Raw genomic sequence first — 54210 nt, forward strand, 5'->3', positions numbered from 1 at the left:
AGCACCAGCAGCGCCGCCGCGAGCACCGGGAACGCGAAGAGGACCAGCACCGAGGTGAGCAGGATGTTCCACGTGAAGATCGGCATCCGGAACATGGTCATACCGGGTCCGCGCAGGCAGATGATCGTGGTGATGAAGTTGACCGCGCCGAGGATCGTCCCGAAGCCCGCCAAGGCCAGACCCATGATCCACATGTCGCCGCCCACGAACGGCGTGCGTTCGACACTGCTGAGCGGCGTGTAGGCCGTCCACCCGAAGTCGGCCGTGCCCTGCGGCGTGGCCAGGCCCGCGACCACGATCAGACCGCCGAACAGGAAGAGCCAGAACGACAGCATGTTCAGACGCGGAAAGGCGACGTCCGGTGCGCCGATCTGCAACGGCATGATCGCGTTGGCGAAACCGGCGAACGTCGGCGTCGCGAAGAGCAGCAGCATGATGGTGCCGTGCAGCGTGAACGTCTGGTTGTACTGCTCGTTGGAGATCAGCTGAAGCCCCGGGCGGGCCAGCTCCGCCCGGAGCAGGAGAGCCAGGACCCCGCCGAACATGAAGAACGCGAACGACGCGATCAGGTACAGGTGCCCGATCTTCTTGTGGTCGGTCGTCGTGATCCAGGAGACCAGCACACTCCCCCACCCGCGTCCCCGCACGGGGATGGGGGTCACAGGTTCAGTCGACGTCACCATGTACGGTCCCTTGTGCGAAGCCCGGTGGATAAAGGAGCAGGACTCTTCCAGACGGCCCTCGCCCCCTCCTGTCTACCTCCGGCCCTGCGGGAAACCCGGTCACCCCGCGGTCGCGTACGGGTGATCTCTCGTGCGGCACCCCGGCGGGCGCGCGATCTGCCGGGCTCCGCCCCGGCGCGCTCTCACGGGACCAGGGTGTCCGGGGTCCGCGGGACGCACCGTCACCTCGACGGCCGGTCGGCGGCGATGACGTAGTAGTCGAGAAGGCCCTGCCGGTAGGCGCGGAGGAAGTTACGGGGCCAGGTGCCCGGCTTCCACAGGCGCGCCAGCCAGCGGTCCCAGCCCTGCCAGACGTCCGGTCCGATGGAGGCGGCGCGCACATGGGTGAGCCCGGCCCGGGTGAGGGCGTCCGTGAGGTGGGCGACGGGGCGGGCGATGTCCAGCCCGCTGGCGTAGGAGTCGAGCAGTCCCGCGAGCCGGTCGGCCCGGTCGGGGGCGTTGTCGACGGTGAAGAAGCTGGTGATCACCGCGCGGCCTCCGGGCCGCAGCACCCGCGCCGTTTCCCGGGCGAACGCCGTGAGGTCCGGGAAGTGCTGGGCCGCCTCGACGCTGTACAGGCAGTCGAACTCCTCGTCGCCGAAGGGCAGGTCCTCGGCCGCGCCCTGGACGAAGGCGAGCCGCTCCGGCCGCACGCCCAGCAGGCGGGCGTTGGCCTGCCGGGCCCGCTGGAGCTGTTGCGGGTGGATGTCCATGCCGGTGATGTGCGCGGGCCCGTACTCCTCCAGGGCGAGCGCGCAGCCGATGCCCAGCCCGCAGCCGACTTCGAGTACTCGGCGGCCCTCGACGGCGACGGCGGTGTCGAGGACGTGCCGGTAGAGGTCCTGCTGGCTGCGGACGCGGTCGTCCTCCGAAAGGGGTCCGTCGAGGTCGATACCGCGCCAGTAGCCGAAGTTGATGAACCCGCCGGCGAAGACGGGCACCGCGCTGAGGTCGTCGGGACCGTACGTCTTCTCCACCGCGGGCCGCATGGTCTGGACGGGCCTACGAGCTTCGCTTGCCAACGCGCCACCTCCCTGGATACCGGGCGCCTTGCTGCCGGTGGCACAAGTCTGGACCCACCAGGGCGGGTTGTGGCCCGTCTCCCGGAACCGTTCATGAGATCGGCCGAGCGCGCGTCCGGGTCCGGGTATGCGGCGACGGCACCGTGCCGGTGGTGACCGAGGAGGTCCGGCAGACGCTCCGGGTGCCGGACGCGGCCCGACCGCGGTCTGTGCGGCACCACGCCCCAGGGGGCGCGCCACGGCGCCGTCCCCCGGCTGCGGCGAGGCGGCGCCGGTCGTGAGCCGCGCGGTGATGAGCAGGGCCCCGGCGGGGTGTCAGGCGCTCAGGTCTGCCATCCAGGCCTCGATCTCGTCCGCCTGCCGGGGCAGGGCGACCGAGAGGTTCTCGTTGCCGTCCTCGGTGACGAGGATGTCGTCCTCGATCCGGACGCCGATGCCGCGGTACTCCTCGGGCACGGTCAGATCGTCCGCCTGGAAGTACAGCCCCGGCTCGACGGTGAGCACGATGCCGGGTTCCAGCGTGCCGTCGGCGTACAGCTCAGTGCGGGCCGCGGCGCAGTCGTGGACGTCGAGGCCGAGCATGTGGCCGGTGCCGTGCATGGTCCAGCGGCGGTGCAGACCGAGTTCGAGGACCCTCTCCACCGTCAGGTCGCCCAGCAGACCCCAGGAGACCAGGTGCTCGGCGAGCACCCGCTGGGCGGCTTCGTGGAAGTCGCGGTATCCGGCGCCGGGCTTGACGGCGGCGATGCCGGCCGTCTGTGCCTCGTACACCGCGTCGTAGATCTTGCGCTGGAGCGGGGTGAAGCGGCCGTTGACGGGCAGGGTGCGGGTGACGTCGGCGGTGTAGAGGTTGCGGGTCTCCACGCCGGCGTCGAGCAGCAGCAGCTCGCCGGAGCGTACGGCGCCGTCGTTGCGCACCCAGTGGATGGTGGTGGCGTGCGGGCCGGCGGCGGCGATCGTGCTGTAGCCGACGGTGTTGCCCTCGACGCGGGCACGCAGGAAGAAGGTGCCCTCGATGTACCGCTCCGAGGTGGCCTGCGCCTTGTCGAGGGAACGGACGACGTCCTCGAAGCCGCGGGCGGTGGCCTCGCAGGCGAAGCGCAGGTCGGCGATCTCGAAGTCGTCCTTGATCCGGCGCATTTCGGAGAGGAAGACCCGGAACTCCTCGTCGCGCTCGGCGGTCACCTTGTCGTGCAGGGCGGCCTCGATGCCGGCGTCGTGGCCCCGCAGCACGCGGACCGGGCCGGTGGCCTCCTTGAGCTTGTCCGCCAGCTTGCGGATGTCCTCGCAGGGCAGGCCGAGGAGCCTTTGGTTCTCGGTCAGGCTGTTGCGCCGGCCGTCCCACAGTTCGCCCCGGCCGGACAGCCAGAACTCCCCGTTCTCGCGGTCGGAGCGGGGCAGCAGGTACGCGGTGGCCCGGTGGCCGCCGTCCTCCCCGGGCTCCATGACCAGCACGCCGTCCTCGGTCTGGTCGCCGGTCAGGTAGACGTAGTCGGAGGAGGGCCGGAAGGGGTAATCCGTGTCGTTGGCGCGGACCTTCAGATTGCCGGCGGGGATCACCAGGCGCTCGCCCGGGAAGCGGGCGGAGAGCTCGGTGCGGCGGCGGGCGGTGTGCGCCGCCTGCGGGATGGGCTCCAGGTCGTGCCGCTCGGTGTCGTCCCAGCCCTGCTTCATGTTCTCGGCGAGCTCGTCGCTCACGCCCCGCTCCAAGCCGTTCTTCCGCTGCTTTATGGTCTCGGCCTGCTCGCCCTCGGTGGTCTCCGGGGCCTGGAGCTCCTGGCTCTCGGACGTCAGCTCGGTCACGCCTGCCTCCTGAATCGATCGGTCACGCCTGCCTCCTGAATCGCATGCGGCCGGCAGCCATCGTAGGGGTGGACCAGTCCGGGGCGGGTCCCGGTTTCCGCGCGGCGCCGGCGCGATGCCGTACGTCAACTGCCGCGCCGTTACGGAAGATCCGGGCCGCCGCGGATCTCGTCCACGCTGCCGAGTGACCCTGGCAGACGGCGCACAGGCCCGCATCATACGTTTGTCTGAAATCCAGCGCGCCGTTTACGCCATCTGTCCATGGGGTCGGCCAGATCGGCTCAACTAGGTTCGCCTTCACAGTCAGCCCTCAACCAGCCTTGCAATGTGCGAGGTTGGACCCGTTGACCTCGCCTCGGCCAGTCAAGTGGCGGCGAAAACTGGCACGTTGGCGTCTTATACAGGGGGGAGCGTCGTGTCCGAAGCTGCGTCGGGGGCGAATTCCGGACTCGGTTCCTACCTGCGAGTGCTGCGAAGGCCGGGCGCCGCTTCGCTTGCGTTCTGGGGCATGATCGGCCGGTTCCCGATCGCGATGCGGTCCATCGCCTGCCTGATGATGATCTCCGCGGTCACCGGGTCACTGGCGGACGCGGGCACGGTGGCGGCCGCGATGCTGATCTCGCAGGGGGTGGCCAGCCCGGTGTTCGGGCGGTTGGCCGACCGGCTCAGCCAGCGGCGGGTACTGCTCTTCGCCTGCCTCGGTCATGTCGTGGGGATGACGCTGCTGCTGGTGGCGATCGTGCTCAGGGCCCCGCTGTGGTTGATGGTCATCGCGGCCGTGGCCACCGGGTGCACCTCGGTCTCGTTCACCTCGTTCATGCGTGCGCGGTGGGCGGCGATGATCGACCAGGGAGCGCTGCGGACGGCCTACGCCATGGAGTCCATGCTGGACGACACGATCTTTCTGCTCGGGCCGCTGCTGGTCACCGTGTTGGCATCGTCGGTGCACCCGGCCGCGGGCCTGATCGTCTGCGTCTCCTTGACCACCATCGGCTCCGTCGCCGTCGCGCTGCACCGCCGGTCCGAGCCGGCGCACGAGCCGGCCCCGGGCCAGGTCCCCAAGCGGGCGATCACAGTGCCCGGCGTGTGGGTGCTGATGATCGCCTACGCCGGGATGGGCTTCCAGTTCGGCGCGGTCGACGTCACGATGATCGCGTTCGCCCAGGAGCGGTCGACACCCGGGTTCGCCGGCGTACTGCTGTCGCTGATCGCGGTGGGCAGTCTGATCGCAGGCCTGATCTACGGTGCGGTGGACTGGCGGCTCCCGCAGGCACGGCTGCTCGCGATCACCACCTGCCTGCTGACGCTCGGCGCGCTTCCCCTGGCCTACGCCGACTCCCCCCTCGTGATGGCCCTGTGCGCCGTCCTCGCGGGAATCGCGATCTCCCCGGCGCTGATCGCGGGCAGCACGCTGCTGGAGTCACTGGCCCCGAAGGGCTCCCTCTCGGAGGCCTTCTCCTGGCTCACCAGTTGCGGCGCCCTCGGCATCGCCTCGGGCACGGCCGTGGGCGGGCTGTTGGCAGACCTGGACAGTTCCGCGCTGGCGGCGTGGGCGGGAGTCGGCGGCGGGGTCGTCGCCCTCGTACTGAGCCTCGCGGGACAGCCGGCGTTGCGGAGGAGCAAGACGGATCCGGAACCGGCTTCGGAAATGGCGGCATCGGAACAATGACAAAGAGGTCAGGATTGTGAGCACTCAGCAGCCCGTGTCCGAGCACGACCGTCTCGGGGGCCTGCCGGTTCCCCGCATCTCGTTCGACGAGTTCACGGCCTTCGGGCCGCAGGCCCTCATCCGGGCCGACGTCCCGGTGGTGATCACCCTGCCGCGGGGCACCGAGGGGCTCGGCAGGAAGGGCGTGGCCGAGCGCCTCGGGGACATGACGGTGACCCTGTTCACCGAGCCGAGCAACAAGCAGAACGCGCGGCGGTGGACCACCAAGGAGATACCGCTCCGCGAGTTCTTCGAGGAAGACCGGTACCAGAGCGACCCCGGTACCTGGAACCGGATCGTGTCGAACATCCGAAACAACCCCGCCGACGTCAACGCGATCCTCGGCTTCGACGCCGGGAAGCTGTTCGACTACCGGCGCTCGATGAACGCGGCCAACCTCTGGATCAGCCACCGCGGCGTGTTCACCCAGAGCCACTTCGACGAGCTGGAGAACTTCAACATCGCCCTGGAGGGCCGCAAGCGGTTCGTCCTGGCGCCCCCGGGGTTCTGGGAGTACTACCCGAGGTCGCTGAAGCAGGGCTTCGGTGACAAGTCGCAGGTCTTCGACTTCGACGACGTGGACTGGCGTCGCTACCCGAAGCTCGCTTCCAAGCTGGCCCAGCGCCGGGAACTGATCCTGGAGCCGGGACAGATGCTCTACCTGCCGCTCGGCTGGTGGCATCAGGCCGAGTCGCTGGACGAGATGAACATCAACATGAACTTCTGGCTGCGCGATCCGAAGATCCTGCGCAGGCCGTACGTGCTGGGCGTGGCGCTCTACACGGCCGCGTACCGAAAGCTCAAGGGTGTCTACAACTACGAGCCCGTAGAGGCGGCGTCATGACCGACCGCAAGACCATCACTCCGACCCACCGGTACCGCAACAACGACACGTTGATCGGCATCGGGAACGAGTTCTGGGACATGTCGGAGCGCAACGGGCTGGCCGGCATCGTGGCCGACTACAGCGGGGGCGTCCTGCGTACCGGCGCGGGACATGAATTCATCGACGCGGACCACGAGTTCATCAACTTCAGCTGCTGCTCGTACCTGGACCTCGACTCCCACCCCAAGGTCGTCGAGGGCGGCATCGACGCGCTGCGGCGCTACGGCGTACTGGACCACTGCATCGCCCGCAGCCGGGTGCAGATACCCGCCATGCTGGAGCTGGAGACGTCCCTGGGCGAACTGTTCGGCGCCCACGTCGTCTGTTCCATCGCCGCGAGCACCGCGACCTTCGGCCTCCTTCCGCTGATCGCCTCCGGCCATCTGGGCAATGGCACCCGTCCGCTGATGATCTTCGACAAGAACGCCCACGTGTCGATGGCCCATCTCAAGCCCGTCTGCGCCGACGAGACCGAGGTCGTCACCTCCCCGCACCACGACCTGGACTTCATCGAGGACGCCTGCAAGAAGTACGCCCGCGTCGCCTATGTCTGCGACGGCAGCGACAGCCTGGGCGGATACGCGCCGGTCAAGGAGCTGGCGGAGTTGCAGGACAAGTACGGCCTGCTCGTCTACTACGACGACTCCCACTCCCTGTCGGCATACGGGGAACGCGGTGTCGGCTACGTCCGCTCGCACAGCCCGGTGCTGGACGAGCGCACCATCGTGGTGATGACCCTGAACAAGGCGTTCGGCACCAGCGGAGCGGCGATCGTGCTCGACGGGTACGAGAAGGAGACGCTGCGCATCATCGAGCGCTTCGGCGGCGCCCTGAACTACTCGCAGCTCCTGAACACCCCGGCGGTCGGCGCCGGCCTCGCCTCGGCGGAGATCCACCGGACCGCCGAACTGACGACGCTGCAGAATCGGCTCTACGGCAACATCGCGCTCTTCGACTCGCTCATCCGGACCGACCAGACGGGGAACACCTTCCCGATCCGGCTCGTGCCGATGAGCGACTCGACGGTGATCGAGGCGGGCCGCCGGGTCTTCGAGGCCGGTTTCTACGTCTCCCCCGTGTTCTTCCCGATCGTCGCGCGCGGTACGGCGGGACTGCGCGTCATGATGCGCGCCGGCCAGACCCAGGACCAGATCCGCAGGCTGTGCGCGGTGCTCGCCGAAGTGGGCGCCCCGAAGGCAGCCCCGCTGCCGCCGGAGGCAGCCAGATGAGGGGCACCGCCCGGGCGATCCCGCGCAGCATCCTGTACACGCCCGCGCTGTCCCTGGAGCGGGTCGTCAAAGCCTGGTCCTACGACGCGGACGTGCACCTGATCGACCTGGAGGACGCCGTCCCGCCGGCCGGGAAGGCCGCGGCGCGGATGGTGTGCCGGGCGGCGCTGGAGAAGGCGCCGGAGCCCGCGAACCTCGCCGTACGCGTCAACGAGCTCGGCACCGTCGAGGCGGTGCACGACCTGGTGATGCTCACCGGGTCCCCCGTGCGACCGGGCTTCCTCGTGATGACGATGGTGAAGTCCGCGGTCGAGGTGACGCTGATGCGCGACATCCTCGCCTCGGCCGGGGCCCACCCGGAGATCTACGTGACCGTGGAGACCGTCGAGGCCATCACCGGCATCGACGCGATCGCCGCGGCCGCGGACGGGCTGCTCCTCGGCTCGGCGGACCTGGCCGCCACCCTGGGCATCGAGATCACCTGGTCGGGGCTGCTCTCCGCCCGGCAGGCGATGGCCCTGGCCGCCGCCCGGCACGGCGCCGCCTGCATCGACACCGCCAACTTCCGGCTCTCCGAGCCGCGGGTGCTGGCGCAGGAGATCGAGCGGGTGCGCGAACTGGGCTTCCACGGCAAGGCGGCCGTGCACCCCGGCGAGCTCGACGCGATCAACCGGGCCCTGCGGCCTCGGCCGGACGGCCTGCGGCTGGCGCGCCGGGTCACCGAAGCCGTACGGGAGGCGGACGGCGGGATCGCGGTCCTCGACGGGAACATGGTCGGCCCGCCCTTCGCCCGGCTGGCCCGCACCACGGTGGCCCTCGGGGACGCCTGGTCGGGACGGTTCGGCCCGGACCGCGCCGACCGTGAGGAGGCGGGCCGTGCCCCTCACTGAGCGCGGGGCCATCGCCCGGAACGGGTCCGGCGCCGGTTCGGACACCGCCCGGCCCATCTCCATCTCCGTCGCCGTCATCGGCACCGGGGCCATCGGCCAGGACCTGGTCAGCAAGATCCACCGCTCCCCCGTACTGGAATGCGCGCTGGTGGCCGGGCGCAACCCGGACTCCGCGGGCCTGCGGTACGCCGCGTCGCTCGGCTACCCGACCACCGCGGGCGGCATCGACGCGCTCCTCGCGGCCCCGAGCCCCTTCGCCGTGGTCTTCGACGCCACCAACGCGATGTCGCACGCCGAGCACTGGCGGTTGCTCCGCCCGCTGGACACGCTGCTGATCGACCTGACCCCCAGCCGGGTCGGGCAGATGGTCGTGCCGACCGTGACCGGGACGCACCCCCCGGCCGAGCGCAACGTCAGCCTGATCAGCTGCGGCGGGCAGGCGTCGAGCCCGATCGCGCACGCGCTCGCCCGCCGGTTCGAGGTGGAGTACATCGAGGTCGTCTCCACCGTGGCCGGCAGCATCGCCGGCCGGGCGACGCGGCTCAACCTCGACGAGTACGTCGCGACCACCCGGCACGCCATAGCCACCTTCTCCGGTGTGGCCGACACCAAGGCGATCCTCAACATCAGCCCGGCCGTGCCCCCGGCGATCTTCCGGACGGCCGTCCACGCGATCGTCCCGGGGGCGACCGCCGAGGCGGTACGCGCCGTCGTCGCCGACGCGGCCCGGCAGGTACGGGCGTTCGCGCCGGGTTACGAGGTCGTCGCGTGCACGGTGACCGGAGACCGGGTGGTCGTCTCCCTGGAGGTCATCGCTGACAGCGACGTGCTGCCCCGGTACGCCGGGAACCTGGACATCATCAACTCAGCGGCCATCTTGGTCGCCGAGCAGCACGCGGCCCGGCTCGCCCCGGCCGCCGGGACGGGAGTGCGCCCATGAGTGCCGTGGTGATCCACGATCCCACGCTGCGTGACGGTCAGCACGCGGTACGGCACCAGCTCGGTGTCGCCGCGCTGCGCGGGTACGCGGAGGCGGCCGACGCGGCCGGGATCCCGGTGGTGGAGGTGGGCCACGGCAACGGGCTGGGCGCCTCCTCCCTCCAGGTGGGCCGGGCCGCCGTCAGCGACGACCTGATGCTGTCGACCGTGCGGGAAGCCCTGCGGCACAGCCGGATGGGTGTGTTCATGCTGCCCGGCTGGGGCACCTGCGACGACTTGCGGAAGGCCATCGCGCACGGCGCCGACGTGATCCGCATCGGAGTGCACTGCACCGAGACCTCGCTGGCCGAGCGCCACCTCGACTTCCTTCGCGAGGCGGGCGCGGACGCGCACTGCGTGCTGATGATGAGTCACATGGCAACCCCCGCAGAGCTGGCGGAACACGCCGCGCTCGTCGTCGGGTACGGGGCGCGGGCGGTCGGCATCATGGACTCCGCCGGCCACTTCCTGCCCCGGGACGTCAGCGAGCGGATCGGCGCGATCGCCGGGGCGGTCGGGCCTCTCGGCGTTCCCGTGATCTTCCACGGCCACAACAACCTCGGCATGGCCGTGGCGAACTCCGTGGCCGCCGCCGCGGCCGGGGCCGGGATCATCGACGGCTGCGCGCGCGGCTTCGGCGCCGGGGCGGGCAACACCCAGCTGGAGGTGCTGGTGCCGGTGCTGGAGCGCAGCGGGTTCGAGACCGGCATCGATCTGTACGCCCTGCTCGACGCCGCCGAGTTCGCCGAGCGGGAGCTCATGCCCGCGCCGCCGGTCACCGGCTCGCTGAGCATCGTCAGTGGCCTGGCCGGGGTGTTCTCCGGGTTCAAGCACCAGGTGCTCGATCTGTCCGGGCGCGCCGGGGTCGACCCGCGCGACGTGTTCTTCGAGCTCGGCAGGCGACAGGCCATCGCCGGGCAGGAGGACCTGATCACCGACGTCGTGGCCGAGCTGAGCACCCGGAAGGCCGCCGTATGACCGGGCCGTTGAACATCCCCGCCCGGGACATGGCGGGCACGGACCGGCTGGTGCGGGTGATCGACGCGCTGGCCGAGGTCTTCGGCGACCTGTCGGCGGGCCGGACGCAGTCGCCGCCCCGGACGGTCGTCCAGCACGGCCGGCGGCGGGAGTTGCTGGCCGCAGCGGCGGTCTGGGAGCGGCGCGGCGTGGGCAGCGTCAAGATCACCACGCTCACCCCGGACAACCCGGCCCGCGGGCTGCCGCTGATCCACGGCGTGGTCGTGCTGACCGACCTGGAGACCGGACGGATCACGGCACTGCTCGACGGCGCCGAACTGACCGCCGTCCGCACCGGCGCCGTCGCGGGCCTGGCGACCCGCTGGTGCACGCCCGAGGACGCCGAGGACCTGGCCGTCATCGGCGCCGGGGTGCAGGCCCGTGCGCTGGTGCGGGCCGTGTCCGCCGTCCGCCCCATCCGCTCGGTCCGGGTGTTCTCCCGTACCCGGGCCCGTACCGAGGTCTTCGCGCAGTGGATCCGCGACACCGCGGGCGACCCGGGCCGACCGGGCCGGCCGGTCGACGTCACGGTGTGCCCCACGGCGAAGGCAGCCGTCACCGACGCCGCCGTCATCTGCACGACGACTTCGACCAGCGGCCGGATCCCGCTGGTGGCGGCCGACTGGGTGGCGCCGGGGGCCCACCTCAACGTGATCGGCGGGACCCACGAGGACGCCATCGAGGTCGACCCGGCGCTGCTGGCGTCCGCGTTCGTCGTCGTGGAGGAACGGGCCGCCGCGGTGGAGGAGGCGGGCGAGGTGCGGGCCGCGCTGGCCGGCGGGCTGATCGGCAAGGACGAGCTGCACGAACTGGGGGAACTCGTGAACGGGACGACGGCGCCGGACGGCCGGACCTCGGTGTTCCGCTGCGTGGGAATGGCCATCGAGGACACGGCCGCCGCGGCCGCGCTCTACGAGGCCGCGAGCGCCGCCGGGTGATTCACCGCGCCTCGCGGCAGCGGACCATGAAGGACCGCTCGAACACGATGACGGTCTCGCCGGTCGCCTTCGTGCCGGTCGTCTCCACCGTGATGATTCCTTGCCCCGGCCGGGACTTGGACAGCCGCTTGTCGAGGATCCGGCTCGTCGCGTACAGCGTGTCCCCGACGAACACCGGGTCCTTCAGGCGGACCTTGTCCCAGCCGAGGTTGGCCACCGCCCGCGCGGACAGGGCCTGCACGGTCATGCCGCCGACCAGGCACAGGGTGATCCCGCTGTTGACCAGTACCTGCCCGTACTCGGCGCCTTCGCCGTAGTGCCGGTCGAAGTGCAGCGGGTGCTGGTTCATGGTCAGCAGGGTCAGCCAGGTGTTGTCGGTCTCCGAGATGGTCCGGCCCGGCCAGTGCCGGATCACCATGCCGGGCTCGAAGTCCTCGTAGTCCCCGCCGTGCTCTTCGACGTACTCGTTGTCCTTGACGTGGCGCAGCGTCATGCGTCGTTCTCCCCTGTGCGGTGGCCCATGACCGATCTCAGACACAGTCTCCCGTGCGACGCGGAGAGGAAGGAAGGCGGATGAGCATGCTCCAGGACGTCGGTACGCAAGGGGCCTCGGGGCACCCGTGGTTCGGCAGTCTGAGGCTGGCGCCGGCCCCGGCGCCCGCGGGCACGATACGGGAGATGCTGCGCACCGGGATGCGCGACATCGGCTGGCCGCACCAGTCGACGCTGCCCGCGGCGCCGATCGCGTTGCCGCACGCGTCCTACGCCGAGCTGTTCCGGGTGTCCGCGGCCCTGGTGGACCTCGTGCGCCGCACCGCGCTGGAGAGCGCGCCGACCACGGCGGGGCGCCTGGCGGCGTACAAGATGCCGCTGAGCGAGCACCGGCTGTTCGTGGACGACCAGTTCGTCGAGGAGCGGTACGCCGACTGCGTGACCCGCCCGGACGTCGTGATCGGCCCGAGCGGGCCGCAGTTCCTGGAGTTCAACGTCAGCGGGGCGCTCGGCGGGTCGGTGGAGGTGCACTCCCGACTGGAGGTGTGGCGCGAGCTCTACGCCGACGGCCTGGGCCGGGTGCCGTTCTTCTCGCAGGACCCCTTCGCCGTCCGTACCGAGATGTTCCGGGACCTGTGCGCCGAGCTGGGGGCGCCGCCGCGGGTGGCCCTGCTGGGCAGCGCCCGCGACCAGGGCGGGTTCACCCGGTACTTCGACATGCAGGCTGACTACCTCAACAGCCACGGGCTGACCGCGCGCTTCTTCGAGCCGGAGGATCTGCACGAGGCCTGGGACTGCCCGCCGCACTTGCGCTACCCGCTGGGGCTGCGGGACTTCACCATCCCGGACTGGGCCGAGCTCGGCATCGACACCGCGCCGGTGCAGGCCGCGCTGGACCACGGCTGCCTGCTGGTGGGCACACAGACCTCCACGTTCCTGTCCAGCAAGCTGACCATGGGGATGCTGTCGGAGGGCCGGCCGTGGATGAGCGCGGCCGAACGGGCCCTGGTCGACCGGTATCTGCCCTGGACCCGGATCGTCTCCCACCGGTGGACGAACCGGGGTGGGCGGAAGGTCGACCTCGTCCGCCACGCGGTGGCCAACCGGGAGTCGCTGGTCCTCAAGGAGAGCATCGGGATGAGCGGCAAGCAGGTCGTCATCGGCCGCGAGACGGCCCAGGCGGACTGGGAGGCGGCCGTGGCCGCGGCCGCGGAGACGGGCACCAGTGTGGTGCAGGAGTTCGTGGAGCCGCGTACCTGCAGACTGGCGGTGATCACTGACGGGTCGGACGAGGCACACGACGCCGATGTGGCCCCGGTGTTCGGGCCGCTGCTGTTCGGCGGGCGCCCCGCGGGCCTCTTCTCCCGTTTCTTCGGCGACGGCACCACGGGCATCGTCAGCATTCTCGGCACCGGCAGCTCCGACGACTGCGTGGTCGCCGTCTAGCCTCGTGAAGGCCTGAGGACGTGGGCCGTTGCGGACGGTCGCGTACACGTGCACCGGGTCGGCCGGCCCCCTACTGGTCCGGGGCGCGCCTGCGCAGGGCGATCGTCGTGCTGAGGGCGAGCAGGCCCACGGCGCACAGAGCGGCTCTCCACGGCCTGGTCTCGCCCTCCGCGGCCGGGGACACCCGGCGCTCGGGGTCGTAGGCCACCCGCACGTCCTCGCCCACGGCGGCAAGGGCCCGGTCGTCCTTGAGATCGGTGGGGTAGCCGCCCGGGCAGCGCAGCACGAGACGGTACAAGGTCTTCTCGGGAGCGCCCTCCCCGAAGGAATACTGGGTCTTGGTGTGGACCTCGCGTACGACACAGGTGGCGACCTCGCCGCGCGCCGCCGCCTGGTCCACGGCCGCCACGGTCAGCAGCAGCCCCAAGCCGAGGAGCAGCCCCCCGAAGAAACCGCCACTGCCGCCGGCGAGAACGAAGTACGCCACGCAGGCCCCCGCGATCAGGACCGCCCCGCCCACCACGGCGACCACGCCCGACGGCGGCGAAGAGCTCGCGAAGCACCAGTGGGCCCAGCCGGACACGGCCGCCGCGGCCACGAGCGGCACGGCCCCGGCGAACCGTCGCCCCTGCGGGTCCCTCTCTGCCACCAACACCACCCCGGCAACAGAGACGCCCGCGGGCCCACCCCGGTTTCCGGCCTGCCCCCGGTTCCCTGAGGGGACCGGTCTCGGCCGTAGGGGGCCGCGTTTCCCTTCTGTCGGCTTGCGCCCGTTGGCCTCTTCGGGGCAGGGGTGCTCTCATCCCCTCAGCCGAACCACGCGTGGGTCGAGAGTTCGGGGCGTATTCCCCGCTCGATGCGGCCCAGGACGACGGCTGAGGAGATCAGGCCGACATGGCTCAGGCCCTGGGGGAAGTTGCCGAGGAAGATGTGGTCGCCGGGTTGGATCTGCTCGGGCAGGAGGCCCGTGGGGCCGGCGTAGGAGCACAGTCGCTCGAAGAGCAGGTTGGCCTCCTCGACGCGCCCTTGGCCGGCCAGGTTGTCCACGAGCCAGAAGCTGCACAGCAGGAAGGCGCCTTCGGGTCCCCCGATGCCGTCGGGAGAGACCTGGGGCAGATACCGGTAGAGCAGGCCGCCGCCGGCGTCCAACCGCTCGGCGATGGCCCGGCAGGTCGCGGCCATCCTGGGGTGGTCGGCCGCCAGGACACGTCGGAGCGGCAGGGCGAGGAGGGAGGCGTCGAGACCGCCGCCCGGGCCGAGATGTTCGGTCAGCGCCTCCTGTTCCGGGTCCCAGGCATCGGTCAGGATGCGGTCGGTGATGTGCTGCGCTTGGCGTTCCCATACGTCGGGCCGGCCCGGCAGCGACAGGCGGCGGGCCAGTCGCGCGGCGCGGTGGAGGGCCACCTGGCACATGGCCGCCGAGTAGGTGAAGGGCCTGGGCGCCGCCCGCACTTCCCAGATGCCGTGGTCCGGTCGGGCCCAGGCCGAGCCGGCCCGCTCGGTCAGAGCACACAGCCGCTCCCACAGGGCGGGCGAAAGGGTGCCGCCGGTGGCCGCCCATTGGAAGGCGCAGTCCAGGATCTCGCCGTAGGCGTCGTGCTGGACCTGTTCGGAGGCGGCATTGCCCCAGCGCACCGGCGCCGAGCGGCGGTAGCCCTCCAGCAGCGGGTCCGTGATCTCGGCCGGAGGCGGCAGGCCGTCGATGTCGTAGACGACCCTGGGGCCGCCCGAGGAGTGCACGGCATCCAGGACCCAGGTGACGAAGCCCCCGGCTTCCACCGGCAGGCCGATCCGGCGCAGGGCGAAGACGGCGTAGGCGGCGTCGCGTATCCAGGCGTAGCGGTAGTCCCAATTCCTGTTTCCGCCGATCCGCTCGGGCAGTGACGAGGTCGCCGCCGCGACGATCGCGCCGTTCGCGACGTTGTCGAGCATCTTCAGCGTGATGGCCGATCGCCGGACGAGGGCCTGCTGCGGGACGTCGTCGTGCAAATGCTCCGTCCATCGGCGCCATGCGCGCACCGTCTCCAGGAAAGGGTCACTCGCCGCCGTCAGGGGTCCGGGCACCGTGTCGTCGTCCCCCCGAAGTGAGCCGTTCCACTGGAGTGAGTCGTTCCACTGAAGCGAAACGTGGAAGCGCTCTCCCTCGGAGAGGCTCAGCGTTCCCGCCGGCCCGGGCAGCGGTCGCGAGGACCGCAGCGTCACCGTCACGCCCTGGAGCGGGCAGGTGAGCCGCACGCCCAGCGGATCGCCGCCCGCGCGGACGGTGGCCCCGCCGCGCGGCTGGAGGGTCGCCCTCAGTTCCACCTTGCCCCGCACGACCTCGACCTGGCGCAGGAACGTTCCCGTCCCCGCAGGGGCGTCCTCCTCCAGGACCGCCCCCGGCCGGAGGAGGAAGGCGTCGGTCACCTTCACCGCGCCCTCGGCCGACCGCATGTCGGTCACCAGCACACCCGTGTCCGGAACGTAGTGCTGGCGGGCCTCCCGGAGGCCGTCCGGGGCGAGGACCATCTCGCCGCCCCGGTTGCGGTCGAGCAGGGCGCAGACCAGCGGCGGCGAGTCGAATCGAGGCAGGCACAAGAAGCCCACCGAGCCGTCGAGCCCCACCACGGCGCAGGCGGAACCGTCGCCGACGAGGCTGTGGTCCTCGATCGGCAAGTACCCCTGCCGGTAGGACAGCGGCCGCCACTCGCTCATGCCCTCCGTCTACCCGGCGTGCCTCCCCCGACTCGGGCGGGCGCCCGCCGGGAACGGCAGGCCCGTGGCTGGAGGAGACCTGCGGCGAAAAGTGGGTAGCCGGACAGCATGAGCGAGCAGAACCCGAGCAAGAGCGAGCAGAACCCGAGCAAGGACGTGGAGGACTGGGTGACCGGCGACGAGCCGGCCACCGGCCCGCAGCTGAGTTACCTGCACACCCTGGCGAGGGAAGCGAGCGAAGAGGTTCCGCGGGATCTGACCAAAGCCGAGGCATCGAGGATGATCGACCGCCTGCGGAAGGCATCGCCTCGGACGGCCGGTTCCCCCGGTTCCGCAGACCCCGCCGGGAAGGGTGGCGACGCCACGGACGACACCGGGCGGTAGGGCGTGAACGCCTCGTCTCCTCTGTCCTCGTAGAGGCCCGCGCCCTCACCGCGCTGTGCGTACGGGGGCCGCCACCGCCCAGAGGAATCCCGGCTGACCGTGTGGTCCGTACGGGAGTGAAGCGAGTGGAGGCGCGCCGTGAGGGAGACGTTCACGCTGGGCCGGATTGCCGGAGTGCGGGTGGCGGTGAACTGGAGCGTCATCGTCATCTTTCTCCTGGTTGCTCTCGCCCTGGCCCAGGGCCGGCTGCCGTTCGCCTACCCGGGGCACCCGACGGCCGTGTACTGGGCGCTGGGCATGGCGGCCGCAGTGGTCTTCGTGGCTTCCCTGCTGGCCCACGAGCTGGCCCACGCCGTGGTGGCCCGCCACCACGGCGTCGAGGTCGAGGACCTGACCCTGTGGATGCTCGGTGGCGTGGCCCGGCTGAAGAGTGAGGCCCCCACCCCCCGGGCGGAGGTGCGCATCGCCGGAGTCGGCCCGCTGACCAGTGCCGTGCTCGGCATCCTGTTCGGGCTCCTGGCCGCCGGCCTCGGGCTGCTGACGGGTCCCGGCCTGGTGGTCGAGGTCCTCGTCTGGCTCGCCGGGATGAACATCCTGCTGGCACTGTTCAACAGCATTCCCGCCGCGCCGCTCGACGGCGGGAGGCTGCTGCGGGCATTCGTGTGGAAACGTACCGGGGACCCCGTGCGGGCGGCCGTGGTGGCCGCCGCCGCCGGCCGCGGTTTCGGATGGGTCCTGGTCTTCTACGGCTTCGTCTCGATGCTGGTCACGGGCACCCTGTCCGGGCTGTGGCTGGCACTGGTCGGCGGATTCATGATCGCCGCCGCCACCGCGGAGGGCCAGCAGGCACAGCTGCGCGGGGCGCTCGCCGGTGTGTCGGTCCGCCAGCTCATGAGCGAGGATCCGGTGACCGTACCCGCGGGCCTGACGATCGAGGAGTTCCTCGCGCGGGCCCCCTTCGGCCACTACCGCCACACGGCCTTCCCCGTCGTGGCGGCGGACGGGGCACCGGTGGGGCTGGTGACGGCCGCCAGGATCGACCGGGTGCCGCGGGACCAGCGGCACAGCGTCACCATCGGCGAGGTGATGTGCCCGCTCGACGGGGTGGCCATCGCCTCTCCCGGCGAGTCCGTCAGCGACGTGCTGCCGCGCCTGGCGTCCGCCGAGGAACGCCGGGTCCTCGTCCTCGACCCCGTCGGCGGAGGTCTCGTAGGCATCGTCTCGGACTCCGACGTCAACCGCGCCCTCGCATGGCTCGCCGCCACCCGGCCGCGCGAGTGAGTCCGACGGCTCCGCCCGGGACCCGGGGCCGGGGCGGCGCTGCGTCATACGAGGCTGTGCGGTACCCGGCGCTCCAGGGCGCGCAGTGCCTCCTGCGGGTGCGGATCCGACACCGCCAGGCGGCTGAAGGCCGCCGGGGCGCCCAGTTCGACGCACAGCACCGGTGCGTCGGCGCGGACGGCCACGAAGTCCTTCACCTCCCCCAGATGCCGGACACCGACGCATCGCCGCGCGGGGATCCAGACCCCTCTGCCGCATGAACCCCGCAGCGCACGCCACCAGTCGGGCTGGATGTACACCCGGCGCAGGGCATGGAGCGGGACCCGCACCTCGCGGCGGCGCGCGAGGAGTTTCTCCCACCAGGACAGGCGCACGACGATGGAGGTTTCCTGCACCACTACCCGTGCCATGGCCGGGCTCCTTCGACAGGGAGGCTTCACGAGGCGGGGGAAGCTTCAAGGGGAGGCTCCAAGAGGCGGTCACGGGGCCGCCGGTACGGACCGGGGTGAGGATGCCGCACGTCTGCGCCCGCGCCCGCGTCAGCCGCGCAGACGGCGCAGGAACCGGCGCAGTCGTCGGAGCAGTTGTCGAACCAGTCGTCGAAGAGACCTCCGGGGCAGCCGCCGTCGGCTCTCGTGCGTCTTCCAGGGCACCTCGGGCATGAGGAAGCGTCGGTAGCGGGCGTCGGGGGTCACCAGCGAGCAGAAGGGGGTGTCACCCATGTCCTCGACGAGGATGGTGAGGGGCTGCGGCGGGTCGGTGGGGAGCTCCGCGTGCAGGAGCGTGCCGTTCCTTTCGGGCTTACGTCGGTAGGCCACCACTTTGCCGTCGACCAGGACCTCGATCTCGTGCCCGGGCCATTCGAGGAGAACCGTGACGGAGTGGCCCTCCAGATCCACGTGGAAGCGATGTGTACGGGCCATGGCCGGCCTCCGGGACCGCGTAAACGTCGCTCTCCCAGACTATCGACGGTCCCGTGCACCCGGTAGCGACACCGGACGGGGGCGGCGCCCGGAGTGGCTCCCCGCGCGAAGGCAGCGCTTCCGCCCTCCCCCCGTACGCTCGCGCCGGCGCCTCACCGCGCCGGCGCGAGCGTACGGGGGCGAACGGCGTACGGGTGAGTGTGGCGTACGGACGAGCGGGCAGATATCGGCTGGGATGGGCCTTCACCACCGGCCCACATGTCATCGAGGACCGCCATTGCTCACCCACGCCGTAGACCAGGGCGTTCTGGTCATCTCCCTGCACAGTCCGATCGACATCGGCAACCGTGCCGCCACGGCGCTGGAGATCGGGCGCCTCCTGCACGCCCACCGCGCCGACTACGTGGTCCTCGAACTCGCCGGATGCCCCGCCTCGGCCGCCGCGATCAGTGTGGTCCACCGCGCGCATCGCCTCTGCGCCGCCGTCGGCGCCTCGCTGGCCGTGGTCACGCCGACGGATGAATCGCGGCGCCTGCTGGGGGCCGGCGGCGGCAGGTCGGCGCCCAGGCTCTACGCGTCCACCACCCAGGCGATCCTCGCCAAACCCCACCCGGGCCCCGGCCTGGTACCGGACGCGGCCCGCCCATGACGACCGGCGGAGACGTTCCGGTCCCACCCCCTTCTGCGGACCCGGGCGGGGGCCGGACCCCCTCGGCACCCGACTTCACCCGCATGATCAGAGGCCTGCTCCGGGCGAGTCACCTCACCACCTTCGAGCAGCTCCCCGCTCTCGTGGCGGAGCACGCCGCGCGGGTCGGCTTCGACCCCGTCCGCATCTACCTGTCCGACCTGCGCGAGGACATGCTGCGCGAGGTCACCGGCCGGGGAATCGACGCGGGGCACGGAGGCCGGGAACTGCGCATCGACGCCACTCTTGCCGGGCGCGTCTTCCAGAGCATGCACGTGCTGGCCGGCACCACCGGCGGCCGTCCGGTGCAGTGGCTGCCGCTGCTGGACGGCACCGAACGCCTGGGCGTCATCGCCGTGGGCACCCACGACGAGCCGGACGCGGAAGCACTAGAAGCCATGAGCGACCTCGCCTCGCTGGTCGGCATGCTCGTGGTCTCGACCCGGTCCCACAGCGATTCCTACGCCCGCCTCACCCGCCTGGAACCGATGTCCGTGTCAGCGGAGATGCAGTGGACGCTGATGCCGCCCCGCACCTTCGCCAGCCCTCGCGTCACCATCGCCGCCGCGATGGAGCCCGCCTACGCCACCGCCGGGGACGCCTTCGACTACGCCCTGGCCGCCGACACCGCGCACCTGGCCGTCTTCGACGCGATGGGCCACGACACGGCCGCCGGACTCACCGCGAACCTCGCCATGGCCACCTGCCGCAACCAGCGCCGCCAAGGCGCCAGCCTAAGCCAGGCCCGCGACGGCATCGAAGCCATGCTCATCGAGCAGTTCACCCTCGACCGCTACGCGACCGCGGTCCTCGCCGACCTCGATATGGCGACCGGCTTGCTGTCCTGGATCAACTGCGGCCACCCACCGCCCATCCTCATCCGGGCCGGACGCTGGATCACCGCCCTGGAGCGCCCGCCCAGCCACCCCCTGGGCACCGACCTCAGCCTGCCCGCGGAGGTGCACCGCGAACAGCTCGAACCCGGCGACCGTCTCATCCTCTACACCGACGGCATCACGGAAGCCCGCGACCGCACCGGCCGTGAGTTCGGCCTCGACCACTTCGTCCAGTTCATCATCCGCCACCAGGCCGACGCCCTCCCCGTCCCGGAAACCCTGCGCCGCCTCGTCCGCGCCGTCCTCCACCACCACGACGGACAACTCGGCGACGACGCCACCGTCCTGCTCTGCGAATGGCACGGCCATCAGCGCCAACCCCTCGCGGACACACTCCGTCCCCTCACCGGCCCCTGAGCCCACGGCCGCCGGCCGGGGGGCTGGCGTGCCGTGGGCTCAGGGGCCGGTCCGCCGACCGGTCACCCCGCGGCTCGGGCCGGACCGAGGAGGCCCGCCCTGTCGGCGGCGCGCAGCCACTCCCGGGCCTCCATGACGGCTGCCTTCTTCTGCGCCTCGTTCAGAGCCTCCCAGGACGGGGCGGAGCCGATGTGCCACACGGACTCGTGGACGACCTGCTGGTGCGCCTTGGCCAGGGTGAGCACGCGCGGATCATCGAGTTCGATGTCTTCCATGACCGCTCCTCTTCTACGAACCGGTTCGAACCGGCGGGTGACCGCCTACCCGCCCCTAGCTGCCAGCAGCGCGTAGACGACCCATGGCGTGCGCTGCGCCCGATTGACGTCATGGACCGGAACGACCACGGGACGGTCCCTCCCCTCACCAGCGTGGACGCCTTGCCACCGGTACGGTCTCCTGGCCATTCTCCGGGGCGAAGTGGCGCACCACCACGCCACCGGGGCGAGCGGGTGCCGTACGCCCGGGTGGGCGGCACCGCCGCGCGCGGCGGTGCCCTCTGCCGGTCCGCCGGCTCCCGCTCCGGCACTGGCCGGTCAGAAGCCGCCACCGCAGCCGTGGCCGCCGCTCCCCCCGTACCCCCCTCCGCCATGGTCGCCACCCCCGGCATCGCCGTGGCTGCCGTGGCTGCCGTGGTGCGAGGATCCGGAAGATGCCGCGGATCCGCCGGGGAGCGGGCGCGGCGGGCGGGGCGGTTCCTCCGGACTGGGCCAGTGCCTGGACGTGACCGCGGACCACCACTGCCCGAAGGAAGCGCGGGTGCCCGGCACGGAGCACTCGTCGACCACCGCCCGGCAGGAGGTCGCCTCCCACTCGACCACCGTCACCCCGTCTTCGGACAGACCGAGCAACGCCTCCTCCAACGCGCGCGCGTTCAACGGCTGCTCGGACTGCCGCTCGGTCAACGGCGGCGCCCGAAAGGCCGGAACGTCATGGCGGAACACCCGCGCCGTGGCCGCCGCCCCCTTCCCGGTCACGGACCAACCCCACACCGCCTTCTCGCCCACCTCCGCGTACCGCTCCCGCACCGCCCGCTTTCGTACTTCCTCCTCCAGCCGCTGTCGCTGCCACTCCTCGGTGCGGCGCTCGCGCTCCGCCCGCCCGGCCTCCAGACGGCGCTCGATCTCCTCGTACACGGGCCGGTACACCTCGGTGGCGGCGACGGTCCGCTTCCGGTACTCCGCCTCGGCCCTCTCCAGCCTGCGCCGCCCTCCCGGCAGACGGAGTAACCAGGTGCGCCTGCGCACCCGGTACAGCCGCACCGCGGCATCACTGATCACCTTGCGGTACGCCCGCCCCGCGGCCTGCCACCGCAGCCGCTCCCCCTTGGTGCCCTCCACGAGGTCCCGGCCGAGCTCCTCGCCGCGCCGGCTGCTGAATTCGTCCACGTAGAAGGACGGGTGCACGACATTCGGGTCCACGGCCGAGCCCGGGCGCCCGCCACTCCCCACTCTGATCAAGATCGGTCCACTCATGACCGGACCACCTCCCCACTGCCAACATCCCCGGCATCCTCCGGCAAGGAACATGTCTCGCGTTCACTTTGGGTAACGTGTTGAATATGATGTGTCACTGACTTCTGCGATCGAAAGCGGTTGAGCATGGCGGCAGTGCAGAGGCCCGGTATTCCGACGGCGGCGCCGGGCGACGACGCCCCTGCGTGGGCTGTGAGCTACGCATGACGTCGACACAAGCGGCCACGACTGCCGACGCCGCGGAACCTCTCGTTTCGCCGGTCAGTTCACACAACGAGTGGGACCCGCTGGAGGAGATCATCGTCGGGCGTCTCGACGGCGCGACGATCCCCTCCAGCCATCCGGTCGTGGCCTGCAACATCCCACCCTGGGCCGCGCGGTTGCAGGGGCTTGCCGCCGGCTACAAGTACCCGCGCGTGCTGCTCGAGCGGGCGCAACAAGAGCTCGATCAGTTCATCGCCCTCCTGCAGTCCCTCGGCGTCACGGTCAGGCGCCCGGACGCGGTCGACCACAGGCAACGGTTCAGCACCCCCGACTGGTCGTCGCGCGGTTTCTGCAACACCTGTCCGCGTGACAGCATGCTCGTGATCGGCGACGAGATCATCGAGACCCCGATGGCATGGCCGTGCCGGTATTTCGAGACCCACTCCTATCGCGCGATCCTCAAGGACTATTTCCGGCGCGGCGCGCGATGGACGGCGGCGCCAAGGCCGCAGCTCACCGACGCACTGTTCGAGGCGGATTTCCGTATCCCCGAGGTCGGCGATCCCATGCGCTACATCCTCACCGAGTTCGAGCCGGTGTTCGATGCGGCGGATTTCGTGCGCGCGGGACGCGACCTGTTCGTCACGCGGAGCAATGTCACCAACCGCATGGGGATCGAGTGGTTGCGCCGCCATCTCGGACCCGGCTATCGCATCCACGAGATCGAGAGCCGCTGTCGCACGCCCATGCACATCGACACGACGTTCCTCCTGCTCGCGCCGGGCAAAGTGCTGGTCAATCCTGAATACATCGACGTCGACCGCCTGCCCGACGTCCTGAGCTCGTGGGACATCCTGATCGCCCCCGAGCCCAACCCGATCGACGAGCGCCTGCTCAAGCTCACCTCGATGTGCGGCAAGTGGCTCAGTATGAACCTGCTCATGATCGACGAGAAACGGGTGATCGCGGAGCGGCATCACACCGACATGCTGCGCGCACTCGAAAAATGGGGGTTCGAGCCGATTCCCAGCGACCTGCTGCACTACGCGCCGTTCGGCGGCTCGTTCCACTGCGCCACGCTCGACATCCGGCGTCGCGGCACGCTTGAGTCGTATGTCATGTGAGTCGTATTCGACAACCGGTTCTCGCCCGGTATGCCCACCCGGGGCGCACGGGGCACCCTGGAGGCATGGCCCGAGCCAACGACCAGGTCGAGGCGCTGCTCCAGGAGTACGCCGACCTCATCGCGATCCGGGGCGGCGAGGCCTTCAAGGCGCGCGCCTACGAAAAGGCCGCCCGTTCCGTCGGGGGCTACCCGCAGGACGTCTCGACACTCGACGCCAAGGGGCTGTGCGAGATCCCGAACGTCGGCACGTCGGTCGCCGACAAGATCCTGGAGTTCCTGCGGACCGGCCGCATGTCCGTCGTCGACGAGGCCAGGGCATCCGTGCCGGTCGGAGTGCGGGAGCTGATCACGATTCCCGGGCTCGGGCCCCGCAAGGCCATGGTCCTCTACGGGGAGCTGGGCATCACCTCCGTCGACCAGCTGCTCGACGCCGTCCACCAGGAGCGGCTGCGTGACCTGAAGGGCTTCGGGGAACGGACCGAGGACAACATCCTGCACGGCATCTCCCTGCTGCAGAAGGCCGGTGAGGGCCGGATCCTCGTCAGCGCCGCCATGGACATGGCCGAGCAGCTCGTCGGTGAGCTGTCGAGCGTCCCCGGCTGCGTCCGGTGCACGTACGCGGGGTCCCTGCGCCGTATGAAGGAGACCATCGGCGATGTCGACATCCTGGTGGCGGCACGCCGCTCGGCCCCCTTCATGAACGCCCTCACCTCCCTCCCGCAGACCGCCGAGGTCATCGCACACGGCGAGAAGAAGACCTCCGTACGGACCACCACGGGTCTCCAGGTGGATCTACGGGTCCTTCCCCCGGCCTCCTGGGGCGCGGGGCTTCAGTACTTCACCGGCTCCAAGGCGCACAACATCCGCACCCGCGAACGTGCGGTGCGTCAAGGCCTCAAGCTGTCCGAGTACGGGCTCTTCGACGTCGAGAGCGGCGAGAGCATCACCTCCGAGACGGAGGAGGCGATCTACGCCCGACTCGGGCTTCCCTGGATACCGCCGACGCTCCGCGAGGACCGCGGCGAGATCGAGGCCGGGCTGCGCGGCGAACTCCCCGACCTCCTGACGGAGAAGGACATCCGCGGCGATCTGCACACCCACACCGACCTCACCGACGGGCTGGCCCCGCTGGAGGACATGGTCGCCGCGGCTGCCGCCCGCGGATATTCCTACTACGCCGTGACCGACCACGCCCCGAACCTGTACATGCAGCGCATGACGAGTGAGAAGGTCCTCGCCCAGCGGGAGCGGGTACGCGCCCTCGACGGCGCGCACTACAGGATGCGGCTGCTGCACGGCACGGAACTCAACATCGGCCCGGACGGCGCCCTGGACTGGCCCGACGAGTTCCTCGCGGACTTCGACATCTGCGTGGCCTCGGTCCACTCCCACTTCCACCAGAGCAGGCGGGAACTCACCCGCCGTCTCGTCCGCGCCTGCGAGAACCCGTACGTCTCCGTCATCGGCCATCCCACGACCCGCCTGATCGGCAAACGCCCGGGCATCGACGCCGACTTCGACGCGGTCTTCAAGGCCTGCGCGCGGGCGGGCACCGCTCTGGAGATCAACGCGCACCCCGAGCGGCTCGACCTGCGTGACGAGGACATCCTGCGCGCGAAACGGTACGGCGTGAAGTTCGCCGTGAACTCCGACGCGCACGCCACCACCCATCTGCCGTACCTGCGCTACGGGGTGGCGACGGCGCAGCGCGGCTGGCTGACGGCGGACGACGTCATCAACACGTGGCCGCTGGCGAGGCTGCGCCGGTTCCTGGGCGGAAAGCGCGCCTGACGAGGGGAAGATGCCGGATGCATGAGCAGACCCCGATCGAGGAACTGATCAGCGGCGCCGCCCAGGACGCCGGCGGGTGGGTGGGCGCCCTGCCGGTGGCCCAAGTGGCCACCAGCGCCGACGGTACGGTCGTGCGCTGGAACCACACCGCGCAAGAGCTGCTCGGCTACGCACCGTCGCAGGTGGTAGGGCGGCACATCGCCGATCTGCTGCATCCGGGGGCCGACCGCAGTCTGGGCCGGTCGTTGTGGGAGACGGCTGCCAGCGGGCGCGGGGTGATGGGCATGGTCACCGCCTGGCACCGTGACGGCCATCCGGTGGAGCTGGAGATCTGGGCCTGTCCCGTGCCCGACCGGCGGCACGCTGCCTCGGCGGTGCTGGTGTTCGCGGCCGACGCCCACGCGGCCCGCCGTATCCGGGGGTCCTCGGCGGTGTGGGACGGGCTGTTCGCCCGCTCGCCGGTCGGTATCGCCGTCCTCGACACGCAGCTGCGGTTCCTGCAGGTCAACCCCGCGCTGGAAGCGATGAACGGTCTCACGGAATCCGCCCACGTGGGCCGCCGCCTGGCCGAGGTGCTGCCCGAGGTGAACGCGGGCGAGATGGAGGAGGCGATGCGGCAGGTGCTGGACACCGGCGAGCCGGTCCTGGACCGGCGCCGTACCGGCCGGACACCGGCCGATCCGGACCACGACCGGGTGTGGTCGTGCTCTTACGTACGGGTGGAGGATCCCGGCGGCCGGCCGATCGGGGTGATCGCCTCACTGCTCGACATCACCGAACAGCAGCTGGCCCACACCGAGGCCGAGGCGGGGCGGCGCAGACTGGCCCTGCTCAGCCAGGCAAGCGTCCGCATCGGCGGCAGCCTCGATCTGGAGCGCACCGCTCAAGAGCTCGCCGACCTCGCCGTCCCCCACCTCGCCGACGCCGTCACCGTCGACGTCCTGGAGTCCCTCGCCCGCGGCGACGAGCCCGGCATGGGACTGACCGGCGGGGTCGAACTGCGCCGCCTGGGCAAAGCACCGCTGACCGGCTCCCCCGTCACCCGCATCCTCGCCCCGCTCGGCAGAACCCTCACCTTCCCCGCCGCCGCCCCCTACACCCTGGCCCTCACCGCCCGCCAGCCGTTCCTGGTCCCCCGTCTCGATGAACGGGCCATCGCCCCCGCGGCCCGTCATACCGCCCGACCCGCACAACTCCTCACGGTGAGCGTGCACTCGTTCATGATGGTCCCGCTCATCGCCCGTGAGATGGTGCTCGGCGTCGCCACCTTCTACCGCACCGGGCCCGGCGGCCCCTTCGGGTCCGACGACGTCACCCTGGCCGGCGAACTCGCTGCCCGGGCCGCTGTCAGCATCGACAACGCCCGCCTCTACCAACGTGAACACGAAACGGCCGTCGTCCTCCAGCGCAGCATGCTGCCGCAGCACGTCACCCCGCCGCCCGGGATCGGCATCGCCCACCGCTACCTGCCCGCCAGTGACGTCAACGAAGTCGGCGGCGACTGGTACGACGTACTGCAACTGCCCGGCGGGAAAGCCGCCCTCCTCATCGGGGACGTCATGGGCCACGGCATAGCGGCGGCCGCCGTCATGGGACGCCTGTCGGCCACCGTCCGGGCCCTGGCCCGTCTCGACATGGCGCCCATCGACTTGATCCACCAGCTGGAAGCCGCCCTGGCCGACCTCGCCGAGCCGATGCTCGCCACCTTCCTGTACATCGTCTGCGACCCCGCCACCGGCCACTGCACCGTGACCCGCGCCGGCCACCCGCCCCCCGCCGCGGCAGAACCGGACGGCACCGTATACCTGGTCAAGAGCCCGCCCGGCGTTCCCCTGGGCGTCGGCGGCATCCACTTCACCACCACCGACATCACCCTGCCCGCCGGCAGTGTCCTGGTGCTCTACACCGACGGCCTGATCGAAGCCCGCGGCCGGGACATCGACGAACGCCTGGACGAACTCACCCGGCTGCTCACCGCACCGCAACAGCCGCTGGACCACCTGTGCGACTCGCTGATCACCGAGCTGGTACCGGCATCGGCCGACGACGACATCGCCCTGCTCGCCGCCCGCATCGGCGGAGACATCGTCCCGTAGAGCGGAACCGCCCCTGTGTCCAGCGCGGCGTGCCCGTGCCCTGCGCGGCGCGGGCAAGCGCCGCTATCCGTCGCCCGTCCCCGGAGCGTTCGGAGTGTCCCTTTCCGGCGGCCAGCGGGAGGCAGTCTTACCCGACGTGAGCTGGTCCACCACTTCGCCCAGGTCCTGGCACGCCTGCTCGATCCTCAGGCGGATGGTGTTCTGCTCGGTGACGAGCGCCGACAGCAGCAGCGAGGTCAGGGCGGCGCAGCCGTTGAGCGCCTGGAGGTTGGCCATGCCCTCGCCCAGGGTGTGGTGCGTGAAGGGACCGGCCCGGTCGATCGCCGCCGCGTTCGCCAGTACGGACACGAGCAGCATGCACGGCGCGCTCCCGGCCAGCTGGAAGCGCAGGGCCGCCCAGATCAGGAGCGGGAAGACGAGGAAGAGCAGCGCCAGCTGGCTCCTGGTCGCGAGGAGGGTGAGGCCGACGGCCGACACCAGCAGGGCAGCCGTCTCGGCCCACCGGTAGGCGTCCTGGGGCAAGCGGGCCTCGCGCAGTACGAGGAGCAGCGGAGTCACGACCAGCACGCCCATGGCGTCGCCGGCCCACCACGTCCACCACACGGTCCAGAATCCGCTCCGCGGCAGGCTGCCGGTGGCCACCAGCAGCCAGGCTCCGACGGTGGCGCTGATCAGCATCGGCGTCAGGCCACCCAGGAAGACCAGCGCCACACCGTCCCGGAGCCGGTCCAGCGCGAAGCGGAAGCCGGCTCGGCGGAGCATCAGCCAGGCGCAGACGGGAGCGAGGGTGTTGCCCGCGACGATCCCCAGGCCGACGGGATCGATCGGGCTGATCGACTGGATGACGAGGAAGGCGCCGAGCGCGATCCCGGGCCAGACGCGCAGGCCCAGCCAGAGCAGGCAGCCGAGGGCGATGCCCGTGGGCGGCCACAGCGGTGTGACGACCGCGCCCTCGATCACCACCTGCTGGAGCAGGCCCACCCGTCCGCCCGCGTAGTAGGCGGCGGCCACCGCGAGGATCCGGAGCACAGCCAGGCACAGACGTCGCAAGCCCTCGGTGCGCATCACTTCATCAGACAACAGTCCGCGCCCATCGGGGAGCGTGACACGCACGAAGCGGTCCTCCGCGTCACCCGGGCCGGTGCGGGACCGCCTCGTGGCGCAGGACGAGCACCGCGGCGTCGTCCTCGTGTCCGGTGGAATCGGCGACCTTCATCACCTCGGCGGCCAGGTGACCGGGGTCCGCGCCCGCCTCCGCCCCGACCACCTCGGCCACGCGCTCCAGCCCCGCTTCGATCGGGAAGGACGGGCCTTCGACCACGCCGTCGGTGACCAGGACCAAGGAGCCCGCCCGCGCCAGTCGGCGCCGGGTCACCGGGTATTGCGCGCCCGGGAGCATGCCGAGCGGCAGACCGCCGTCGTCCTCCACGATGCCGTACTGCCCGTCGACCGTGGCCCAGACCCCGGGCACATGGCCGGCGCGGGCGCTCTGGATCTCCCCGGCGACCGGATCGAACCGGAGGAAGGTGCAGGTCGCGAAGAGGTCGCAGTCCACGGAGAGCAGCAGGTCGTTGGCCCGGCTGAGGACCTCGCCGGGGTCGGCGGCGGCCGCCGCCACCGCGCGGACCGCGATGCGAACCTGGCCCATGAAGGCGGCCGCCTCCACGTCGTGGCCCTCCACGTCACCGATGGAGAACCCGAGGGCCCCCTCGGGCAGCCGGAAGCCGTCGTACCAGTCACCGCCGATGCTGAGGCCGTGACGGGCAGGGGCGTACCGGGCCGCCGTACGGAGCCCCGGCAGGCAGGGCAGTGACGCCGGGAGGATCTCCCGCTGTAGTGCTTCGGCCAGCTCCACCCGTGCCTGCTGGAGCTCAGCCCCTTCCCGGGCTTGGGCGGTGAGCCGCCCGAGCCGTGTCAGCAGGTCGTCCGCGGTTGCCGACCGCGTGGACCGATGGGGGACCATGGGCCGCTCCGAGGTGTGTCCGCTTCAGGGCCCTGGTGCTCAACCCCGGGCTCATCATATTTCCGCCCCTCGCTGATCACATCACGAGCGGCCGCCGCCACTTCTCACGGCCGCGCCGCACCGGGAAGGGGACGGGACGTTTGGATCGTCGTCTGCGGCGCAGACGACGAATGAACGACTTCGTACATGACGAGGCAGGAGAGTCATCATGGGCATCATCGCTTGGATCCTCATCGGGCTGCTCGCCGGAGCCATCGCCAAGGCCCTGATGCCGGGCAAGGACCCGGGCGGCATCATCATCACCATGCTCATCGGTATCGCGGGCGGCCTCCTCGGCGGCTGGCTCGGCAAGGTCATCTTCGGCGTCGACTCCATCGACGGTTTCTTCCACCTCTCGACGTGGATCGCCGCCATCGCCGGCTCCGTCATCCTGCTCGCGCTCTACCGGCTCGTCACCGGCAACCGGCATTCGCACCGACACGCGTGACCCGCGGGCGCCGACGGGTCCCGTTCCCGGCGGGTCGCCCCCATGACACGGGGTCTTCCCGTTTCGAACCGGGAATTCTGATCAGACGAGAAGACGTACGTTGTCCCCCATCCCAGGGAGTGATCGGCTGTGTCGAGTAACGAGAAGAGCCAGGCCAAGGGTGAGCAGGCCAAGGGCAAGCTCAAGGAGACGGCAGGCCGCGCGGTGGGCGACGAACGGCTGACCGCCGAGGGCCGCGCCGAGCAGGCGAAGGGTGACGCCCGCCAGGCCAAGGAGAAGATGAAGGACATGTTCAAGCGCTGAGCCTTCTCCGGCTGCAACCGCTTGCGCCGCGGTCCCGGACCCCCTCGGGGGTCCGGGACCGCGGTGCGTCGACGAGTGAGGGAGGGGACCCGATGCCGAGGTCGGGAGGACGCAGGAGGACGGCGGGCAGGGGTTCGGCCTCGGTCGGGCGTGATGTGCTGCTCGCGGCCGGGCTCGTGGGAATCGGCGTGGGCGGGCTGGCCGTGTTCGTCAGGACGGTCGCGATGGCGGGGAACGGCGCCGCGGTGGTACCGATCGCCGCCGTGGTGCTGCTGGCGGGCGGGGTGGCCCTGGCCCGGTGGAGCGTGGCGCCCGGCCACCGCCGCTCCCGAGCGGGCGGGCGCGGTACGCCGGTCGCGGTCCCCGCGCCCCGGCAGGCGGCGGTGGACGTTCCGGACGTCGGACCGGAGGTTCTGGACCACGCGGGCGTTGACGCCGACGGCTTCGAGCACACGGTCGCCGCGCTGTGCGTGCGGGACGGCTGCCCGCGGGTGGAGGTCGTCGGGGGAGCGGGCGACCTGGGCGCCGACGTGATCGCCACGACCCCGGACGGCCTGCGCGTCGTCCTGCAGTGCAAGCACTACGGGGACGGCAACCGGGTCGGCTCACAGGACCTCCAGCGCTTCGGCGGCACCTGTTTCGCCGTCCACGAGGCCGATGTGGCCGTGGTCGTGACCACCAGTTCCTTCACCGCGCCGGCCGCCGAGTACGCCGCCACCTGCGGCATCGTCTGCGTGGACGGCGACGGCCTGGCCGCCTGGACCGATCTGCGGGCGGCGCCGCCCTGGGAGACGCCCGTCGCGACGGGAGCGGATGGCCACCCGTAGGTCCTGTCGGGGCCCCCGGGAGCGGGTGGGCCAAGTGACTCGTGCGTACCGCACACCCCTTCGGTGACAGCCGTGACTGTCGCGGCCCCCGGTCCGCGTGACACCGTCGATCACGTCACCGACCGAGGGAGCAGTTGTGAACAAGGGGTACGCCGCCTTCTGCGACGCCGACCGCTGGTTCTACGACGCGCCGTACCGGCGGGCCGAGGAGAGTTACCCGGCCGCGCTCGCCCCCGTACCGGCGGGATGGCAGTCGCACCGCAGCGGAGACTGGTTCGCGCTGCGTCCCCTCGACGCCGAGCTGCCCGCGCAGGGCTGGAAGATCCATGTCTCAGCCTGCCTGGACAACGCCGAATCCGTCCTGGACAGGGTCTACACCTACTGCGTGGACCGGCGGATCGCCTTCAAGTTCGTGCCCAGCCGGTACCTGCTGCACAACCGCAACGCCAAGTACGCGGACCGCGCGGCGAGCGGCAAGTTCCTGACGGTCTACCCGGCCGACGACGAGGGGTGCCGGCGGATCGCGGAGGAGCTCGACGCCCTGCTGGCCGGCGAACGCGGCCCGTACATCCTCAGCGACCTGCGCTGGGGGGACGGCCCGGTCCACGTGCGCTACGGCAGTTTCACCCTGCGGCACTGCTACGACGAGCACGGCGAGCTGGTCCCGGCCGTCGAGGCCCCGGACGGCCGGCTCGTACCGGACCCGCGCGGCCCGGTGTTCCAGCCGCCGGCGTGGATCGAGCTGCCCGGATTCCTGCGGCCGCACCTCGACCGGCGCTCGGCCGTCACCTTCGCGGGCAGCCCGTACACCGTCGAACGCGCCCTGCACTTCTCCAACGGCGGCGGCGTCTACGCCGGCCGCGACACCCGTACCGGCGAGTCCGTGATCCTCAAGGAGGCCCGCCCCTTCGCCGGGCTCGCCGCCGACGGGGCGGACGCGGTGACCCGGCTGCACCGCGAGCGGGCGGCGCTGGAGCGGCTGGCGGGGCTGGACTGCGTACCCGCGGTCCACGGCACCTTCACCGTCGGGGACCACCACTTCCTGGTCCTGCAGTACCTGGAGGGCAAGCCCCTCAACACGTACTTCGCCCGCCGGCACCCGCTGATCGAGGCCGACCCGGACCCCGCGGAGCTCACCGCCTACACCCGGTGGGCGCTGACCGTCCACGAGCGGGTGACGCGGGCCGTCGACGCCGTGCACGCGCGCGGGATCGTCTTCAACGACCTGCACCTCTTCAACATCATGGTCACCGAGGACGAAACCACGGGAGAACCCTCCGTCGCGCTGCTCGACTTCGAGGCCGCCGCGCACATCGACGAAGGACTGCGGCAGACCGTCGCCAACCCGGCCTTCGTCGCGCCGCCCGACCGGCGCGGCTTCTCCGTGGACCGGTACGCCCTGGCCTGCCTTCGGCTCGCCCTGTTCCTGCCGCTGACCAGCCTGCTCGTACTGGACCGGGCCAAGGCGGCGCATCTGGCGGCCATCGCCGCCCAGCAGTTTCCGTTACCCCCGCGGTTCCTGGAGGAAGCGGTCGAGGAGATCCTCTCCGGGCCCTCGCCCGGCGTTGCCGAGGGACGGATACCGGCGCCCGCCGGGGCGTACCTGCCCGTCGAGCCGGGCGACTGGGAGACGGCCCGCGCCTCGATGACGGCGGCGCTGCGCGCCAGTGCCACCCCCGACCGCGAGGACAGGCTCTTCCCCGGGGACATCGCCCAGTTCAGCGGCGAGGGCGGTGGCGCCGGCTTCGGGTACGGAGCCGCAGGCGTCCTCTACGCGCTGGCCGAGACCGGCGCCGAACCGTGGCCCGAGGCCGAGGAATGGCTGCTGGCCCGTACCAAGGAACCGGCCTCCGGCACTCCGCTCGGTTTCTACGACGGCCTCGCCGGCACCGCCTGGACCCTGGAACGGCTCGGCCACCGCGACCGCGCGCTCGCCCTCGCCGAACAGCTGCTGGCGCAGCCGTGGCAGAGCGTCGGCCCCGACCTGTACAGCGGGCTCGCGGGCATCGGGCTGGCCCTGGACGCCCTGGGCTCGGCCACGGGCGAGCGTGAGCTGCACACCGCCGCGCTGCGCTGCGCCCGGCTGGCGGCCCGCTCGGCCCCCGGCCTGAAGCGGGCGGGCCTGCTCCACGGCCACAGCGGACTCGCGCTGCTCCAACTGCGCCTGTACGAGCGCACCGGGGACCGGGAACTGCTGCGCGCCGCCGGGCGGGCCCTGCACCGGGATCTGGACCGCTGCGTGACCACCGCCCACGGCACCCTCCAGGTGGACGAGGGCTGGCGCACGATGCCCTACCTCGGCGCCGGCAGCGTCGGCATCGGCATGGTGCTGGACGACTGGCTGGAGCACGCCGCCGAGGACCGCTTCGAACAGGCCCGCACCGCGATCGTCCGGGCCGCGCAGGCGACGTTCTACGCGCAGCCCGGTCTGTTCCGCGGCGCCGCCGGAATGATCCTCCACCTGGCCCGGACCACGACCCCCGGCCCTGGCACGCGGGCCGAGGACATCGCGCGGCAGATCGACGCCCTGGCCCGCCACGCGGTCCCGTACCAAGGCCATCTGGCCTTCCCCGGCGAGCAGTTGATGCGCCTGTCCATGGATCTGTCCACGGGCACGGCCGGCGCGCTCCTCGCCCTCGGCAGCGCCGCGCCCGGCGGGCGCGCGCACCTGCCGTTCCTCCCGCCGCTGCGGCCCACCGCGGCGGCCCCAGAGCCGGTCCCCCACCGGGGGGCCGTGTCCCATCCGAACACACCAGTGAAGAAGAGGAATCAGACATGACGCTTCTCGACCTGCAGTCGATGGAAACCCCCAAGGAAGAGACCACCGAGGCCGGGCACCTCACCGGCGGCGGCAGCCGCGCCAGCCTGCTTCTCTGCGGCGACAGCAGCCTGAGCGTCACGACCTGTAACTGACCAGGTCCTCACCGGGCCCGGGCGGTTCGCCGCCCGGGCCCGCACCACACCCCTGGAGCCATCGCCGATGACCCCGCCCGACCCCGCCGGCGAGGCGGCGGCCGCACGGGACGCCGACCGGGCGCTCGGTGCGGCCGCCCGGCACAGCGCCGGCCGCACCGCCGCCGTGTGGGGGTGCTCGGTGGCCGCCGCCGGCGCGGCCCTCGCCGAACCGGCCGTCCTGGGCCACACCCTCGACCTGCTGCTCCGCCGCGACCCATCCGCCGCCCTCTGGACCGTGTGGTGCGCCGTGGTGATCGCTGCCGAGGTCCTGCTGGACGCCGCCACCGCCCGGATCGCGGGCAGTGTCGACGCCCGCTCCACCGCCTGGCTGCGCCGGCTCGGGATCGCCCGGCTGCTGCGCACCGCACCGCACCACGCGGCCCGGCACTCCCCCGGCGAAGTCTCCGCGCGGCTGACCGCGCACGCCACCGAGGCCGGGACCGTACCGGCGGCCGCCGCGACCGGCACCGCGGCCCTGCTGCCGCCCGTCGGCGGGCTGGTCGCCCTCTTCCTCATCGACGTCTGGACCGCGCTCGCCTTCCTCGCCGGACTTCCGCTGCTGGCGCTGATGCTGCGCGCCTTCGCCCGTGATTCCACCGCGAGCGTCACCCGCTACCAGCAGGTGCAGCTGGCCATGGCGGGCCGCCTCGTCGAAACCCTCGCCGGGGCCCGGACCATCGCCGCCGCCGGCACCGCTGAGCGCGAACAGGCCAGGATCCTCGCGCGGTTGCCGGAACTCGGCAGTGAGGGACGGCAGATGTGGCGGATCTACGGCGCGACGATGGCCCGCACCAGCGCCCTGATGCCCCTCCTGCTCTACGTCGTACTCGGCGTCGGCGGCATCCGGCTGTCCGCCGGCGCCCTCGGCGTGGGTGAACTGCTCGCCGCCGTCCGCTACGCGGGCCTCGCGGCCGGGGTGGGAGCCGTGACCGGCACACTGGCCGCGGTGGTGCGCGGCCGGGCCGCCGCCCGGCGTACGGCGGCACTCTTCGGCCTGCCCGAACTGCGGTACGGCCGCCGGGCTCTGCCCGAGGGCGGCCCGGGCGCGCTGGAGTTGCGAGGGGTCCGGGTGGTGCGCGCGGGGACAGCCGTACTGCGTGATGTCAGCCTGCGGGTTCCGGGCGGCAGCACCACCGCCGTCGTCGGCCGCTCGGGCTCCGGCAAGACCACGCTGGCCGCTGTCGCCGGCCGGCTCACCGACCCCGACGCGGGCCGGGTGCTCCTCGACGGGGTGCCGTTGGACGAACTGTCGGCCGAGGCGCTGCGCCGGGCGGTCGGGCACGCATTCGACCGGCCCGCGCTCTTCGGGGAGAGCGTCGGGGCGGCCATCGCCTTCGGAGCGGGGCCCGAGCCCGCCCCCGAGGCCGTGCGCGGGGGCGCCCGGGCGGCCGGAGCCGACGCCTTCGTCCGGCGGCTGCCGCAGGGCTACGACACCCCGCTCGCCGACGCGCCCATGTCCGGCGGTGAACTCCAACGCCTCGGTCTGGCACGGGCGTTCTGCCATGCGCAGCGGCTGTTGGTGCTCGACGACGCCACCTCCAGCCTGGACACCGTCACCGCCCGCCAGGTCGAACGGGCCCTGGCACGCGAGGTCCGGGCCGCCACCCGCCTCGTCGTCGCACACCGCGTCTCCTCGGCCGCCGGGGCCGACCGCGTCGTATGGCTCGAAGCGGGACGGGTCCGGGCGACGGGAACGCACGCCGAGCTGTGGCGGGACCCGGAATACCGGGCGGTATTCGCCGCCGAAGAGGCACCGGCGGGCCGCGAGGCGGTCCGGTGAGCGAGTACGGCACCTGGCGGCGGGTGGCCCCGGAGGGGCGGCGCTTCCTGCGCGGCCGTCTCCGCGTCCTGGTCCGGCTCGCGCTCTGGTCACTGCTGGAGTCCGCGCACACCTTCGCCGGCGGCTACGGGGTGGCCCGCGCCCTCGACGACGGCTTCCTCGCCGGCCGTACCGGCACCGGCATCGGCTGGCTCTCCGTGGCCGCGGTCGGCGCCCTGTTCGGCGCGGTCGCCCTGCGGGGGGTGTTCGGCGGGCTGGCGGACCTGGTCGAGCCGCTGCGCGACGGCCTGGTCCGCAGGGCCGTTCGCCAGGCGTTGGAGCAAGCGGTCGCCGGACGGCCGCGGGGCGCCGGATCCGGGGCGGTCTCCCGGCTCACGCAGCAGACCGAGATGGCCCGGGACTCCTTCGCCGGACTGGTGCTGACCGCTCGGTCGTTCGTCTTCACCGCCGTGGGAGCACTGGCCGGCATGGCCGCGCTGGCGCCCGTACTGCTGCTGTTCGTGCTGCCCCCGCTGCTGCTGGGAACGGCCTGTTTCGTGGCCACTCTGCCCCCGATGGCCGCCGTGCAGCGCGAGGCGCTCGACACCGACGAGGCACTGTCCTCTCGGGTCGGCGAGCTGGCGGCGGGTCTGCGCGATGTGGTGGCGTGCGGCGCGGGGGAGTCGGCGGGCGCTCCGGTGGAACGACTGGTCGCCGCCCAGGAGCGGCTCACCCGGCGGCTCGCGCGGTGGACGGCCCTGCGCACCCTGGCGCTGGGGGTGGCGGGCCGCCTTCCGGTGGTCGCGCTGCTGGCCGGGACGCCCTGGCTGCTCGCGCGGGGGGTCACCGCGGGCACCCTGGCCGGCGCGCTGACCTATCTGGTGCAGTCGCTGCTGCCCTCCCTCAACGCGCTGATGGCGGCCCTCGGTTCGGCGGGGACGAGGCTACTGGTGGTGCTGGACCGGTTCTGCGAACCGGAACGGGGACCTGCCCCTCCGCAGCCGGTACCCCCGCCCCCGCCCCCGAAGCCGGGTCCGCTTCCGCTTCGCCCGGATCCGGCGGATCCGGCGGATCAGCCGGCCACCGGTCAGGGCGCGGCCGCCGTCGAACTGCGGCAGGTCGGCTTCGCTTACGGGCCCGACGCGCACCCCGTGATCGACGGTCTCGACCTGGTCGTGCGGCCCGGGGAGCACCTCGCCGTGGTGGGGCCGAGCGGAATCGGCAAGTCCACGCTCACCGCCCTGGTCGCCGGGCTGCTGGCACCCGGCCGGGGCACGGTCCTGCTGGCCGGCGCCCCGGCCCGCCCCGGCATGAGCCGCGGCCCCGACCTCCGCCGGACCCTGCTGCCGCAACAGGCCTACGTCTTCACCGGCACGGTCCGGGAGAACCTGACCCACCTGTGCCCCGGGCCGGTACCCGGGGCACAGGTGGACAGGGCCGTGGCCGCCCTCGGCGTGGCCGGCCTCGTCCACCGGCTGGGCGGGCTGGACGCGGCGCTCGACCCGGGACGGCTCTCTCAGGGCGAACGCCAGCAGCTCGCCCTCACCGCCGCCTACCTCTCGCCGGCGCCGCTGCTCCTGCTCGACGAGGCCACCTGCCACCTGGACCCGCATACCGAGGAACGCGCCGAGCGGGCTCTCGCCGCCCGCCCCGGCACCCTCGTCGTGGTGGCCCACCGCATCTCCTCCGCGGCCCGGGCGGACCGGGTCCTCGTACTCGACGGGACCCGGGCGGTGTGCGGTACGCATGACGAACTCCCGGCCAGGTCGCCCCTGTACCGGGAGCTCGTGGGGATGTGGGACGCGCGGGGCTGAGGGGCGCCCCTAGGCCGGCTCATACCCAGCCGGCCCGCCGGGATATCCGGATCGCGTCGATGCGGTTGCGTGCGCCGGTCTTGCGGGTGACCGCGGCCATGTAATTGCGTACGGTTCCGCTGGCGAGGTGCAGGGCTCGGGCGATCTCCGCGACCGAGTCGCCCTCGGCGGCCCGGGCCAGCACGCTCAGTTCGCGCGGGCTGAGCGGCACGGGGTCGGCCGCCATGAAGGCCGAGGCGAGCGAAGCGTCGATGAAGCGTTCTCCCGCCGCGACCTGGCGGATCGCCCGGATCAGCCGGCCGGGTGACCCCTCCTTGTCCATGTAGCCGAGGGCATCCGCCTGGAAGGCCCGCCGGAGGGAGCCGGGCGCGACCGACGTGGCGAGCACCAGCAGCGGAGTGGGTAAGTCGCGCATCATGCGGGCGGCGCTGCCGTCTCCCCCGAGGGCGGCCGAGGCTCCCGGACAGTCGAGGTCGACGACCGCCACGTCCGGCCGCAGGAGCTCCGCCTGGCGGGCGGCGGTCCGCCAGCCCGCGGAGGTGACGTCGAAGCCGCCTTCGGATCTGAGCAGGGCGGCGAGAGCCGACCTCACGAGGCTGACGCTGTGCAGGACGAGGACCTTGGTCATCGGGAGCTCTCCTCAGGTGTGATCGATCAGCACCAAGCGGTTGCCCCGCGATCACCGTGGAGGAACGTTACTCCCGGGGGCGTGCGGGGGCGCGTGGCCGAAGCCCGTGCCCCCCTGATGCGACCCGCACGCCTCCGGCACCCCTCCCGGCCGCCTCCTCGGTGCCGGACGCCGAGGGAAACCTCGCGGAGCCCCGATATGCGGAGTGGCTGATTCCGCCCCCTTGGCCGGTGCTTCCCCGAGGTGTCCACCCTTCAGCGGGCAGCTGGTCAGCAGCGTGTGCGGGTCCGCTCCCTCGACGCGTCGGTAGGGCCGGAGGCGATGGTCCCGGCGGTGGTCGACTCCTCCAGGCATGCCGCCTGTTGCCGCTCCGCCCCGGGCACGCGCAGCCTGTCCGCCCGGACGCAGGCGCGGAGCCGGGCGCGAGGGCATCGGCCGGGGCCACGGTGGAAACGAGGAGCAGAACCGCTCCCCCGACGACCCGCCGTAGCCGTCGGCCGTCGGCCGCCGGCCGCCGATCAGGGCTTGTTGGCCAGGGCCCCGAGGTACGCGTTCACCTGTTCCAGCCGCGCGTCCACGCTCCGAACGCTCTCGGCCGACGCCCGCAGTTGGTCACAGATCGCCAGCAGCGCCAGGGCCGTCGCCCTCTGTCCGGGATCGGTGACCTCCTCCAGCGCCGCCCGGGCCGCTTCGGCCGCCGACGTGGGACGGGATGCCTCTGTCATCGCTGTGCCTCCTGTCTGGCCGACCATCGGCCTCTCTCGACGTGTGCCCCCGTGGCACCACAACGCACCGCCCGGGCTTCTGTTCGGTCAACGGGCTCGTCCCCGGCCCGGTCCGTCGTCGCCGGCGGGTGCCGGGACCGCCGCGGGGTCCAGGATGCGGTTGAGGAAGTTCCTGGTCCGCTCGTGCGCCGGACGGCCGATCACCTGGGCCGCCGGCCCTTGCTCGACGATCACTCCGCCGTCCATGAACACGACCCGGTCGGCCACCTCGCGGGCGAAGCTCATCTCGTGAGTGACGACCATCATCGTCATGCCCTCGTCCGCCAGCACCCGCATCACCGACAGCACTTCGCCCACGAGTTCGGGGTCGAGGGCCGAGGTCGGCTCGTCGAAGAGCATCACCTCCGGACCCATCGACAGGGCGCGGGCGATCGCCACCCGCTGCTGCTGACCGCCGGACAGCTGCGCCGGAAAGGCGTCCGCCTTGTCCGCGAGACCGACGCGTTCGAGATTCTCCCGGGCCACGGCGGCGGCCTGCTCCTTGTCCCTGCCGAGCACCCGACGCTGCGGCAGCGTGAGGTTTCCGGTGACGCTGACGTGCGGAAACAGATTGAACTGCTGGAACACCATGCCGATACGGCGGCGCACCGCGTCGATGTCGACATCCAGGTCGGTGACCTCCGTACCGCCGACGAACACCTGGCCCTCGCTCGGCTCCTCCAGCAGGTTCACACAGCGCAGCAGCGTCGACTTACCGGAGCCGGACGGCCCGATGACGCACACCACCTCCCCGCGGGCGATCTCCAGATCGATGCCCCGCAGGACGTGGTTGTCACCGAAGGACTTGTGCAGCCCCCGGATCTCGATCTCGGTCTCGGGGCGGTCCGCGGCCATCGTGTACACCGTCTCCGTCTTGGGTGGCATCTCGTCCTCACGTGGCCTTGTCCGCGCGCGCCTCGAGGCGGCGCACCACGAAACTCAGCGGCACGGTCACGAGGAGGTAGCACAGACCCGCGACCAGGATGGGGGTGGAGTTGGCGGTCTCGCTCGCGAGGTCCCGGCCGAATTTCGTCAGTTCCCGCTCCTCCAGCGTCACGCCCAGGAACAGCACCAGTGAGGAGTCCTTGAACAGCAGGACCAGTTCGTTGGTGAGCGGCGGGATGACGATGCGGAACGCCTGCGGGATGATCACCGAGACCATGGCGCGGGCGTGCGAGAAGCCCAGCGAGCGGGCGGCTTCCATCTGGCCCTTGGGTACGGCCTGGATGCCCGCCCGGATAGTTTCCGCCATGTAGGCGGCGGCGACCAGGCCCAGGCCGAGCGCGACCTTGCCGTACGTACCGCCGGGGATGTCGGTCCCCGGGAACGCCAGCGGGACCGCCACGCCCACGAAGATGAAGATCAGCAGGGCGGGCAGACCCCGGAACAGTTCGATGTAGACACTGGCGAGCCACCGGTAGGGGGCCACGGACGACAACCGCATCATCGCGATGACCAGACCGAGCACCAGGCCGAAGATGAACCCCGACAGCGTGTACACGACCGTGTTGCGCAGGGCGAGGGTGATGATCTCCGGGAAGAGCCGGAGGGCCAGGTCCGTCTGCGCGAACTGGTTCCGCAGCCGGTCCCAGTCGGCGAAGAAGCCGAGCAGGACCAGTGCGGCGACGAAGATGGCGTACTGGATGCCCTGCGAGACCCGGCGGCGCTGGCGCCGGGTCAGCCGAGAGGTCACGACGTGGCCTGGGGCAGCGGGCCGATCCACTGCTCGTAGAGCTTCTTGTAGGTACCGTCGGCCTTGGCGGTCGTGATCGCCTTGTCGATCGCGGCGAGGAGGGCGGTGTTGCCCTTCTTCACCGAGAAGCCGTACTGCTCACCGGTCTCGATGTTCTGGGCGAGGACGAACTCGGCGGAGTTCTTCTCGTCCTTGAGCCAGCCCTGGACGACGGGGTAGTCGATGACGACGGCGTCGACCTGCCCCGTGCGCAGACCGTTGAGCACCGCGTCCGAGCTCTCGAAGGCGACCGGGTTCAGGCCCTGGGACTTGGCGTAGCTCTCGCCGGTGGTCTCCGCCTGGGCGCCGAGCTTCTTCGTCTTGACGTCGGCGAGCGAGGTCACGCCGCTCTTCTTGGTCGCGAGCAGCGCCTGGGTGGCGTCGAAGTAGGGGACGCTGAAGTCGACGTTCTTCTTGCGCTCGTCGGTGATCGTCATACCGGCCGCTGCGAGGTCGCATTCGCCGGAGTTCAGGAAGGCACCGGTCTTGAAGTTCTCGAACGGTGTATCGAGGATCTTCTGTTCGACCTTGAGCTCGGCCGCGACCAGGTCGATCAGGGCCACGTCGAAACCGACGACCTTGCCCTGCTGCTCGAACTGGAAGGGCGGATACGGCAGATGGGTGCAGGTGGTCAGCTTGCCCTTCTCGACGACCGGCACTCCTCCGGCCGCCTCCCCCGGCCCCTCGCCGGAGGTGCAGCCCACGGCGAGGAACATTCCCGCCGCGGCGGCGCCGGCCGCGGCGCGGATACGGAGACTGCTGCGGTGCCTGCGCTGTCCTTCGGCCGTCCAGGACACGGTTGACCTCCACGGGGTGCGGGGCGGCGGCGGTCACGGACGAGACCGTCGGTCGAGATCGTAAGCCCCCTGCGGCACCCGGCGACGGACCATTCGCGATGCGGCGCATCAGGTGGGGAAGTTCGCGCCGTCCCAGGGCCCGCCGTTCGCGCGCGGGCCGCCGGGGCCGGGCCCGCGGACGACCGTCCCGGTGTCCGCGTCCCGGAAGTAGAGCCCGGACTCGGCAAGGCTGAACGAGCCGCCCGTGGACACCTGTTGAGGCGGTCAGCTGACCGCGCTCATCACCGGACTGTCGGCGCAGAGCGACGAGTTCCGGCGAATCTGGGCCACCGGCGAGGTCGTGGTGCGCGGAGCGGGGCGCAAGCGGCTGCGTCACCCGGAGGCCGGACTGCTCACCTCGGACTACGAGACGGTGCCCGTGCCGGCCGCCCCGGAGGAGACGGACCTGGTCGTGCACGTCTTGAGTGCCGAGGAGGCCAGCCGGGAGGCCGTCGCCCTCGCCCGGCCGGCCCCGGCCACGACAGAGGCCAGGCAGGAGCCCTCTGCGGCCCGTGGAGGCGGCGAGTCGCAGCACCCGTCCGGCCGTGCGGGATCCGCACCACCGTGTCTTGAAATCCCCATGGCCGCGCTGGAAGGGCGCTATGTTCGAGAGCGTGGGCACTGAGGTGCCGAACGAGGGCGACCTTCCCTTGCCGCTCCTCCCGCTTCGAGCCGAGGAGTCGCTTGCCGCACGGAGGAACTGTGCCACGCAATCCCCGCGAACGATCGGCTCGCCAGGGCTCCCCTTGGCCGGCCGGCCTCCTCGTGGTCGTGGTGAGCGCACTGCTGTTCGCGGCCGTCCACTGCTCGTCCTTCCTCCTCGGCGACGGTCCCGCACACCGGCCGGCCGCCCCGTCCCTCGCGGTGTCGGCTGAGCCGGCAGAACTACCGCATCCGGATCAGGATCACGGCTCCGCTTGTGCCTCCCCGGGGCTGGCTCCCCAAGCCCCGAGTGAACGCCACCCCACCGCGGGGGACGCCGCCGCGCTTCCCCTTGCCGCCGTTGGCAAGCCCCCGTCGGTGGATCCCGGCGCACTTCCCGGGCCGGACGAAGAACCGATAGCCCACTCCGGCCGCTCCACGCTCACCAGCGTGTGCCGTTGGCGCATCTAGACCGCTCCCGTGCAGCCGTTCCCTCCGGCTGACCATGCCGTCCGTCGGGCTCCGACCCGCCGGCGAGACGGCATGCGCATGAGCGAGTCCATGACGCATCATCGACGAGAGCGGATCCATGCATCCTTCGACCACCGACGTCACGCCCCCCGACCGCCGCAGCGCCCTGTCCGGCCTGGTCGGAAACACTCCCCTGCTGCGCGTGTCCGAGCCACTCTCCACGGCAGGACGCGGCTTCTGGGCGAAGCTCGAGGGCTTCAACCCCGGCGGCATCAAGGACCGCCCCGGTCTTCACATGGTCGAACGGGCCCGGGCCCGAGGTGACCTGATGCCGGAGGGCCGGATCATCGAGTCCACGAGCGGCACCCTCGGTCTCGGGCTGGCACTGGCCGGCATGGTGTACGGGCACCCGGTCACCCTGGTCACCGACCCGGGCCTGGAGAGATCCATGACCCGGCTGTTGACCGCCTACGGAGCCCAGGTCAACATCGTCTCCGAACCGCACCCGACGGGCGGTTGGCAGCAGGCCCGCCGGGACCGGGTCACCCAGCTGATGGCGCAGTACCCCGGTTCCTGGTGCCCGGACCAGTACAACAACCCCGACAACGCCACGGCCTACACACCCCTGGCCCGCGAACTCGCCACGGAGATGGGCCACATCGACGTCCTGGTGTGCAGTGTGGGCACGGGAGGGCACTCGGCCGGCGTCTCGCGCGTACTCCGGCAGTGGTACCCCGATCTGACCCTGGTCGGGGTGGACACGGTCGGCTCGACCATCTTCGGCCAACCCGCCAGGACCCGGCTGATGCGCGGGCTCGGGTCGAGCATCTACCCCCGTAACGTCGCCTACGAGCAGTTCTCCGAGGTGCACTGGGTGGCCCCGGCGGAAGCGGTGTGGGCCTGCCGCCGGCTCGCGGCGTCCCACTACGCCACCGGCGGATGGAGTGTCGGCGCCGTCGCCCTCGTGGCCGGATGGCTCTCGCGCGTCATGGCCGAGGAGACCCGTATCGCGGCGGTCTTCCCTGACGGCCCGCAGCGCTATCTCGGCACCGTGTACGACGACGACTACTGCGCCGCCCACGGCCTGCTCGGCTCCCCTCCCGCTACCGAACCCGACGTGATCGGCAGTCTGGACGAGAAGGAGGTCGGCCGCTGGACCCGCTGCGCGACCGTGGTCGATCCGCTCACGCTGCGCGCCCCGGCCCAGGGGACCGACGCGCCCGCGCCGCGCAGCGCGGCCCTCTCGCAGGAGCGGGCCTGATGAGGGGCGGCATCGCACAGGTCCGTTCGTACGAGCGCAGCGTCCAGCTGCTGATGGTGAACCAGTTCTCCATCAACCTGGGTTTCTACATGCTCATGCCCTATCTGGCCACCCACCTGTCCGGGCCGCTGGGGCTCGCGGGCTGGACGGTCGGGCTGATCCTCGGGGTACGCAACTTCAGCCAGCAGGGCATGTTCCTGATCGGCGGGACGCTGGCCGACCGCCTCGGTTACAAGCCGATGATCATTGCCGGGCTCGTGCTGCGTGTCGCGGGCTTCGCGACCCTCGGGCTGGTCGAGTCCGTCCCCGCGCTGATCGCCGCCTCCACCGCGACCGGTCTGGCCGGGGCCCTGTTCAACCCGGCCACCCGGGCGTACCTGGCCGCGGACGCCGGCGAACGACGAGTCGAGGCCTTTGCCCTGTTCAACGTCTTCTACCAGGCGGGCATCCTGCTGGGTCCCCTGGTGGGCATGGTCCTGACGGGCTTCGACTTTCGCATCACGTGCCTCGTAGCGGCAGGGATCTTCGCGGTCCTGAGTCTCGTGCAGATCCGGGCACTGCCCTCACGACGTGGCGACGAGGCGGTGCGGCGGAAGGACGGCAGCCGGGAGGGCGTGTTCGCCCAGTGGCGCGGCATCCTGGCCAACCGCCCGTTCCTGCTGTTCTCGGTGGCCATGATCGGTTCGTACGTCATGACCTTCCAGGTCTACCTGGCACTGCCTCTGGAGGTCCGTCGCCTGGGCGGGGACGGCCGGTTCGGCACGGCAGCGGTGGCGGCCCTGTTCGCCGTATCGGGGCTGAGCACCATCCTCTTCCAGACGCGGATCACCGCCTGGTGCAAGGCCCGGATGGAGCCGGGCAGAGCCCTCACCTGGGGGCTGCTGACGATGGGGGCGGCCTTCCTGCCCCTGCTGGCGGCGACAACGGTGCCCGTGCCGGCTCGCGGACCGGCGCTGTGGCTGCTGGCCGCCGTGCCGTCGTCGCTGTCCGCCCTGCTGCTGGCGCTGGGAACCATGATCGCCTACCCCTTCGAGATGGACACGATCGTCCGGCTCTCGGGCGAACGCCTGGTCGCCACGCATTACGGCTTGTACAACACCATCTGCGGTGTCGGCATCGCACTGGGCAACCTGCTCACCGGTGCGGCGCTGGACGCGGCTCGCGCGGCCGGGATGTCCGGCCTGCCATGGCTGGCGCTCGCCGCCCTCGGCCTGGGCTGCGCCGCCGCCTTGTACGGGCTGCACCGCAGCGGCCGGCTCACGCCGCCCGCGCGCGAACCGGATCCTGAGTCGATGGCCGTCTGACCGAAGGGCCATGACGACCGCGCAGGAGCGGAGTTCAGCCCCCGGCGGCCACCGCCGGGGGCTGACCGGCCCCGCCCTCGTCAGTGGGCGTGTCCGCTCGGGTCCTCCGTGGCGGTGCCGGTGCCGGTCTCGGTGTCCGCGGCAGGGGCGGCGGAGCCGCCCGCCCGGACCGTGAAGGCTGCCGTCCGGACCTTGCCCTCGTGCTGGAAGTCCAGGAAGAGCCGGTAGGTCCCCACGCTGGGGGCCGTCGCCGTGAAGGAGACGTCCGGCCCGGGGCCGCCCTCGTTGGGGTGGACGTGCAGGTAGGCGAGGTCTCCGTCGCGCAGGGCGACGAGGTGGCCGTACGCCCCGAGGTACGGCTCTAGGTTCGTGACCGGCTTGCCGTCCTTGCTGACGGTGAGCGTGAGCTCGCCCGCCTTGCCGGCGTCGAGGGTGCCGCCCAGGGCGACCTGATAGCCATCGGCCTCCGCGGTCCTCGCGGCCGCCGGCATCGGGTTCGGCGCGTACGCACCGGGTACCGACAGGTCCGCGCCGAGGGTGACGCCCTTCGCGCCCTCCGCCGCAGGGGCGAAGTCGGCGAAGGCCTTGTACGCGCCGGCCGCCGGCAGGTCCACCGGTGTCGACCACGTCCCGTCGGCCCCACGCACCGGGTGCAGGTGGCGGTAGACGGTGAGGTCGCGTGAGGCGACGATGAAATGCAGTTCCTTGCCGTGCTCGGTCTTGTAGGCCGTGACCTTGCGGCCCGCCGCGTCCTTGATCGAGAATCTCAGCTCAGCCGGTCCTGCGGCGATCCGCGGGGTGTCCAGGCTCAGCGTGTAGCCGCCCTCGGAGACCTGGAGGCCTCCGGCCGCCGGTCCCTGAGCGGTCTTCTCGTGGCCCCCGTGTCCGGCGCCCGCTTCGGTCGACGCCGGTGCCGCGCGGCCGGCGTGTTCCGTCTTCGCCGGTGCGCCTACGGGCCCCACGCCCGCCCCGACCCCGTATGCGGCCCCGAAGGCCGCGGCGAGCGTGGCCGCGAAGGCGGTGATCTTCACTCCGGTGTTCATGGCTGCTCTCCCGTACTACGTAGGGCCGCATCCAGCGGTTCTATGGATCGAGCATACCCCCCAGGGGTATCAAGTCAAGCGCGGGAAACCCTTGCGGACGCGTACCGCCCGGGGGTATATCTAGGTCATCGAGCTATACCCCCTGTGGGTATGCAGGACCGATCGATCAAGGAGAAGCTCATGTCTTCCTGCTGTACGCCTCACCGCAGCTGCGGCACGAACGCCCCCGCCTCCACGACCGCCACGGCGGTCGTCGACAGCAGCGTCACCGTCTACCGCGTGTCCGGCATGACCTGCGGACACTGCAAGACGGCCATCACCACGTCCGTCAGCGCGCTCGACCGGGTCCTGTCCGTCGACGTGGACGTGGACGGCGGCCTGGTCACCGTGACCACCGCCGGCGCCCCCGACGATGCCGCGATCACCGCGGCTGTCGACGACGCCGGCTACGAGCTGACCGGCCGAGCCTGATACTCCGCCCGACTCCCCTGGTCCCACCCCGACCCCGACCCACCCGGCCGCCGGGGCCCGTCCGTCCACCGGGCCCCGGCCACCACCCGCGCTCGAACGAGGAGCAGCACTCATGACCACCCTCACTCCCGGCGCCGCCCAGGTCGAGCTCGCCATCGGCGGCATGACCTGCGCCTCGTGCGCGGCCCGCATCGAGAAGAAGCTCAACCGCATGGACGGCGTCGAGGCGACCGTCAACTACGCCACCGAGAAGGCCAAGGTCACCTTCGACGCCGGCGTCTCCGTCACGGACCTGATCGCCACCGTCGAAGCGACCGGCTACACGGCGCACGAGCCGGCACCCGCCCGTACGGACGGCTCGTCCGGCGCCGGGGAGCCGGACGAGCCGCAGGAGCACGACGAACTGCGCTCCCTGCGCCAACGGCTCGTCACAGCCGTCTCGCTGGCCCTGCCGGTCATCGCCATGGCCATGATTCCGGCCCTGCAGATCGATTACTGGCAGTGGCTCTCGCTGACCCTGGCCGCGCCCGTCGTCACGTACGCCGCCTGGCCCTTCCACCGCGCCGCCTGGACCAACGCCAAGCACGGCGCGGCCACGATGGACACCTTGATCTCGGTGGGCACGACGGCGGCGTTCTTGTGGTCGCTGTGGGCGCTGTTCTTCGGCACGGCCGGCACGCCGGGCATGACCCACGCCTTCGAGTTCACCATCGCCCGCAGCGACGGTGCCGGGAACATCTACCTGGAGGCGGCGGCCGGAGTCACCGCCTTCATCCTGGCCGGCCGTTACTTCGAGGCCCGGTCCAAGCGCAAGGCCGGCGCCGCCCTCAAGGCGCTGATGGAACTGGGCGCCAAGGACGTCACGGTGCTGCGGGACGGCCGTGAAGTCACCGTGCCGACGGGCGACTTGCGGGTGGGCGACCGCTTCCTGGTACGGCCCGGCGAGAAGATCGCCACCGACGGCACCGTCGTCGAGGGCTCCTCCGCCGTGGACGCCTCCCTGCTCACCGGTGAGTCCGTCCCCGTCGAGGTCTCCCTCGGGGACTCCGTCACCGGCGCCACCCTCAACGCCGGGGGCCGCCTGATCGTCGAGGCCACGCGGGTCGGCTCCGACACGCAGCTGGCCCGGATGGCCAAGCTGGTCGAGGACGCGCAGAACGGCAAGGCCGCGGCCCAGCGCCTCGCCGACAAGATCTCCGCGGTGTTCGTGCCGGTCGTCATCGCGCTCGCCCTCGCCACGCTCGGCTTCTGGCTCGGTACCGGCTCCGGCCTCGCGGCCGCCTTCACCGCCGCCGTCGCCGTACTGATCATCGCCTGCCCCTGCGCCCTGGGACTGGCCACGCCGACCGCCCTCATGGTCGGCACCGGCCGCGGCGCCCAGCTCGGCATCCTCATCAAGGGACCGGAGGTCCTGGAGACCACCCGCAAGGTCGACACCATCGTCCTGGACAAGACCGGAACGGTGACCACGGGCCGGATGACCCTGCTGAAGGTGCACACGGCGGACGGCACGGACGAGTCCGAAGTACTCCGCCTCGCGGGAGCCCTGGAGCACGCCTCCGAGCACCCCATCGCGCAGGCCGTCGCCGCGGGGGCGGCCGCCAAGGTCGGTGCGCTGCCCACTCCCGAGGACTTCGCCAACATTCCCGGGCTCGGCGTCCAGGGCGTCGTCGACGGCCACGCCGTCCTCGTCGGCCGCGAGAGGCTGCTCACCGAGTGGGCGATGCGGCTGCCCGTGCCGCTGGCACGCGCCCAGGCGGAGGCCGAAGCCGCCGGCCGCACCGCCATCGCGGTGGCCTGGGACGGCGAGGCCCGAGCGGTCCTGGAGGTCGCGGACGCGGTCAAGGAGACCAGCCCGGAGGCCATCCGGCGCCTTCGCGCCCTGGGCCTCACGCCGATCCTGCTCACCGGTGACAACAGAGCCGTCGCCGAATCCGTCGCCGCCGAAGTCGGGATCGACGAGGTCATCGCGGAGGTCATGCCCCAGGACAAGGTCGACGTCGTCAAGAGGCTCCAGGCCGAGGGCCGCAGCGTCGCCATGGTCGGCGACGGCGTCAACGACGCGGCCGCCCTCGCCCAGGCCGACCTGGGCCTGGCGATGGGCACCGGTACGGACGCCGCGATCGAGGCCAGTGACCTGACCCTCGTACGGGGTGACCTGCGGGCCGCGGCCGACGCCATCCGCCTCTCCCGCAAGACGCTCGGCACCATCCGCTCGAACTTGTTCTGGGCCTTCGCCTACAACGTGGCCGCCCTTCCGCTCGCCGCGGCCGGGCTCCTCAACCCGATGATCGCCGGAGCGGCCATGGCCTTCTCCTCCGTCTTCGTCGTCGGCAACAGCCTGCGACTGCGGGGCTTCCGGGCCGCCGCCAACTGAGGATCCCCGCGACGGTCCACGGCCTCGACGACGACAGGGGCCGGGCGCGGAAAGGTACCAGCTGTTCGAGGACCCACCCGGATGTTTATCCGATGGTGATGGTCCTGCGGTGCCGGCACCGTGCGGGGCACTAGCGTCCCGTGGCACTCCGGGAATGCGGGTGTGCACCGCACGGCACCGCGGTCCCTCGCACCCGCATCCCTCCCGTCCCACGGAGCTAGGAGGCACTGTGCTGTCATTCCGGCGGCGATCCGTCAGCGGCTTGTCGGTGGCCACGAGATACACGATCGGTAGCGGTTTCGTCATCACCGCCCTTGCCGTCACGTTGATCGCCCTGCTGATCCCCGTGGAGAGATTCGGGGGCCGGGCTTCGGCCACGGTCTCGGGCCCGGCGCCCGACGACGACGGCGCCGGGATCATGAGTACGGCGTACGGGCCGCTGACTCCCACGGACCGCGACTTCCTGCGGAAGGTACGGCTCGCCGGGCTCTGGGAGCTGCCCGCAGGGCGGCAGGCCCAGCAGCGCGGTACTCGCGCCTCGGTGCGTACGGCCGGGGAACACCTCGTCGACGGGCACACCGACCTGGACCAGCAGGTCATACAGGTCGGCCAGGCCCTCGGCATCGACCTGCCCAACCAGCCCAACGCGCAGCAGCGGGACTGGCTGGGCCAGTTGACCCGCGCCCAGGGCGCCGACTACGAGCGGCTGTTCATCCAGCTGCTGCGCCGAGCGCACGGAAAGGTGTTCACCCTCGTGGCCCAGGTGCGGGCGCAGACCCGCAATTCCAAGGTCCGCGCTCTCGCCACCTCCGCCAACTCCACGGTCCTGGACCACATCACGGTCCTCGAGGACAGCGGGCTGGTCGACTTCGACGCACTTGCCGACCCGACACCCGCTCCCGCCGCCCCTTCGGTCCCGCCACTGGATCGTGCCCCCTCCGATGTCCGATCGACGAAGTGAAGTGATCGCATGAGTCAACAGGGCCACAAACGCCCCCGGCTGTCGAAGAAGCTCCTGGCCACGGTCTCCGCTCTGCTGCTCGGCGGCGGCGGGGTAGCCGTCGTCGCCGGCAACGCGTCCGCCGGTCAGGACAGGGACCGCCCGGCAGAGGTGACGGCCACCATAGACTGCCCCGACGTGGGTGACCGGCTCACCGCCGTCCCCGACCAGGCCCGGGCCGAGGTCGACGAGAACCTCGCCCAGCTGGACGTCCAAGTGGCGGACGCCTACCGGCGGCTGGCCTCCGGCGAGGCGAGGGGAGACGCACTCCTCGGCGGGCTCAAGGACCAGCGCGCCAAGACCATCGCCCGCGTGTCCGAGGCCATAGGAAAGTCCGGGGCTCCTCCGCAAGGGCTGGAGTCCTTGAGCGGCTGCGAGATGAAGGAGACTCCCGCTGCGGACCAGAGCACGGAAGAAGGCGAGGACGAGAGCGAGGACGGTGGCTCGAACGGCGTCGCCGCCAAGAGTGCCGGTGACTCGGTCGCCGCCGATGCCTTCGGGCAGAAGGGCGGTCCGGCCCGGAGCGACTTCGTGTCGATCACCCAGGTCCGGCCCAACGTCCGCACTCCCGCGCGCTCGTCCGGGGCCTCCTCGGGATCCTTCAGCTCTGAGTGCGGCCGCAACGAGAACGGCCACTTCAACCCGGACAACGTCATCGTGGCGCCCGGCGTCTCCAACGGCGCGCACCACATGCACGACTACGTGGGCAACAAGTCCACCGACGCCTTCTCCACCAACGGCAGCCTCGCCGCCGCGGGCACCACCTGCAGCAACGGCGACCAGTCCAGCTACTACTGGCCGGTGCTGCGGCTGCGCGACGGCAGGGCGGAGCGGGACGCCAAGGCGCCCGGTGGCGGCCAGGACGCCAATGTCGGCACCATCCTGCGGCCGAAGCAGGTGACGACCACCTTCAAGGGGAGTCCCGTCGGCCCGGTGAAGGCCATGCCCCGCTTCCTGCGCATCATCACCGGTGACGCGAAGGCCTTCACCAACGGCAATGCCAATGCCAACGCCTCGTGGAGCTGCACCGGCTTCGAGGACCGCCAGCTGAAGGACAAGTACCCGATCTGCCCCAAGGGCAGCGACGTGGTCCGCACCTTCACCTTCCAGAGCTGCTGGGACGGCCGGAACACCGACAGCGCCAACCACCGCACCCACGTGGCCTTCCCGGACCGGGCAGGCCGTTGCCCGAGGGGCTTCACCGCCATTCCGCAACTGGTCCAGCGGCTCACGTACGGCGTCTCACCGGGTGCCCGGTTCGCCGTCGACAGCTTCCCCGAACAGCTGCACAAGCCGGTCACCGACCACGACGACTTCATCAACGTCATGTCGACCGGCCTGATGGCCGAGGCCGTGGACTGCATCAACGGCGGGCGCACCTGCCGCTGACCTCCGCACCGACACGGTGACGGATCACCTGCTCCCGGGCCGGGCGCCCCCTCCCCCTCGCATGCGCCCGGTCACGGGAAGGTGTTGGCCCGGAGCCGACTTCGGGCCAACACCGCACCCCGTAGACGTCCGCGACCTGTCATCACGCCGAGCGTGGTGGCTTCTCGCTTTCCGGGCCCGGGAAGGGCTGCGCCAGGCCTCTCTCCGCGTCCGTCCGGGCACCTCGCGGGGGGGGCTCGTACGAACGGCCCGGCCCGGTCCCGCGCGAGCGGGGCCGGGCCGGAATGCCGGGGGTCCGAGAACCGGAGGTCAGAGGCCGTTGACGCGGGCCATCCTCCCCACGACCAGCGGCGTGAAGTCCGCCGTGACGACGCGCCCCGCCCTGCGGCCCGCCCGCGAATGCTGAAGCCGTACCTGCGCCATCAGCCGGCGGCTGCGCAAGGCCATCTCCAGCTCGAACCGGGTACGGGGATCACGCAGCCCGGGTCCGAAGAGCTTCTCCAGTTGCCGCATGCGGTAGCGCACGGTCTGAGGATGCACGCTCAACGCCTTCGCCGCCTCGGGGGCGCCCCCGCCTTCGAGCCAGGCGAGCAGGGTCACCTCCAGCCGTTCGCTCTGGCGCGGGGTCAGGTCCGCCAACGGCCGCAGCCATCGGGCGGCCAGCGCGTGGGCGAGGGGTTCGTCCTGGAGGAGCAACAGGGTGGAGAGGTGGTCGTCGACGAAGACGGGCCGGGCCTCCAGGCCTTGGCGGGCGGGGGTGAGGGCGAGCAGGCGCAGTGCCCAGCGAAGGGAGGACGCGGTGTCCCTCAGCGGAACCGCGTGGCCGACGGCCGCCAGGCGACCGCGCAGCGGGAGTTCCAGCGGGGCCCGGGCGTCCGGGTCGGGGCTCGGGACCAGCAGGCAGGGCCGGCCCGCGAACATGCCGACGAGGGCGTCGTCCAGTACGGCCGCCAGCTGCTGCGTCTCACCGGGGGTGGGGAGTACGACGGCCCGTACGGCCGCCGGGAGGGGCCAGCCGGCCGCCTCCGCCAGCTCGGTGAGGGAACCTTCCGAGGCGGCCCTGTCGTCGGTGAGCTCCTTGAACAGGTCCTGACGCGTCCGGTCGGGCGGCGGTGGGGCAGGCTCCTGCCGGTCTCCGCCGTGCGCGCTCTGCCCACCGTGCCCGCCGTGCCCGTCCCAGTGCCCACCACCGTGTCCGCCATCGCGTGCGGCTCCGGGACCGTCCTCCCGTACGACCTCGCGGACGTCGTCGCGGGTGCCTTCGCGCCTGCCGTCGTGCCTGACCTCGCTCTCATGGCCCTGACCGCCCTCGTCCACCCTGCCGCTCCCGTCCCTCCCGCTCCCGTCTCTCCCGCTCCCGTCTCTCCCGTCCTTGTTCCGGCGCACGTCCTCCTCCCCAGCCGGTGCCTGGTCCAGGCACCGCCCCTGGTCCTTGCCGGGGCCGGGGTGGTCGCCGCGGGCGTCCCGTTCGTCCGGATGCCGATAGCCGAGAGCGGTGAGAAGGGCCTTCTCTACCGTGTGCCTGACCAATTCCTCATCAATGGCATCGTTGTCATCGATGAGTGCGGAAAATCCCGGAATTCCATGCAGAAGTTCCTCCACTATCTCGTCGGCCAGCGCTGGGAGCTCCCTGCGCAGGACGCGGGTCCACTCGCCTCGGGGGCGGGACCAGATGCGGTTCAGAAGTTCGCACATCGTTTCCTCGTTCATGCCGGGGTGAGGCCTGTCCGATGGGAGAGCAACGAGCGCGCCGGAGTCGGCCGTCTCGCCAACGACCTTGTCGGACAGACGAGTTCAGACCCTCGTACTCCCTCCTTGAGGGGTCCGGCCCCATACGCTCCGGCGGCTTTGCCTCATTTTTGCCGTCGGGAACGCGTAGGTGGCAGGCGGCGCGGCGGCCTGTCGCAACCCCCGCTGGAGGGGAATCTTCCGGTGTTGTTCGACGTGCCGGAGACGCGGTGCGAGAAATTATCACGTTTCGATAAATCCTGTGGAGCTGCTGTGCGGCTCCACGATGCTTCTGCACTCCGGCCCCTAACTGCCTCGTCCGGCGCAGGAGTTGCACAGCGCCCCGGGGCACTGCCGACCACGATCCCCGGGTGCCGAGCGCCAGGTGGAGTGCTCGGAGCCCAGGCGCACAGGAGAACTGGATGCCCCTGCCCCAGCCGCACATGCCCCGCTCGCACAGAGCCCGCCGCAGGAGCCGTCACGCAGCAGCGGCGGTGGCTCCGCCTGCCGGACGGCGTGCCGTCCGGCAGCCCTCCCTCCTGCCCGTCGCCGGAAGGCTGCGGCCCGGCGCGATCTGCGCCGGCGCCGCGGTCCTCGTGGCCGCCGCCGTGACGGCCCGGGCGGGCGCCTTCACCCGTGTCTGGGACTTCCTGGACTTCGCAGCGGGCGTGCTCTCGCTCGTCTCGCTCACCGCCACCGTCCTGTGGGGGCTGCTGGCCACCGACCGGGTCCTGCTCTGGTCGGGCCACCGGCTGCTCGCCCAGGGCGTGCACCGCGGCCTGGCGGTGTCCGGGCTGGGATTTCTGGCCCTCCACATCTGGGTCAAGGTCGCGCAGGGTCAGACCACCGCTGCTTCGGCGGTCCTGCCCTTCGCCGACCGCGACCGGCCCGTGCTCATCGGCCTCGGCACGCTGGCCGGATACCTCTTCGTGACGGTGGCGGCGTCCGGCGCGGTGCGCAGCGTCTTCGCCACCGAGAACCGCTCCCTGTGGTGGCGGGTCCTGCACTTCGGCGCGTACCCCGCCTGGGGCGCGTCGCTGGTGCACGGCCTGAAGGCGGGCCGCCCCGGCGGCCCGGCTGTGACGGCGGCCTACGCGCTGTGCCTGATCGGCGTCGCCGGTGTGCTCGCGCTCCGTCTGAGAGCCAGGATGCGCCGCGCGACGTCCCGGCCGGCCGGCCGGCAACACCCCGTGGCGGCCGAGCCCGAGCGCGCCCCGAGACGCCCGTCCGTCAAACCGTCCTTCGTGCGCCTGCCGCCGGTGGAACCGCTCCCCGGGGCGGCGGATCCGGCCGGCCGGCCGCCGCACCTTGCATGCTCCTGGGGTCTGCCTTGCATTCGCTTGAAAGTTCACA

The 54210-nt window shown here is 71.7% G+C and carries 50 protein-coding genes; 30 read left to right on the plus strand and 20 right to left on the minus strand.

Annotated elements, in window-relative coordinates:
- The 3 genes from ABZX75_RS30280 to ABZX75_RS30290 form a co-directional block, all read right to left on the minus strand.
- The coding region (locus ABZX75_RS30280) for a cbb3-type cytochrome c oxidase subunit I (protein ID WP_355416101.1) at positions 1-683 on the minus strand (683 nt) is incomplete at its 3' end.
- 221 nt (positions 684-904) lie between these two features.
- Positions 905-1744, minus strand: coding sequence for a methyltransferase domain-containing protein (locus tag ABZX75_RS30285; RefSeq protein ID WP_355416103.1), 840 nt, complete (start codon positions 1742-1744; stop codon positions 905-907).
- 315 nt (positions 1745-2059) lie between these two features.
- Entirely contained in the window at positions 2060-3538 is a 1479-nt protein-coding gene (locus tag ABZX75_RS30290; RefSeq protein ID WP_355416189.1) for an aminopeptidase P family protein, read from the minus strand.
- Positions 3539-4055: 517 nt separating this feature from the next.
- Here ABZX75_RS30290 and ABZX75_RS30295 point away from each other — a divergent pair.
- The 7 genes from ABZX75_RS30295 (at position 4056) to ABZX75_RS30325 (ending at position 11193) form a co-directional block, all read left to right on the plus strand.
- A complete protein-coding gene (locus ABZX75_RS30295) occupies positions 4056-5216 on the plus strand; it encodes an MFS transporter (protein WP_355416105.1) in 1161 nt (386 codons plus the stop codon).
- A gap of 16 nt (positions 5217-5232) precedes the next feature.
- Positions 5233-6099 (plus strand): cupin-like domain-containing protein, encoded by an 867-nt coding sequence (locus ABZX75_RS30300; protein WP_355416107.1) that lies wholly within the window; start codon positions 5233-5235, stop codon positions 6097-6099.
- A complete protein-coding gene (locus ABZX75_RS30305; RefSeq protein WP_355416109.1) occupies positions 6096-7370 on the plus strand; it encodes an aminotransferase class I/II-fold pyridoxal phosphate-dependent enzyme in 1275 nt (424 codons plus the stop codon). The genes ABZX75_RS30300 and ABZX75_RS30305 overlap by 4 nt, the downstream gene beginning before the upstream one ends.
- Positions 7367-8260: an aldolase/citrate lyase family protein gene (locus ABZX75_RS30310; RefSeq protein ID WP_355416111.1), complete on the plus strand. Its 894-nt coding sequence runs from the start codon at positions 7367-7369 to the stop codon at positions 8258-8260. The genes ABZX75_RS30305 and ABZX75_RS30310 overlap by 4 nt, the downstream gene beginning before the upstream one ends.
- 61 nt (positions 8261-8321) lie before the next feature.
- Positions 8322-9200, plus strand: a complete 879-nt coding sequence (locus ABZX75_RS30315) for an acetaldehyde dehydrogenase (acetylating) (protein ID WP_355416191.1) — start codon at positions 8322-8324, stop codon at positions 9198-9200.
- A complete protein-coding gene (gene dmpG / locus ABZX75_RS30320; RefSeq protein WP_355416113.1) occupies positions 9197-10216 on the plus strand; it encodes a 4-hydroxy-2-oxovalerate aldolase in 1020 nt (339 codons plus the stop codon). Before ABZX75_RS30315 ends, dmpG begins: the two co-directional genes overlap by 4 nt.
- Entirely contained in the window at positions 10213-11193 is a 981-nt protein-coding gene (locus tag ABZX75_RS30325; RefSeq protein WP_355416115.1) for an ornithine cyclodeaminase family protein, read from the plus strand. The genes dmpG and ABZX75_RS30325 overlap by 4 nt, the downstream gene beginning before the upstream one ends.
- 1 nt (position 11194) lies before the next feature.
- Here the strand turns inward: ABZX75_RS30325 and ABZX75_RS30330 are convergent, their stop codons facing one another.
- Complete coding sequence (locus tag ABZX75_RS30330) at positions 11195-11686, minus strand: MaoC family dehydratase (RefSeq protein ID WP_355416117.1); 492 nt, start codon at positions 11684-11686, stop codon at positions 11195-11197.
- Positions 11687-11766: 80 nt separating this feature from the next.
- On the opposite strand from ABZX75_RS30330, the gene ABZX75_RS30335 reads away from it, so the two are divergent.
- The gene (locus ABZX75_RS30335; RefSeq protein WP_355416119.1) at positions 11767-13131 is read left to right on the plus strand and encodes a hypothetical protein; all 1365 of its coding nucleotides are present in this window, start codon (positions 11767-11769) and stop codon (positions 13129-13131) included.
- Positions 13132-13201: 70 nt separating this feature from the next.
- Here ABZX75_RS30335 and ABZX75_RS30340 read toward each other — a convergent pair whose 3' ends face one another.
- Positions 13202-13780: a hypothetical protein gene (locus ABZX75_RS30340; RefSeq protein WP_355416121.1), complete on the minus strand. Its 579-nt coding sequence runs from the start codon at positions 13778-13780 to the stop codon at positions 13202-13204.
- A gap of 158 nt (positions 13781-13938) precedes the next feature.
- Positions 13939-15825 carry a glycoside hydrolase family 15 protein gene (locus ABZX75_RS30345; protein WP_355416123.1) on the minus strand — a complete coding sequence of 629 codons (1887 nt, stop codon included), beginning with the start codon at positions 15823-15825 and terminating at the stop codon, positions 13939-13941.
- Between the two features lie 108 nt (positions 15826-15933).
- On the opposite strand from ABZX75_RS30345, the gene ABZX75_RS30350 reads away from it, so the two are divergent.
- Together ABZX75_RS30350 and ABZX75_RS30355 are read left to right on the plus strand one after the other, a co-directional pair.
- Positions 15934-16209, plus strand: a complete 276-nt coding sequence (locus ABZX75_RS30350; RefSeq protein ID WP_355416125.1) for a DUF3072 domain-containing protein — start codon at positions 15934-15936, stop codon at positions 16207-16209.
- A 138-nt stretch (positions 16210-16347) separates the two neighbouring features.
- Positions 16348-17490, plus strand: coding sequence for a site-2 protease family protein (locus ABZX75_RS30355; RefSeq protein ID WP_355416127.1), 1143 nt, complete (start codon positions 16348-16350; stop codon positions 17488-17490).
- Positions 17491-17534: 44 nt separating this feature from the next.
- Here the strand turns inward: ABZX75_RS30355 and ABZX75_RS30360 are convergent, their stop codons facing one another.
- Complete coding sequence (locus ABZX75_RS30360; protein ID WP_355416129.1) at positions 17535-17900, minus strand: hypothetical protein; 366 nt, start codon at positions 17898-17900, stop codon at positions 17535-17537.
- Positions 17901-18029: 129 nt separating this feature from the next.
- A complete protein-coding gene (locus ABZX75_RS30365; RefSeq protein ID WP_355416131.1) occupies positions 18030-18413 on the minus strand; it encodes a hypothetical protein in 384 nt (127 codons plus the stop codon).
- Between the two features lie 277 nt (positions 18414-18690).
- On the opposite strand from ABZX75_RS30365, the gene ABZX75_RS30370 reads away from it, so the two are divergent.
- The gene (locus ABZX75_RS30370) at positions 18691-19062 is read left to right on the plus strand and encodes an STAS domain-containing protein (RefSeq protein ID WP_355416133.1); all 372 of its coding nucleotides are present in this window, start codon (positions 18691-18693) and stop codon (positions 19060-19062) included.
- A gap of 83 nt (positions 19063-19145) precedes the next feature.
- Positions 19146-20354 carry a PP2C family protein-serine/threonine phosphatase gene (locus tag ABZX75_RS30375; protein WP_355416135.1) on the plus strand — a complete coding sequence of 403 codons (1209 nt, stop codon included), beginning with the start codon at positions 19146-19148 and terminating at the stop codon, positions 20352-20354.
- Between the two features lie 62 nt (positions 20355-20416).
- On the opposite strand, the gene ABZX75_RS30380 is transcribed toward ABZX75_RS30375, so the two are convergent.
- A complete protein-coding gene (locus ABZX75_RS30380; RefSeq protein WP_355416137.1) occupies positions 20417-20629 on the minus strand; it encodes a hypothetical protein in 213 nt (70 codons plus the stop codon).
- A 318-nt stretch (positions 20630-20947) separates the two neighbouring features.
- Complete coding sequence (locus tag ABZX75_RS30385; RefSeq protein ID WP_355416139.1) at positions 20948-21886, minus strand: hypothetical protein; 939 nt, start codon at positions 21884-21886, stop codon at positions 20948-20950.
- A 203-nt stretch (positions 21887-22089) separates the two neighbouring features.
- On the opposite strand from ABZX75_RS30385, the gene ABZX75_RS30390 reads away from it, so the two are divergent.
- The 3 genes from ABZX75_RS30390 to ABZX75_RS30400 all read left to right on the plus strand — a co-directional run bounded on the left by ABZX75_RS30390 (position 22090) and on the right by ABZX75_RS30400 (position 27103).
- Entirely contained in the window at positions 22090-23214 is a 1125-nt protein-coding gene (locus ABZX75_RS30390) for an amidinotransferase (RefSeq protein ID WP_355416141.1), read from the plus strand.
- Positions 23215-23279: 65 nt separating this feature from the next.
- Complete coding sequence (gene polX, locus ABZX75_RS30395) at positions 23280-25007, plus strand: DNA polymerase/3'-5' exonuclease PolX (RefSeq protein WP_355416143.1); 1728 nt, start codon at positions 23280-23282, stop codon at positions 25005-25007.
- A 17-nt stretch (positions 25008-25024) separates the two neighbouring features.
- A complete protein-coding gene (locus tag ABZX75_RS30400) occupies positions 25025-27103 on the plus strand; it encodes a SpoIIE family protein phosphatase (protein WP_355416145.1) in 2079 nt (692 codons plus the stop codon).
- Between the two features lie 63 nt (positions 27104-27166).
- Here ABZX75_RS30400 and ABZX75_RS30405 read toward each other — a convergent pair whose 3' ends face one another.
- The gene (locus ABZX75_RS30405; protein WP_355416193.1) at positions 27167-28171 is read right to left on the minus strand and encodes an MASE1 domain-containing protein; all 1005 of its coding nucleotides are present in this window, start codon (positions 28169-28171) and stop codon (positions 27167-27169) included.
- A 61-nt stretch (positions 28172-28232) separates the two neighbouring features.
- Positions 28233-29066, minus strand: a complete 834-nt coding sequence (locus tag ABZX75_RS30410) for a PP2C family protein-serine/threonine phosphatase (RefSeq protein ID WP_355416147.1) — start codon at positions 29064-29066, stop codon at positions 28233-28235.
- Between the two features lie 208 nt (positions 29067-29274).
- Here ABZX75_RS30410 and ABZX75_RS30415 point away from each other — a divergent pair, with 208 nt between their 5' ends.
- The 7 genes from ABZX75_RS30415 to ABZX75_RS30445 all read left to right on the plus strand — a co-directional run bounded on the left by ABZX75_RS30415 (position 29275) and on the right by ABZX75_RS30445 (position 37211).
- The gene (locus tag ABZX75_RS30415) at positions 29275-29553 is read left to right on the plus strand and encodes a GlsB/YeaQ/YmgE family stress response membrane protein (RefSeq protein WP_355416149.1); all 279 of its coding nucleotides are present in this window, start codon (positions 29275-29277) and stop codon (positions 29551-29553) included.
- Between the two features lie 129 nt (positions 29554-29682).
- Positions 29683-29856, plus strand: a complete 174-nt coding sequence (locus tag ABZX75_RS30420; RefSeq protein ID WP_355416151.1) for a CsbD family protein — start codon at positions 29683-29685, stop codon at positions 29854-29856.
- 92 nt (positions 29857-29948) lie between these two features.
- The gene (locus tag ABZX75_RS30425) at positions 29949-30683 is read left to right on the plus strand and encodes a restriction endonuclease (RefSeq protein ID WP_355416153.1); all 735 of its coding nucleotides are present in this window, start codon (positions 29949-29951) and stop codon (positions 30681-30683) included.
- 136 nt (positions 30684-30819) lie between these two features.
- A complete protein-coding gene (gene lanKC / locus ABZX75_RS30430; RefSeq protein ID WP_355416155.1) occupies positions 30820-33462 on the plus strand; it encodes a class III lanthionine synthetase LanKC in 2643 nt (880 codons plus the stop codon).
- On the plus strand, positions 33459-33596 hold the full coding sequence (locus ABZX75_RS30435; RefSeq protein WP_355416157.1) for a SapB/AmfS family lanthipeptide: 138 nt from the start codon (positions 33459-33461) through the stop codon (positions 33594-33596). The genes lanKC and ABZX75_RS30435 overlap by 4 nt, the downstream gene beginning before the upstream one ends.
- A 67-nt stretch (positions 33597-33663) precedes the next feature.
- Positions 33664-35418 carry an ABC transporter ATP-binding protein gene (locus ABZX75_RS30440; RefSeq protein ID WP_355416159.1) on the plus strand — a complete coding sequence of 585 codons (1755 nt, stop codon included), beginning with the start codon at positions 33664-33666 and terminating at the stop codon, positions 35416-35418.
- A complete protein-coding gene (locus ABZX75_RS30445; RefSeq protein WP_355416161.1) occupies positions 35415-37211 on the plus strand; it encodes an ABC transporter ATP-binding protein in 1797 nt (598 codons plus the stop codon). Before ABZX75_RS30440 ends, ABZX75_RS30445 begins: the two co-directional genes overlap by 4 nt.
- A gap of 19 nt (positions 37212-37230) precedes the next feature.
- Here the strand turns inward: ABZX75_RS30445 and ABZX75_RS30450 are convergent, their stop codons facing one another.
- The 6 genes from ABZX75_RS30450 to ABZX75_RS30475 form a co-directional block, all read right to left on the minus strand.
- Positions 37231-37839, minus strand: coding sequence for a response regulator transcription factor (locus ABZX75_RS30450; RefSeq protein WP_355416163.1), 609 nt, complete (start codon positions 37837-37839; stop codon positions 37231-37233).
- Between the two features lie 518 nt (positions 37840-38357).
- The gene (locus ABZX75_RS30455) at positions 38358-38564 is read right to left on the minus strand and encodes a hypothetical protein (RefSeq protein ID WP_355416165.1); all 207 of its coding nucleotides are present in this window, start codon (positions 38562-38564) and stop codon (positions 38358-38360) included.
- Between the two features lie 87 nt (positions 38565-38651).
- Positions 38652-39488, minus strand: coding sequence for an amino acid ABC transporter ATP-binding protein (locus tag ABZX75_RS30460; protein WP_355416167.1), 837 nt, complete (start codon positions 39486-39488; stop codon positions 38652-38654).
- Between the two features lie 7 nt (positions 39489-39495).
- Positions 39496-40296, minus strand: coding sequence for an amino acid ABC transporter permease (locus ABZX75_RS30465; protein ID WP_355416169.1), 801 nt, complete (start codon positions 40294-40296; stop codon positions 39496-39498).
- The gene (locus tag ABZX75_RS30470) at positions 40293-41051 is read right to left on the minus strand and encodes an ABC transporter substrate-binding protein (protein WP_355416195.1); all 759 of its coding nucleotides are present in this window, start codon (positions 41049-41051) and stop codon (positions 40293-40295) included. The genes ABZX75_RS30465 and ABZX75_RS30470 overlap by 4 nt, the downstream gene beginning before the upstream one ends.
- Positions 41052-41240: 189 nt before the next feature.
- Positions 41241-41384: a hypothetical protein gene (locus tag ABZX75_RS30475; RefSeq protein WP_355416171.1), complete on the minus strand. Its 144-nt coding sequence runs from the start codon at positions 41382-41384 to the stop codon at positions 41241-41243.
- Between the two features lie 16 nt (positions 41385-41400).
- On the opposite strand from ABZX75_RS30475, the gene ABZX75_RS30480 reads away from it, so the two are divergent.
- From ABZX75_RS30480 to ABZX75_RS30490, 3 genes are all read left to right on the plus strand, one after another.
- On the plus strand, positions 41401-41796 hold the full coding sequence (locus ABZX75_RS30480; RefSeq protein ID WP_355416197.1) for a hypothetical protein: 396 nt from the start codon (positions 41401-41403) through the stop codon (positions 41794-41796).
- Positions 41797-42402: 606 nt separating this feature from the next.
- Positions 42403-43545 carry a PLP-dependent cysteine synthase family protein gene (locus ABZX75_RS30485; RefSeq protein WP_355416173.1) on the plus strand — a complete coding sequence of 381 codons (1143 nt, stop codon included), beginning with the start codon at positions 42403-42405 and terminating at the stop codon, positions 43543-43545.
- Complete coding sequence (locus ABZX75_RS30490) at positions 43545-44849, plus strand: MFS transporter (RefSeq protein WP_355416175.1); 1305 nt, start codon at positions 43545-43547, stop codon at positions 44847-44849. Before ABZX75_RS30485 ends, ABZX75_RS30490 begins: the two co-directional genes overlap by 1 nt.
- A gap of 80 nt (positions 44850-44929) precedes the next feature.
- Here ABZX75_RS30490 and ABZX75_RS30495 read toward each other — a convergent pair whose 3' ends face one another.
- Positions 44930-45892 (minus strand): hypothetical protein, encoded by a 963-nt coding sequence (locus tag ABZX75_RS30495; protein ID WP_355416177.1) that lies wholly within the window; start codon positions 45890-45892, stop codon positions 44930-44932.
- 180 nt (positions 45893-46072) lie between these two features.
- On the opposite strand from ABZX75_RS30495, the gene ABZX75_RS30500 reads away from it, so the two are divergent.
- From ABZX75_RS30500 to ABZX75_RS30515, 4 genes are all read left to right on the plus strand, one after another.
- The gene (locus ABZX75_RS30500) at positions 46073-46363 is read left to right on the plus strand and encodes a heavy-metal-associated domain-containing protein (protein WP_355416199.1); all 291 of its coding nucleotides are present in this window, start codon (positions 46073-46075) and stop codon (positions 46361-46363) included.
- A 112-nt stretch (positions 46364-46475) separates the two neighbouring features.
- Positions 46476-48740 carry a heavy metal translocating P-type ATPase gene (locus tag ABZX75_RS30505; RefSeq protein WP_355416179.1) on the plus strand — a complete coding sequence of 755 codons (2265 nt, stop codon included), beginning with the start codon at positions 46476-46478 and terminating at the stop codon, positions 48738-48740.
- 268 nt (positions 48741-49008) lie between these two features.
- Complete coding sequence (locus ABZX75_RS30510; RefSeq protein ID WP_355416181.1) at positions 49009-49701, plus strand: DUF4142 domain-containing protein; 693 nt, start codon at positions 49009-49011, stop codon at positions 49699-49701.
- Positions 49702-49710: 9 nt separating this feature from the next.
- Entirely contained in the window at positions 49711-51129 is a 1419-nt protein-coding gene (locus ABZX75_RS30515) for a DUF1996 domain-containing protein (RefSeq protein ID WP_355416183.1), read from the plus strand.
- Between the two features lie 309 nt (positions 51130-51438).
- On the opposite strand, the gene ABZX75_RS30520 is transcribed toward ABZX75_RS30515, so the two are convergent.
- On the minus strand, positions 51439-52446 hold the full coding sequence (locus tag ABZX75_RS30520) for a helix-turn-helix domain-containing protein (RefSeq protein WP_355416185.1): 1008 nt from the start codon (positions 52444-52446) through the stop codon (positions 51439-51441).
- An 833-nt stretch (positions 52447-53279) separates the two neighbouring features.
- Between ABZX75_RS30520 and ABZX75_RS30525 the strand changes: the two genes are divergently transcribed.
- Positions 53280-54210: hypothetical protein (locus ABZX75_RS30525; protein ID WP_355416187.1), on the plus strand; the 931-nt coding region annotated here is incomplete at its 3' end.

The sequence above is a fragment of the Streptomyces sp. NPDC003038 genome (assembly GCF_040611115.1).
GTDB lineage: Bacteria > Actinomycetota > Actinomycetes > Streptomycetales > Streptomycetaceae > Streptomyces.

Coding starts and splice junctions, on each gene's coding strand:
- ABZX75_RS30345 (WP_355416123.1), bottom strand. CDS start 15,825: ATGAGCGAGTGGCGGCCGCTGTCCTACCGGCAGGGGTACTTGCCGATC.
- ABZX75_RS30460 (WP_355416167.1), bottom strand. CDS start 39,488: ATGCCACCCAAGACGGAGACGGTGTACACGATGGCCGCGGACCGCCCC.
- ABZX75_RS30295 (WP_355416105.1), top strand. CDS start 4,056: ATGATCGGCCGGTTCCCGATCGCGATGCGGTCCATCGCCTGCCTGATG.
- ABZX75_RS30485 (WP_355416173.1), top strand. CDS start 42,403: ATGCATCCTTCGACCACCGACGTCACGCCCCCCGACCGCCGCAGCGCC.
- ABZX75_RS30500 (WP_355416199.1), top strand. CDS start 46,073: ATGTCTTCCTGCTGTACGCCTCACCGCAGCTGCGGCACGAACGCCCCC.
- ABZX75_RS30360 (WP_355416129.1), bottom strand. CDS start 17,900: ATGGCACGGGTAGTGGTGCAGGAAACCTCCATCGTCGTGCGCCTGTCC.
- ABZX75_RS30325 (WP_355416115.1), top strand. CDS start 10,213: ATGACCGGGCCGTTGAACATCCCCGCCCGGGACATGGCGGGCACGGAC.
- ABZX75_RS30310 (WP_355416111.1), top strand. CDS start 7,367: ATGAGGGGCACCGCCCGGGCGATCCCGCGCAGCATCCTGTACACGCCC.
- ABZX75_RS30455 (WP_355416165.1), bottom strand. CDS start 38,564: ATGACAGAGGCATCCCGTCCCACGTCGGCGGCCGAAGCGGCCCGGGCG.
- ABZX75_RS30390 (WP_355416141.1), top strand. CDS start 22,090: ATGACGTCGACACAAGCGGCCACGACTGCCGACGCCGCGGAACCTCTC.
- ABZX75_RS30350 (WP_355416125.1), top strand. CDS start 15,934: ATGAGCGAGCAGAACCCGAGCAAGAGCGAGCAGAACCCGAGCAAGGAC.
- ABZX75_RS30305 (WP_355416109.1), top strand. CDS start 6,096: ATGACCGACCGCAAGACCATCACTCCGACCCACCGGTACCGCAACAAC.
- ABZX75_RS30470 (WP_355416195.1), bottom strand. CDS start 41,051: ATGTTCCTCGCCGTGGGCTGCACCTCCGGCGAGGGGCCGGGGGAGGCG.
- ABZX75_RS30495 (WP_355416177.1), bottom strand. CDS start 45,892: ATGAACACCGGAGTGAAGATCACCGCCTTCGCGGCCACGCTCGCCGCG.
- ABZX75_RS30435 (WP_355416157.1), top strand. CDS start 33,459: ATGACGCTTCTCGACCTGCAGTCGATGGAAACCCCCAAGGAAGAGACC.
- ABZX75_RS30505 (WP_355416179.1), top strand. CDS start 46,476: ATGACCACCCTCACTCCCGGCGCCGCCCAGGTCGAGCTCGCCATCGGC.
- ABZX75_RS30490 (WP_355416175.1), top strand. CDS start 43,545: ATGAGGGGCGGCATCGCACAGGTCCGTTCGTACGAGCGCAGCGTCCAG.
- ABZX75_RS30410 (WP_355416147.1), bottom strand. CDS start 29,066: ATGGTCCCCCATCGGTCCACGCGGTCGGCAACCGCGGACGACCTGCTG.
- ABZX75_RS30425 (WP_355416153.1), top strand. CDS start 29,949: ATGCCGAGGTCGGGAGGACGCAGGAGGACGGCGGGCAGGGGTTCGGCC.
- ABZX75_RS30515 (WP_355416183.1), top strand. CDS start 49,711: ATGAGTCAACAGGGCCACAAACGCCCCCGGCTGTCGAAGAAGCTCCTG.
- ABZX75_RS30440 (WP_355416159.1), top strand. CDS start 33,664: ATGACCCCGCCCGACCCCGCCGGCGAGGCGGCGGCCGCACGGGACGCC.
- dmpG (WP_355416113.1), top strand. CDS start 9,197: ATGAGTGCCGTGGTGATCCACGATCCCACGCTGCGTGACGGTCAGCAC.
- ABZX75_RS30330 (WP_355416117.1), bottom strand. CDS start 11,686: ATGACGCTGCGCCACGTCAAGGACAACGAGTACGTCGAAGAGCACGGC.
- ABZX75_RS30365 (WP_355416131.1), bottom strand. CDS start 18,413: ATGGCCCGTACACATCGCTTCCACGTGGATCTGGAGGGCCACTCCGTC.
- ABZX75_RS30380 (WP_355416137.1), bottom strand. CDS start 20,629: ATGGAAGACATCGAACTCGATGATCCGCGCGTGCTCACCCTGGCCAAG.
- ABZX75_RS30400 (WP_355416145.1), top strand. CDS start 25,025: ATGCATGAGCAGACCCCGATCGAGGAACTGATCAGCGGCGCCGCCCAG.
- ABZX75_RS30415 (WP_355416149.1), top strand. CDS start 29,275: ATGGGCATCATCGCTTGGATCCTCATCGGGCTGCTCGCCGGAGCCATC.
- ABZX75_RS30375 (WP_355416135.1), top strand. CDS start 19,146: ATGATCAGAGGCCTGCTCCGGGCGAGTCACCTCACCACCTTCGAGCAG.
- ABZX75_RS30385 (WP_355416139.1), bottom strand. CDS start 21,886: ATGAGTGGACCGATCTTGATCAGAGTGGGGAGTGGCGGGCGCCCGGGC.
- ABZX75_RS30450 (WP_355416163.1), bottom strand. CDS start 37,839: ATGACCAAGGTCCTCGTCCTGCACAGCGTCAGCCTCGTGAGGTCGGCT.
- ABZX75_RS30335 (WP_355416119.1), top strand. CDS start 11,767: ATGAGCATGCTCCAGGACGTCGGTACGCAAGGGGCCTCGGGGCACCCG.
- polX (WP_355416143.1), top strand. CDS start 23,280: ATGGCCCGAGCCAACGACCAGGTCGAGGCGCTGCTCCAGGAGTACGCC.